Here is a 57,671-nt window from a genome sequence, read left to right as displayed (position 1 = left end):
ATATCAGACATCCGCTGTTTACTCAGGTTCCAAATCTGTGGACTGGATCAGAACCAGCTGGGAAGCATGTGCGTCCCTGAGAAACAGTGCTTCCATGTCCATCGGAATCTCAAACGATGGGGTAAGTGCCGGTTCAAGCAGCTCCTGGCAGAATGTGTGTAAAGGTGCCTACTGGCAGAATTCCAATGGGGCAAAAGGAGCCTATTCCGAACGCAGAAATGCCGTAATCAAGCCAAGGGCCGATTACAGAAGCGGTACGGTTTCCATTCAGAATGAAGCAAAAGTGAAAGTTGTCGGAGATGCAAGATCCTGGTCGGTGAATGCATCGGTATAAACTATTAATCTAGGAAACACATCTGAGGATGGAGTCTGGAGCTTGTTGGGGAAAACATCTCCAAGCTGATCCAGGCTCCTCTTTTATGGAGGTATTCTGATGAAAAGGCATGTTGTGCTGTGGTTGCTTCTTGCAGGATATCTGTTTGGCTGCGATATTGCATCCACAGAATCACTGGAGCAAAAAGGCTGTAAGGAAGAGGATTGCATGCTTGTCTATGATGGGGTGGAATACCATACCTATGACAAAGAGCTGATGGCCAGAACCGGGAAGATAAATGATAAGGAAAATGAGTTTCAATACAGGCTTTATAATAACGATGAATATATCACTTCCGGAAATTCGATCACCAATCAGTTCCGGATCATGAAAAGGGTAAAGGAGCAATTGGAAACGGTGTACAAGCACAATAACGACGAGGAGGGAATCTTCCCTTTTGCCGTTGTTGACGACCGATACATATTTTCGGTAATGGACTATTCCAATGATAGCCAAAAGTTTGTTGGCTTATTTTATTTAAACGAAAAAAACAAGCTGGAAAAGTTGCAAACGGCCCAGAATGAGCAGACTGAAAAAATATTTGGAATCGGCATATCAGCTGGGAACAACGTTTATACATTACTGTTTGAGAATGGCCTGCAGAATCTGTACCGAACCAACCAATCGCTTACGGAATTTGACCTGGTGGCAGAGGAAGTCAATCAAAATATCAGCACCTATCAAGAAGAAGTATGCTATGTAAAGTCACAAAGCATGTATTGCGGAGATGAATTGCTGAGTGAATTTAAAGATGGAGTAGCATTGGCATGGGTGGTGAATGACAAATATATCCTGTCAGTGGATGACACAGGGAACTATCAGCTTATGGATATAGAAGGGAAAAAGATCCGTGTATCCGGGGAAGGTTTTATCGGATTTGAAGAAAAACCTTCCGAACTGCTGATATTCAGCGACGGAAAGCTGGAAAAAGTGGAGGGATAGGTCATGAAAGCCAAGCTTGAACTGAAAGGAATCACTAAAAAATTCAGGCATGCGGTTTTGGAGGATTGTCATTTCCTCTTCCGGCAAAACGGTCTGTATGCCATCTACGGAATAAGCGGAAGCGGAAAATCCACCCTGCTGAACATTATTGCAGGCTTCGAAGCCCCTGATAGCGGAGAGGTTATTTCAGATAATATGGGCTTGGAGTATGTCATGCAGGATCATATGCTATTGAACAATGTAACAGTGAAAGAAAATCTATATATTAAGCTGAATCTGACAGAACACCATATCCGTGAATATGATGGAATCATCCACCAGGTCTGCAGTCAATTGAGGATTGAAAGGCTGATAGATGAAAAGGTTTCGGTTCTTTCAGGCGGTGAGAGGCAAAGGGTTTCACTGGCAAGGGCATTGATTAACACACCGGATATCATCCTGTTGGACGAACCTACCGCAAGTATCGACCATGAGCTGAAAAGGGAATTACTTCACTTGCTGATGGAGCTTTCAAAGGACCGCCTCATTCTTGTGACCACCCATGATCCTCTCGTGAAGGAACATGCAGATACCACGCTATTCCTGGAAAGAGGGAAGTTCTATGAACAAGAAATTAGTTGTTGACATACTGCGTAAAAAAACACATCACTTTCTCAATATTTCATTGGTTATCATGATAGTCTCGCTTACAATGATCAATTTCATGTCTCTCTACATGATCAATCAATACGAGATGATTAACAGGGACTACTTAACCAATAACAACGTGAAGGTCATTCATGTAAATGGAAAGGCTGAAGGTTCTTCCACGGGTTCGATAGTTCCGGCTGATGGTGAAGCCATCAATGAATTGTTGAAGGCGGAAAATCTCAAAGAGGAGGCAAAAGCTTATCCCGTCTATATTCTCCCAACCATTTTCGACGAAAAGATGGAAATCGGATATTCGGTAATGGGGGTCAGTGAGGAATTGGCTTTTCTGATCAGCGATGGCTGCACGTTGAAGGACGATAGCATTTGTATAAAAGGTCCCGCACAAGATCGGATGGAAATCAACATACCCATAATCGAGGAAAAGGATGGCGGCTACTCCTCGGAGAATGTAATAGCCATGACCTTGACTGCAGAAAATGGGGCAACTAATGAGAATTCCATACTCATCCATTCCATTCCCGGCAACAATCAGGCTTATATGAACGAAGAACAGTCATTGAAAATGCTGGAGAGGATGTTCGAGAACTCTTCCAACAGCTTTGACTACATAAAAGAGACACAGCTGGATAAGGTGATAGTCTATGTGAAAGACATCAAGGATGTGGATAACGTAGGAACGCTTTTAAAAGAAAAGGGATACTTCACCAGTTATACATTCAATAGCTTCGAGAATTTCTCTGTGAACATCAGCGCCATGCAAATGATCCTGATAATTCTTGGTGTCATCTTTGTACTAACTTCCATCGTAACGGCGGTCCTGCTCTTGATTAACTTCATCCGTATCCAGAAGAAAGAAATGGCCATCCTCAAGCTGAACGGATACCGAACCGAGGATGTCATCAGCATCTACACGAAACTGATTGCCGGCACACTTCAAAAGGTGTTTATCATTTCCCTTTTCATCTTTCTCATCAGCTTCCTCTTCGAGTTCATGCCAAACAACTGGAGCCGTTTTCTGCTTGTAATCGGCATGGATCTATTCATTCTTCTCCTGACGCTATTGATCGTTTATATCATGGGAATCAGGAAAATCGGACGACTGGATATGATGGAATTGTTGAAGAAAGGAAAGGAGTTCGAATAGGTATTACAATCCGACAAAGTAATTTAGAAATTTGTCGGTTTCACTCACCACACTAAAGCTTATGAGGAGGGAGCTCTGTAAGTAAAGCAAAGCGGCAGAGCAGGTAAGATTCTATGTTCCGGTGGTTTGAAATGGGACGGGCAAGAGCACGCTGAGGCTGTTGTGCAAAAAAATGAAGCGGTCAATATGGGAGTCCCCGAGAAGGGTGGACCCTTCATAAAATAGACAGGCTGCTGATTGTCACCACTGCTTTTCATATGAAAAGGCTATACCTGACGCTGAAAACCTATATGCAGCCATGGATCAGCTTCACCCTCTGACCGGTTAATGACCTTACAATACGTCCTGATAACTGGTATGAGAGTGAAATGGGGAGAAAGCTGGCGGAGGCAGAGGCGAGGAAAATCATTATGTATGTCAAACAGGGAGCTTTGGTGGATAAAGAATTTTCCATGTAAGTCACTTTTTTAGTGGAAAAGTGACTTATATTTACTTCATTTAAAAATACCTGTTTCTTTTATCCTGCCATCCACTTTTACTTCATATTTGGATTAGCATAAAATATAAATATATTTAAATTCTTTTTGGTCAAATTACTTGAGTTGAATTTCAGGCCAAGTCCAAGAGGATCCAGCTTTGTTTTCTGTATAGTATCCAGAAGGGAATAGACCTCTGTTTTTATTGTTTTTTGGTTTCATCCTGAATTTTCTTTACTTGATGAATTTTCTTTACTTGATGTAGAATCTGGGGTAGATGGCCTTAGATCCAACATCCTTAATCCTTAAGTACGGGGGAGAAAAAAATGAAAAAGATTGTCCTGCCATTATTGGTATATTTAATTGTTTGCATCATTGTTGTCTTCATTCCTGCATCGGAAGGCTACAATTCATCATGGACCTGGAAATTGTTGATTGGACAAATTTTAGCCATACCGATTTCCTTGATTGTATTAATGGTTACTATTTATGTGAGCAAGAAACCTTCTCATGGTAGAAATAGTATAGATATCTACAAAAGCTGATGTGTGAATAGACTCATCAGCTTTTTGCAGATTAAAGGCATATTAGACCAGTAGAATAATAACATTATTCGACAACCTCTGTACTCTTCTAGGCATATCCTCCACGCTGTGTTCATTAGTATGTGATTTCAATCAACTGCTCGATGCTATTTTGGAACTCCTTTTTTATACTAAAAATTAAAATTCCAATAAAAAATAAATGTCAGTGCTTTTGCCCAATTCTTCAAAACCAGTAAGCATATGTTAAAAGTAAAATTACCTCTATGAATCCATTATAATTAAGCCTGTTTCCGGGGCCAAAGGAGAAGGGATTATTTTTGTACAGAAGCAGAAAGAAACGATTGTTTTAAAAACGGATGATATGGAAAAGGTATTTACTGAAAAGGAATTGGAGGAATGGGTTACGGAACTGCTTTTAAATGATGATACTTATCTAGTCCAACCATATATCCGTTCGCTTACCAAAGCAGGTAAATCATATGATTTCCGCCTCCACGTACAAAAGAACGGTGAAGGAAGATGGGTGACAACTGCAGTATATCCCCGTATTGCGGAGCAAGGTGTTATTGCAAATCTTAGTCAAGGAGGATATACAAGTTTTTTAGATAGTTTTTTAGAAATGCAATTTGGTGAAGAGTCTTATAACATGAAACGATATTTGGAAATATTTTCACTTCAATTTTCTAACCAATTTGATAGTCTATATGAAAATAAATTAGATGAATTGGGAAATGATGTAGGGATAGATGAGAACCAGAAAATTTGGTTATTTGAAGTTAACTGGCGCCCGGGTGTCCTAATTATTTTCAATTTAGAAATTGATATAGCCAAGACGACAATAAAATATGCAGTCTATTTGGCACAAAGGAGTAAGAAGGTAAAGTAATAGGAAAGCGAAAATAAAACAAACGCAGAAGTTTTTATACTTCTGCGTTTTCTTGTCTGTCTAAATACTTCCAGGAACTATGTTTTCTTCTTATGGGTTTATGGACTTGCACCAGAACATATTCTGCGATCTCATCACCCGTTATTTTTGTACTCCCTTTTAAGTCACAACACCAAAGCTTACCGAGTATCATAAAAGGAGGGAGCTCTGTAAGTAGAGCTATCTACGAATAATGCGAGGTGAACTGATGCTCATTTCAGAGTTAGATGAGAATACGTTAACAGATCATCAAATTGCAAGCCTATTATTCAAAGGCTTGGATGATGATCAGCAAAAAGGCGATTGCATTCTTGTTGTCGGCAGCAGCAAAGCAGTCCAATACCGTCTTCCAAAAGCGGTAGAGCTGTATCATAGCGGGAGAGCAGGGAAGATTCTATGTTCCGGTGGTGTGAAATGGGACGGGCTGGAGCATGCCGAGGCTATTGCGCTAAAAAATGAAGCGGTCAAAATGGGAGTCCCGGAGAAAGATGTATTAGTAGAGGACCTCTCCCTCCATACGAAAGAGAATGTGCTGGCATCCCTGCTGATATTGGACAGGGCATTTTCCCTTCATCAAATAGACAGGCTGCTGATTGTTACGACTGCCTTTCATATGAAAAGGCTACACCTGACGCTGAAAACCTATGTGCCATCATGGATCAACTTTACCCTCTGTCCGGTCAATGACCGCACAACACGTGCGGATAACTGGTTTCAGAGTGAGCCGGGAAGAAAGCGGGCGGAGGCAGAGTCGCGGAAAATCATCATGTATGTCAAACAAGGCGCGTTGGTGGACGAAGAAATCTATCTGTGAGTCACTTTCGCGCGTAGAAAGTGACTTTTCTCGTTTTGTAGCCCGGAACAAACACCTGCAATCCACATATATATTAAACTTAATGAAAGAAATACCAATATCATCACTTACCCAATCCAATAAACCCCTTTATTCGACAGCTTCGGGACGTCACTGTGACAAAAAGAGGAGTCACCTCCATATTGAAAAGGTGACTCCTCTTTTGTGTGCTTGCTCATTCAGGGGGCTACTGCATTGGGGTTCCGTCCGAACAGGGTATAGTCTGTGGAGATCGGGATGACATCGATGATACTGTTGAAGTTCAATAGATTGTCCAATTGGGTGCCTCTTACGGTTACGATCTGAGTTTTCGAATAGATATCCCCATTGAAGTTTGCAGAGATGATCACACCATTCAGGAATGGGTCCTGCGCGCTTCCATAGGTGATTGTTCTCGTTTGTCCCGGAGGAAGGGTAAACGCGACTTCACCTGCATAGTTTGCCGGATTTGAACCTTGACGTACAAGGAGGACAATTTGCAAAGAAGCTGCACTGCGGTTATTCAAAGTTTTTTCAGCCATATATTTCACCTCCCCTCTTTGCAAGTTAATATATATTATTCCCGTAATTCAATACTGATAGGGCAGGTATAATAGTCTTGCAAAAAATAAGTAGAGTGCTGAGAGGGAATTTAATAGAATGCGGGAGGCGGTGGGGACGGTTGTATTACCAGAGACGTAAAGAGAATTTCTAAAGAAAATAAAAGGATTAGAAATTAATGGATTAGTAATATACGGAGTTGATGAAATTCTATTAGAAAGGGAAGTAGAGGGAGAAGTTCACGGGCTAATAAAGACAAATGAGCTTTGGTATGAAAATGAGCTGCAAAAGAAATATATATTTTATGCAGATTCTGACACTGCAATGTTAAGAAAAACAGTTTAAAAGGAAATATAGATATTCAAATGATGACGAACTACTACCTGATGATATCTTTGATTTATGGTTCAAAGAAGTAAAAAAACAAGACCTTGATTGCATTAATGCTTTCAAGGTTTTCTTAATTAGGAAAGAGATCCGTAAGATAGAGATAGAGACAATTAGGATAAGATATTTGTCATCAAGCAATAAAATAAAGAGCAAGTTAAAACAGATAATTGAATTAGGGGAAAATTGGATATTTATGTTATTATGGTACTTGAGTGAGTCCTGAAATTATTCCCAACAACTACTTATTTAAATGAAATATAGACGGGAGATTAGCTTTTATGGAAACAAAGATACTAGAATTGCTCAACAAAATATATCCAATAGATTTTAGTGAAATTGAATCAGTTACAAATGAAATGTATCGATGTACTGCAGTGCAGGGTAACTTCTTTGCTAGAATAACAAACTATAAAACCTATGATGAACAGTTAGAAGAAGTTACTTATACTAACTTTTTATATAATGTAGGATTTGGAGTTTCGCCAACCATATCTTCCTTAAACGGTAAACTGGTAGAAAGGATAATGCTTGATAGGGAATACTTAACTGTATTATATAAAGCAGCTCCTGGTATACATTTACCAAGGACTCAATGGAACGCCAGTATATTAAAAGAATTAGGTCGACAAATTGGTAGATTGCATCGTCATTCAAAGAATTTCGAAAATATAGAGACGATTAGATACATCAACGATTGGTATAATAATGAGGAGTATGATTTCCTTAAATATATCCCTAAAGAAGAAAGCACTATCAGAGAAATTGCGCATGAGGTTTTATCTACAATAAAAAACCTGCCTCAAAGTGATTCAACATATGGTTTGCTGCACGGTGATTTATGGTTAGAAAACATTTTGGTAGATGGTGATTCCAAACTGACCATGGTTGATTTTCAAGATTGTGAGAAACATTATTATATATTTGATTTGGCTGTGCCTATCTATAGTGCGATGGAGTATTCGTTTGTAGGCAATGGTAACATTGTTGACTATGGGCGTTCCATTACTAAAGCAATTATCGAAGGGTATCAAGAGGAAAATGACATATCTCAAGAGATGTTAGATAAACTTCCTCTATTCATAAAATTAAAAGAAATATTTGAATACAGCTTGATGCATATGTACTGGAATAAAGAGAAGTTAACAGAAGAGCAAATACGAATAATGAACAATTTTAGAATAAGGATTGAAAAAAATCACTCCATTCTAAGTATTTAACAAACTTTTGTTATTAGACTGAACAAACGAGTTCGAGCTAGCTTCACCAGCCCATGTTCTTCCGATCGGGCGCAAAAGTGGAACAAGGAGTTGTCACATTGGCAGCTCCTATTGTTTTAAAGAAGCCGTTTAATAAGGAAAGTGTAATTTCATGTTACTATCACATTATTTTTTGTTCCAGAATCTATATACAGTGCAATAAGATTCTGCCCTGAAATATAGGAAGTAGTAGGAACGGTTCCGGTTGCTTCCTGGGATATAAATATCGAAATATAGACTTTCCTATGATGAAGAAGCATATGGAACCGTCCCCGTTGCTTCCCTGATGCTTCAGAAGACGGAAATAGTTTCAGAAAAAATCAATTGCTTGAAAAACAGGATAATAACTTTAGATGAGTTAGTTGCAGTTTATAAAGATGGTGCATTTTGGAAAATTTTTCAGGTTCTTTATATGTTAGTTGAAAAGATGATGAGTTTAGGACCTTTCTCGCCTCTTTTGAAGAAAGGTCTTAAATCTGCTTCTGATAACACAAACAAAATCAGCATCATTAACCCGTTTTTATCCTCCCACATTTATGAATCGATAAAAGATGAGACTTCCTTTATCTTATGATGTCTGAGTTTCTGATAAAGTGTCGAGCGACTGATGCCCAGAAACTCTGCAGCTTTTGTTTTATTTCCATTGGCTCTTATCAAGGCTTCGATAATAAACGTCCGGTCCAGTTCCAGAATTTTTTCATGTCGATTCCTTGAGGTGCCCGTGTTGAATGGAAGAGAAGTGGTTCCCGGACTGCCAGTAATCATTTTTTCTGGTAGGTGATCCAGTTCAATGATGCTGCCTTCACAAAAGTGAAAAGCACGCTCCATCACATTTTCGAGCTGGCGCACATTCCCCTTCCATTCATAGCTTTGAAACAAATGTAACACAGCGGGGGAAATTCCACTGATCGTTTTCCGCGTTTTTCGGTTTATTTTCTCTATTAGATAGCTGCAAAGTAAATCGATATCATCTCTTCGTTTGCGGAGAGGAGGAATATGTAGATGGATGACATGGATTCGGTAGTAAAGATCTTCTCTGAATTTCTCTTCTTCGACAAGCTTCCAGAGGTCTTTATTTGTAGCAGCCACAATTCTCACATCTACATGGGTGGTTTTTGTATCACCGACACGTTCAAATTCCTTTTCCTGTAATACTCTCAGTAGCTTCGCTTGTAAGGAGAGTGGCATATCACCGATTTCATCTAAAAATAAAGTGCCTTGATCGGCTAGTTCAAACTTGCCGGGCTTTCCGCCTTTTTTTGCACCTGTGAAAGCTCCATCAGCATAACCGAAAAACTCGGACTCCAGCAGGTCTTCCGGAATTGCTGCACAGTTCACTTTAATAAAATTCCCATGGCGGCCGGAAGCACTGTGTATGCCTTCCGCCACAAGCTCTTTCCCCGTCCCGCTTTCTCCGGTGATTATTACAGTAGAAAAGGATTGGCCAGCAATAAATGCGTCATTAATCAGCTTTTTCATGCCTGCATTGGCAGTAACGATATGCGCAAAGGGATTGTCACTGCTTGTCATTCTTATAAGTTCGCCACGGTAATAAATGAGTTCACTTTGTAGTTGCTCCATTCTTCCCAATAAATCTTTCCAAACATCCAATTGGCGAAACATGATTTTAAAGATCGCACCAATAACTTCCCGATCTTTCACAATAGGAGCTTGTGTAAGAATACACGATTGATTATGAATCGTTATCAATTCTCCTTTTATATCATGTTTATCTTTCAAACTCTTAAAAGCAGGAATTTCAGGTGATACATCCGTAATCAATTTCCCAATCACCTGATGACTGGAGTTTAGTTTATATAGCTCCAGGAACCCTTCATTTGCCATCGTAATATTGCCGTATTTATCAGTTAATATGACCCCATCGTAAGCAAACTCCAATGCGCTATTTAATATCATTTTGAGCTGTTTGGTTGTTTCCAGTTCATTGGCGACCGACTCGAAGGCAGTGATATCTCTGAAAGCTACCATGGTACCTGTGAGGGTATCAAATTGTTTAATAGGGATAAAAGAGGCAATTACTTTATTGTTGGGCAGGGTGATTTTCTTTGCTTCGATGATCTCTCCGGTAGTGAGGGAATGGACCAGGTCATTTTTAAAAGAAGGCAATAAGTTATGAATGAATGTACCTAATGATGAGCTGTTTAATTGAAGAAGTCTTTTTGCTGCTTGATTAAATGCGGTAATTTTGAGTTTTTCATCCACGCTTATAACTGCATCCTGCAAATTTTCAACAAGGGAACTCATCCGGGTTGCCAAATTTTGCACTTCTGACATAATTCCCCGAATTAAATCTGATTTGGACATGATGCCATGCACCACCCCATGCTGAAGAACAACTGCATGACTTACTTGACCTTTTATCATGATGTCTCTTGCATCGTAAAGGGACATTTCTTTCTCAATGGTAATAACATCTTTTTTCATAGCGACGTTAATTGGCTGTTCGAGGGAGGGGTTCTTTAATAGAAGACGATACATAGAATACTTAGTTACAATACCTTTCAACTTATTCTTATGCGTAACACAGGCGATGTCGACCCGCTTATCAAGAAACTGTTCCAATGCATCTCGTACTGTACTCTCCTGGGATAGCTCTGCGATTGCTGTAGTAGTAAAATTTTCAACCTTCATTCATTTCACCACACTTCGTTAAATTAATGCGGAATATTCAGAATACACACAATACAATTGTACGACATTTTGCACAGTTGTTCAAATTCTCGTACATGACTTGTTCACTGAATCTATATAACTCTTAAAAGTATCCCTTGATTTTCTTGGCACGCTTCTTGCAATTGAATAGGTAAGAAGAATTGGAGGGGTGAACATGAGGAAGGATACAGAAAGATACTATAAAGAAAAATTGAGAATTTTGGAAGGTGGCCCGAGCAAGTATCACCATCATAATGAAAGTTCAGGCAAATTCTTTGTCCGAAAAAGAATCGAAATGCTCTTTGATCCGGGAACCATTATTGAGGACGGGCTATTTGCCAATGCAGAGGAGCCAAGTTTGCCGGCGGATGGCTGTGTGACAGGGATCGGCGAGATAAATGGAAAGACGGTATGTTTTCTTGCGGCGGATTCCACTGTGAAAGCAGGATCCTGGGGGGCAAAATCAGTAGAGAAAAATATTAGAATTCAGGAAAAAGCGATAGATTTAAAGATTCCAATTCTTTATTTAATAGATTCGGCAGGAGCCAGAATAACCGATCAGCTGGATGTTTTTCCAGGAAGGAGGCATGGCGGGAAAATCTTTTATAACATGGTTCAAATGTCTGGAGTGGTCCCTCAAATTTGTGTGCTCTTTGGCCCTTCCCCGGCAGGCTCAGCCTATATTCCGGCTTTTAGCGATCTTGTCATTATGATTGAAGGAAATTCAAGTGCCTATTTAGGGTCACCAAGAATGGTTGAGATGGCGATTGGGGAAAAAACAACGATGGATAAAATGGGTGGTGCGCGCATGCATTGCTCCATAAGCGGCCTTGGCGATATATTGGTCCAATCGGAGGAAGAAGCCATTGCAGCGATTAAAAAGTATTTGGAGTATATGCCGCAAAATTTTGAAGAAGTGCCAGAAATAAAAGAAGCAAAACCACCGAAAGAAGGCAGAGGCTTAGAAGAGATAATCCCGGAAAACAACAACACTCCATTCAATATGTATGAACTGATCGATCAGCTGATTGACGAAGGAAGCTGGTTTGAATATAAAGAGTTATTTGCTCCTGAAATCATTACTGGGTTTGCGCGGATGGGGGGGAAGGTTATCGGTCTTGTCGCCAATCAGTCGAAAGTGAAGGGCGGAACCCTCTTTGTTGATTCTCCTGACAAAGCGGCAAGATTCATCTGGATTTGCAATGCCTATCAGATCCCGCTCGTTTTCTTATCAGATGTTCCCGGCTATATGATCGGTACGAAAGTGGAGCAGGCGGGAATCATTCGTCACGGCGCCAAAATGATCACGGCTATGTCGGAAGCAACGGTTCCAAAGATTTCTGTCGTCGTCCGAAAATGCTTCGGTGCAGGACTATATGCTATGAGTGGTCCAGCATTCGGTGCAGATGCCGTCCTTTCCCTTCCAAGCGGCCAAATTGCCGTCATGGGGCCGGAAGCGGCAGTAAATGCCGTCTATTACAACAAAATTCAAGAGATTCCAGAAGAAGAAAAAGCCGTATTTATCGGAGAAAAGCGGAGGGAGTACGCCGAGAATATCGATATTCACCGATTGGCATCCAAGCTTATTATTGATGATATTGTCGGTTTTGATGAACTGCGGGGAGAGTTGATCAGAAGGTTCAACGTGTACCGGACAAAGAAAACAAGCGGCCTGCAAAAACGTAATGCAATTCATCCAGTATAAATTAGGGAGGTTATGGAAGTGAATTATGAAACGATTTTGTATGATATCAAACGTGATGGCATTGCCAGGATAACATTCAATCAGCCGGAAATGAGGAACCCGCTCTCCAAACAGGTGACAGAGGAATTGATCCATGCAATCAAGAAGGCGGACAACGACATTCAGGTAAAGGTCATCGTGTTGACGGGTGCAGGAAAGGCATTTTCCGCAGGTGGAAACCTTAATGAGTTCAAGGAAAACTTCACCAAAAGTGTACCCGAGCTTCATATGGAAGGAAAAGAAAGCACGGAGCTTTTTAAACTTGGGGCAACAGTAAAAACCCCAATTATCGCTTCGGTCAACGGTCCGGCATTGGGCGGGGGCTGTGGGATTGTTGCCATGAGCCATATTGCGATTGCCTCTGAAGAAGCGCAGCTCGGCTTGACGGAACTGCGCCTTGGAATTGTCCCGTATGTCATCCTGCCGTGGGTAAGAAGAGCTGTTGGAAATCGAAAGGTAATGGAATTGATGCTCACCGCCGAAATATTCAGCGCCCGCCAGGCAAAGGAATATGGATTGGTTCACCGGGTCGTCCCCCACAATGAGCTGGAGGAAGAGACGCATAAAGTGGCCCAAAATATCGCTTCCTACAGTCCTTTAGCAGTCAGCCTTGCCCTGGAGTCCTTTTATTCCACTGAGCAGATGGACTTGATGAAATCGTTCGACTACTTATCCACTTTGAGAATCATCTCTTTTCAAAGTGAGGACCTAAAAGAAGGTGCGCAAGCATTTCTGGAAAAAAGAAGCCCTGTATGGCTAGGGAAATGAAAAGGAGAACGATAACATGTTAGTGAAATCACCTATGAGCGGAAGTGTATGGAAGGTATTGGTGAAAGAAGGCGATGAAGTAACCGCTGGAGATGTCGTGGTCATATTGGAATCGATGAAAATGGAAATTCCGGTCGAAGCGGCAGAAAGCGGAGTCGTTACGGGGGTGAAAGTGGCGGAAGGGGACTTCGTCCAGGATGATGATCTGTTGATTATATTGAATTAGAAGGGTGTGGGTAAATAATGAAAACGGTTCGTATCGGTGCAGCTCAAGGCTTTTATGGGGATACAATCGAGCCTGCGGTAGCGACAGCCAAATTTGGCAATGTCGACTATTTGAGCTTTGATTGCTTGTCGGAATTAACGATGGCCATTTTGGTCAAAGACTTGAAGAAGAATGAAAACCTTGGCTATACAAGGGATATCGGACTTTCCATGAAGGCGCTTCTCCCCTATGTAAAAGAAAAAGGAATCAAGTTGTTAACCAATGCAGGAGGGATGAATCCACATGCAGCGAAAGAAGAGGTGGTCAGAGTAGCGAAGGAAATGGGCTTTGATCAGCTGAAGATAGCCGTTGTTACAGGTGACAACATTCTGGACCGTTTAGAGAATCTAAAGGAAAAGGGAGTCAGCCTGAACGATCTGGAGACCGGCCGCTGTTTGGCTGAAGTAGAAGAGAAGCTAATGTTTGCCAATGCGTATCTTGGTGCCAAGCCATTGGTTGAAGCATTAAGAGCTGGTGCAGACATTGTCATTTCCGGCAGAACAACGGATACGGCACAGTTTTTGGCACCGCTGATCCATGAATTCAATTGGTCCGAGGAGGATTGGGATGAACTGGCTTCAGGTGTGTTTATGGGACATCTGCTGGAATGCTCGGCACAATCTACCGGAGGTAATTTCAGTGGGAACTGGTGGGAAGTCGAGAATATGGATCAGATTGGCTATCCGATTGCGGAAGTTTATCCGAACGGTGAGTTTCTTCTCTCCAAAGTGGATGAGCGTGGCGGGCTGGTTACAGCAGAGACCATTAAAGAGCAGATGCTATATGAGATACATAATCCCACAAAATATCTCACACCGGATGTGGTGATGGATGTATCCAAAGTAAGGCTCGAGGAAGTGGCAACTAATACTGTGAAAGTGACTGGTGTTACAGGGACTCCTAGGCCAGAAACGCTAAAGGTTGTCATGGGATATGAGAATGGATATATGGGACAGGCCATTGTAGGATTTTCGTGGCCGGACGCTCTGAAGAAAGCGGAAAAAGCAGATGAAATAATACGCAAGCAGCTGGAGAGGCAACGGGTTTCCTATTCGGAAATCAGAACAGAGTATATCGGACACAACGCGCTTCATGGTCCTACCGTGCCCATGGCGTCTGACGAACTAAATGAAGTGTTCCTGCGGATGGCAGTGAGAGGGGAATCCAAACAGGAGGTTGCAAAATTTGGTCGACTGTTTCCGCCCATCGCATTAAATGGGCCCCCTTCCCTTGGAGCCTATATCGGAAACATTCCACCAAGAGAGCTGATAGGGATGTGGTCATGTCTCGTTCCGCGGGAATTGGTCGAACAGGATGTAAAAGTCGAGGTATTTGAGGTGGGAGCTTATGTATAAAGCGTGTTTAAAGGATATAGCCCATGCAAGGTCCGGGGATAAGGGGAACAGTGTAAACATTGGCTTGTTTGCCAAAAGTGAGGAAGCATACGAAGCCATATTGACCCAGGTCACCCCTGAAAAAGTAAAGGGTCATTTTGGGGAGCTGGTGAAGGGAGAGGTCATCCGCTATGAGCTGCCAAACATTCAAGCTGTCAATTTTGTCTGCTATCAAGCGTTGAATGGAGGGGGTTCCTCGTCCATCCGCTTGGATAATCTCGGAAAATGCTTTGGTGCCAATCTGCTGAGAATGGAAGTAGAGATACAATAGAACGTGTTGCGAAAAGACGATTTTGAATCAGGGGAGGTTGCAAATGAACTACCAGCCATATTTGACAGAAGAGCATGAACAATTCAGGCAAAAGGTCCGGAACTTTATTCAAACAGAAGTGGCTCCCAATATCTCAGATTGGGAGGAGGCAGGGGAATTTCCGCTAGACGTGTTAAAGAGAATGGGAGATTTGGGACTTCTGGGGCTGAGATATCCTAAAGAAATCGGTGGGGAGAGTGCCGATTATTTTAAAGTCATGGTGTTTGCAGAAGAATTGAATAAGTGTGGTGCAGGCGGGTTTCCGATGGCCGTAGCAGTGCAGACGGATATGGCGACTCCGCCAATCTACAAATTCGGTACAGCGTATCACCATGAAACCTTTCTAACACCTGCCATTCGGGGGGAAAAGCTTGCATCATTAGGGATTTCAGAACCAAACCATGGGTCCGATGTATCCTCCATCCAGACGAGGGCAGTACGTGATGGTGATGAATGGGTGATCAACGGCTCAAAAATGTATATAACGAATGGTCCAAGAGCGGACTTTGTCACCTTAGTAACAAGAACTTCCGATGAACCGGGATATAAAGGAATCAGTCTTTTTCTCGTGGAAACGGATCGGGAAGGGTTCTCCATCAGCCGGAAACTCGACAAGCTCGGAATGCGCTCATCCGATACAGCTGAACTGATGCTCGAAGATGTCCGGGTTCCCCATAAGAATCTATTGGGGACGGAAGGAAGAGGTTTCTACCAGATCATGTGGCAGCTTCAGAGCGAACGGATGATTGCCGCCGCTTCTGCAATAGGGTTAATGGACTATTGCTTCTCTATTGCCCAATTATATATAGAGGAAAACCAACTGGAAGAGGACGAACAGGTCATGAACGTATTAACTGATATTGTCTGTGAAATAGAGGTTTGCCGTGAAATGACCTATTCCGTTGCCTACCGCTATGCAAACGGAGAGGTTCCCAGTAAGGAAATCTCGATGGTCAAACTGACAACTGCCCAAGCAGCCCATAAAGTAGCGGATATTGTATTGGATCTGATTGGGGAGGAAGCCTGTGATATCGATCATCCGATTCAACGCATCTGGCGTGATTCAAGGTTGAACCGTATAGGTGCAGGGACGGATGAAGTCATGAAAGAAATTATTTCAAAAGAAATCGGCTTGTAGAAGGAGGGATAATCATGGCCCATTGGATTTTCACAGAAGAGCATAAGCTGTTCCGTCATGCTATAAGAAAGTTTGTTCATAAAGAGGTGACGCCGTACATAGAGGAGTGGGAGCACAACGAAACCATACCACGTCGCTTTTTTACAAGACTGGGAGAATTGGGTTATCTAGGTATTTCCCAACAGGAAAAATACGGTGGAAGCAACCTGGATACGATAACGGAGGCTATATTGATAGAAGAACTGGTGAAAGCTGGTGCAGCCGGTCCGGCACTCGCAGTAATCCATCATTTAAGTGCCTTGTGTTATGTAAGCAACTTTGGCAGTGAGGAGGCAAAGGAACAGTACTTGAGAAATGGCATTGCCGGGACGTTTATTTTTACTACCTCTTCATCCAGGAAAAAGACAAGTGAGCTCGTAGTCAAAAGAGGTGAAAACGCGTATTGGTCAGAAGGTCAGGTGACTCTTTTTTCAGGAGAAACAGGGGATATCGCCATTGTCCAAGCCAAAACAGAAGATGAAAATGCCAACAGTCTATTTTTAGTAGAGTTGAAGTCAGAAGGAATTCATTGTTCCAGCGGAAAGAAGCTGTTAGGATGGCGTTCTCTGAAACAAAATCAAGTAAGCTTTGAAAATGTGAGCATGCCCATACACTCTCTAATAGGTTTTAAAGGATATGGTGAAGAGTATAGGAAAGAAGCGGCACACTGGGAACACACGATGACTGCAATCTGCTGTGTTATGTTGGCTGAAAATGCTTTGGATGCTGCTAAAAGATATAGCCAAGAGCGGGTACAGTTCGGCAAACCGATTGCCAGCTTCCAAGCTCTTAGACATATGATGGCGGATATGGCCGTTGCAATCGAAAAATCACGAGCCATCACCTATCGATCCCTATATTTGCTGAGTCAGGAAGATAGGTCGCCAACATTTCCTGCAATCAAGACCATGGCACTGAAAAATGCGGTGGAAATGGTGACTGACGTCTGTGATCATGCCCTGCAAATTCATGGCGGAGCGGGATATATGATGGAATTTCCCATTCAAAGATACTGGCGTGATGGAAAGATGTTCTCCAGTTTTTATAATGAAGAGTTAAAGAATAATAGAGATATCGTAAATTGGCTAAACCATTCAAAAGGAGGTCAAGGTCTTGCAGAAAAAAACAGTGTTACAAGCTTTAGCTGATGCTGTAGAACTAGCCAGGGATGAAACATTTCTAATAGATGGAGAGAGAAAGGTGTCGTTTGAAGAGGTCAATCAAATTTCCGACAGGGTTGCCTCAGGACTGTTGAGAAAAGGAATTGGGAGAGGCGACCGCATCGGCATTATCGCGCTCAATCAGCTTGAGTGGCTGTGTACCTTTTTTGCAGCAGCGAAGATTGGTGCAAGTCTTGTTACATTGAATGTGCGTTATCGCGAAACCGAGCTGGAATATATGCTTAATAACGCGGAGGTTAAGGCAGTCGTATCGCTTGCTGAATTTCAGGATTTTCATTACAAGGATTTTTTCAGAAATAACATCCATAAATTTCCTTCGTTAGAACAATTCTTTTATATAGGAGGGGAGGAGGATACGTTTCATAAATTAATAGAGGAGTCAATTAATGAAAGCGCTTTACTTGAAGCTAGGAGCGAGGTGACAGAAGAAGATACCGTGCTGATTATCTATACTTCCGGGACCACAGGGAAGCCAAAGGGAGCCATGATTTCAAATCAAAGCCTGCTTGCATCTGCCCAGGCCCAAACAGAGCACTTTAAAGTGACAAATAGTGATCGAGCTATCGGAGGACTGCCATTTAATCATGTAGGGGGCATTACTTGTACCATTATGGTTGCACTCTTGAGCAGGAGCAGTGTCGTATTAATTCCAAGCTTCCGGCCCGACCTTGTGTTGGAGGCTATCGAGAAGCATAAGGCAACGATTTTTGGCGGCGTTCCAACGATGTACGTCATGCTCTTATCCATGCCAGAGCAAGAAAAATATGATTTGGGTTCGCTTAAGTTATGTATTGTTGGCGGTTCGAATGTCGAGCCGAAGCTTTGCGATATGATCACAAACCGCATTCCAAACGGTCAGCTTGTCAATTTATATGGATTAAGTGAAACTTCTGGGGCATGTGTGTTATCCACTCTTAAAGATGACAGCAGTAAAGTGCAGGAAACCATCGGAGTTGCAATTGGAGATTTTGCTATTCGTGTTCTTGATCCGGATGGGAAGGAACTCGAAGGTGAAGTGGGAGAACTTGTGATAAAAGGGGGGTGTGTCGGCAAAGGTTATTATGGGTTGAAGGAGGCGACGATGGAAACATTCAAGGATGGATGGCTCTATACAGGAGACATGGTATCCAAGGACGCGGAAGGCTACATTTATTTCAAAGGCAGGAAAAAGGAAATGTATCTAACAGGCGGGTTTAATGTCTTTCCTGTTGAAGTGGAAAATGTTCTTACCAAACATCCTGGAGTCCAGCTTGCAGCCGGTTTTGGAATCCCGGATTCAAACCTCGGAGAAGTTGGGGTCTTCTATGTTGTTCCTGAAAAAGGAAAAAGTTTGACAGAATCAGAGTTGAAGGACTTTTGCAGCCGTCAGCTTGCAGATTACAAAATCCCAAGACAATTCATCATAGTGGACCAGGTACCGCTGACTCCTGCAGGTAAGGTGCAAAAGGCTTTATTAATGGAGAGCTTCAAACAGCAGAAAGTATAAAAGTAGAATGAGGAGGGGCTTGAATTGGTAGAAATCACTGCGGTAAATCGTATCGCCATTGGGGATATTGTGAGAAGGAGTGCCAGTCGATATCCAGAAAAGATAGCATTTATTCAAGGAGATGAAAAGTGGACGTATAGAGAAGTAGATGAAATGTGTAATCAGTTCGCCCAGTTTCTATTGGAAAATGGTTTGAAAAAAGGAGATACGATTGCGACAATCTGCACCAATTCCTTGGACTCCATCATTGTGACTTATGGAATTGCAAAAGCAGGTCTAATATGGGTGCCAATCAATCCCGGCATCTCATTCGAAGAAAAGAAATATATCTTAAACCAAGTAAAAGCAAAACTGATTATCGGGGATAAACGGTTATTAGTCGGGCATCTGGACGTCTATAAGGAATTCGCACGAACCATACAGTTAACCGGATCTTATGAAGAATTTCATCAGCTTTTCAAGGAATACCCGATGGAAGAACCAACGGTAGATATAAAGGACCGCGATACAGCGCAAATCATGTATACTAGCGGCACGACCGGCAATCCAAAAGGTGTAATGATCAGCCATCTGGCGGTATATATAGCCAGCCTTGGAAACATTATTGAAATGGGATTGAAAACGAGTGATGTCGCAACAGTCCTGATGCCTTCCTTTCATTGCGCCCAACATACGTTTACCACCAGCTTTTTAAACATAGGAGCGACAAGTGTTATCTTCAACGGATTTGATGCAGAAGGGTTATTGAAGTCCGTTCAAGATAAAAAAATCACCTGGATGTTCATGCTGCCTATGATGTATCGGGGGGTATTGTACCACCCGAACTTCAAGAACTATGACATCTCTTCCTTAAGATCGTGTATGTATGCCATGGCTCCTATGGACCGGCCAACATTGGAAAAACTGATCAAGGCGTTTGATGCTGACTTTGCACTCGGAACCGGTCAGACGGAAATGTACCCATCCACCCTCATGTTCAAGCCGGAAGAGCAGCTTCGCAGGTCTGGCTCCTATTGGGGTGTGTCAAGCATCATAAATGATACCGCTGTCATGGATGAAGAAGGCATTATTCTACCAAAAGGAAAAGTGGGAGAGATTGTCCATCGCGGACCAAATGTCATGAACGGGTACTTTCAAGGTGATGAAGAGACCAAGGCCAGCAGGGAGCATGATTGGCACCATACAGGAGATCTTGGATATTGGGATGAGGATGGCCAATTACTATTTGTCGATCGTAAGAAAGACCTCATAAAAACAGGTGGAGAAAACGTGGCATCCATTAGAGTGGAACAGGTTCTACTGATGCATGAAAAGGTAGGCAATGCAGTGGCGATAGGCCTTCCACATAGCCACTGGGTGGAAGCGGTAACGGCCTTTATAGTGCCGAAGGAAAACACCCATGTAACGGAAGGGGAATTATTGGAACACTGCAAAGAACATCTTGGGAAATTCCAAGTACCAAAGTCAGTCGTTCTTGTAGAAGAACTTCCCATGACCACTACCGGAAAAATTCAAAAGCATGTATTGCGGACCAAGTTCCAGAATCTATATACAGTGCAATAAGATTCTGCCCTGAAATATAAAAAGAGGAATTCTAACAGTTTAGGATTTCCTCTTTTTTTATGGTGTAAAAACTTAATAGCGTTGACACTTAACCTTTTAAATTTATTATTCTGAATATAGATAATATTTTAAATTATTGATTGACATTTAATTATTAATTAGTAAAATTATTGTTAATAGTAAAACGAAAATTATACGATAGCAATAAATTACGTTATACAAAAACTCGATAACTTTTAAAGCTTAATTTAGGAGGTAAAACATGATTCTTCATAAAATTGAAACCGCTTCCAAGGAGGAGTTGGTGGAACTCCAATTAAAACGGCTAAAGGAGACAGTAAGCAGAGTTTATGAAAAGGTCCCATTTTATAAAAATAAGTTTGATGAACTAGGTGTAAAGCCTGAAGATATTCGATCCATCAGAGATTTGATAAAACTTCCTTTTACAGTAAAAAGCAATTTAAGAGACCACTATCCCTTTGGTTTTTTCGCAGTTGACCAAAAAGAGTTAGTGCGTATTCATGCATCCTCAGGAACAAGTGGAAAGCCAACGGTTGTAGGCTATACAAAAAATGATATTAAAATTTGGTCCGAACTTGTAGCACGTGCTATTGCTATTTCCGGTGGGGAGCCTGGGGAAATACTTCATAATGCATATGGATATGGTCTTTTTACAGGTGGTCTTGGCCTTCATTACGGAGGGGAGGAGCTTGGGATGGTGACAGTTCCTGTATCAGGGGGGAACACAGATCGCCAAATATCCATCATGGAAGATTTTCAGCCGTCGGTTATCTGCTGCACACCTTCCTATTTTTTAAATATTGCTGAACGCATGGAGGCGCTTGGTAAGAATCCAAGAGAGACATCTTTAAAATTCGGGATATTTGGTGCAGAACCTTGGTCAGAGGAAATGCGTCGTACCATAGAAGAAAAGTTTGATATTAAAGCATGTGATATTTATGGCTTAAGTGAAGTGATGGGACCAGGGGTTTCAATGGAATGTCATGAAGCACAGGATGGCCTTCATATTGCAGAAGATCATTTCCTAGTAGAAGTGATCGATCCAATTACATTACAACCTGTTCCGAATGGAGAAGACGGAGAGCTCGTGTTCACAAGCTTGACCAAAGAAGCAAACCCGATTATCCGCTATCGTTCTGGTGATATTGCATCTCTAAATAGAAACAAGTGTAAATGCGGACGATCTACGATTAGGATGTCACGGGTAAAAGGCAGAATAGATGATATGCTCATCATTCGCGGAGTAAATGTGTTCCCATCTGAAATTGAGCATTTTTTACTTTCCGTAAAAGATATCGAACCACATTATCAACTCCACTTGTTTAAGAAAGGGAGCATGCAACATGTGGAACTGCAAGTGGAAGTAAGGGATGAATTCTATAGCCGAATTTATCGCGATATGAATCATGAAAAGATTAATAGTCTTAGAAAGCAAATCCAAAGTCTCATAAAAAGCTCTTGCTTAATTTCGGTCGATGTTAAGGTACTAGAACCAAAATCAATCCCAAGGTCTGAAGGGAAGGCAGTAAGAGTAGTAAATCGGATGAATGAACCACAGGAAGTTTAAAGTTGGTGGAATGTGACAATTAAAATCAATTCCGTATTTTTTACGTAATGAATATTATCTTACAAAATAAAAGGGTGGTAGAATGACTGATTCTATTCAATTTTTAATTTCCGGACTTACTATCGGGAGTATTTACGCGATAGTCGCCCTAGGATTTGTCACAATTTATAGTGTGACAAAGGTTATTAATCTAGCACAAGGCGAATTTGTCATGCTTGGTGGAATGACCATGTTCTCCTTAATAAGTTTAGGTTTACCCTATTTTGTCTCTTTTTTTTTAACCATTGTCATAGTGGTGGCAATAGGCTGGTTACTAGAATTTATGATTATTCGAAAAGCAAAAGGAGCGGATCCGCTAAGCTTAATTATCTTAACCATAGGTACGGCAATTTTTATTCGAGGGATTGCGGGTATGGTGTGGGGGAAAAACGCAGTTAAGGTAGACTCGTTTACAAGTGATGAACCGATAAGTGTGATGGGGGCGTCGATCACACCACAAAGCATCTGGGTCATGGTTTTTATGTTGGCCGTTGTTGTCATCCTCTACATATTAATAGAAAAAACGATGATTGGAAAAGCATTTCGTGCTTGTTCCGTTAACCCGATGGCAGCCAGATTAATGGCCATAAGTCCTAAGAAAATGTCCTCTTTTTCCTTTGCTTTAAGTGCAGGTTTTGGAGCATTAGCGGGACTCGTCATTGCACCTATTCTTTTCCCTTCCTATGATATGGGAATGATGTTGGGCATCAAAGGGTTTTCTGCAAGCATATTGGGAGGATTGGGCAGTGCACCTGGCGCCGTTATTGGTGGTCTTTTATTAGGAGTGATTGAATCATTTGGAGCTGGTTACATTAGCTCAGGAATGAAAGATGCAATTGCTTTTGGTGTGGTGCTGATGCTTTTACTTATTAGACCATATGGATTACTCGGAGAAAAGAATGTTGGAAAGGGAGGGCTATAGTTGATATATAAAGGTATCCAACGATTTGGTTGGAAAGGAATTATAGCTTTTTCGGTATTTATCCTGGTTCTCCCGTTTATTTTATCTTCGTCCTTTTTTGTTACAAAGGCTACTTTTGCAGGGATTTATACCATTATCGCAGTTGGACTGGGTTTATTAATGGGATTTGCTGGTCAGATTTCATTAGGACAAGCTGCCTTTTATGGGGTAGGTGCCTATTCTACGGCAGTATTAACGACCACTTATGGAATTAATCCATGGATCAGCTTAATAATCTCTATAGCGGCACCAGCCCTTATTGCGTATATATTAGGGCATACCATGGCAAGACTTCACGGCTATTATTTAGCGATGGCGACACTTGCGTTTGGAATTATCATCCAAGTGCTTTTGGTGGAATGGAAGTCCGTAACAAAAGGGGCTTCAGGATTTTTTGGAATTCCCAAGATTGAGATATTCGGTTTTGCTTTTAAACAAGGACTGTCCTATTACTATTTAGTTTGGGCATTTGCCTTACTTGTGATTATCATTTCCCTGAATATTATTCACTCTCGAATCGGGCGGGCATTACGCTCCATCCACGATAGTGAGGTTGCGTCAAGTGCAATGGGAGTGGATACAGGGCGATATAAAATGCAGGTTTTTGTCATCAGTGCCATGTTTGCTGGGCTTGCAGGTTGGCTTTTTGCTCATATGTCCTATAGCATTTCTCCGGGCTCCTTTGGATTAAACGGTTCCATTTTATTTCTAACGATGGTTGTTCTAGGTGGGGCAACTAGTATATGGGGGGCGGTATGGGGAGCACTGCTTATTACGGTCATCAGCTTGATTGTCCATACGTTAGGGTCCCATATTTCCTTTATTTCAAGTGACTTTGAACATGTGCTTTATGGATTTATTATGATGTTAGTCGTCATTTTTCTCCCTAAAGGATTGTTCCCTACCCTAACTTCTATGATTAAAAAGTCATACCAAAAATCAAAACGAACCACGCCATCCCAAAACCTTCGATCTGAAAAGGGGGAGCGAAATGTCTAGTTTATTAGAAGTGAAAAACGTGACAAAACGTTTTGGAGGAGTCGTAGCAAATCGAAATGTTACTTTTGACATTGAGGAAGGCAAAATAACAGGATTGATTGGCCCTAATGGAGCTGGGAAAAGCACTTTATTTAACATGGTTTCCGCTGTTTTCCCACCAACAGAAGGAGAGATTTGGTTCCATAATGAAAGAATCGATTCTTACCCGTCATATAAAATTGCCCCACTAGGTATTTCAAGAACGTTTCAGAACCTGCAAGTTTTTAAGAATATGACTGTTCTTGAAAATGTGATGGTTGGATTGCATACGAGAACCTCTTCTGGAATAGTAGCTGCAGCATTGAGACTGCCAATTTCCAAAAAAGAGGAAGACTTTATTTACAAGACTTCAGTAGAAATGCTGAAATTCGTAGAATTAGAAGACATTTGCGATTTGGAGGCTGGTAAACTGTCTCTAGGGAAATTAAGGTTGCTAGAATTGGCAAGAGCCCTCGCCACGAGTCCAAAGCTATTATTATTTGATGAAATAGCAGCGGGGTTAAATCACCAAGAAACACTGGAAATGAGTAATCTAATTCTAAAAATAAGAGATCTTGGTATTTCTATTTTCATCGTCGAACATGATATGGATTTGGTAATGAGAATTTGCGATAAAATCATTGTTCTGGATCAAGGGGAGAAAATTGCTGAAGGAACGCCGAAAGAAGTACAAAACAATCCTCGTGTCATAGAAGCCTACCTTGGGGCCGATGAAGAGCAGGAGGGAAGTGCATGACCTCAAAGATGCTGGAAGTTAAGGATGTTTCATTCAGTTATGGACCTATTCAAGTTTTAAATAAAATCAATTTTCATGTTGATAAGGGGGAAATTGTGGCCCTTCTTGGAGCTAACGGTGCCGGAAAAACGACGATGCTTAAAAATATATCTGGTCTTCTCAAACCGTCAAGTGGTCAAATTTTTTTCCAGGATGAAAATATTACGCCATTTGAGGCAGAAAAAATCGTCGAAAAAAGGTTGATTCTTGTTCCTGAGCATAGACAAATCTTTAGTACATTGTCTGTACTGGATAATTTATATTTAGGAGCTTATCATCATTATGCAAGAATGGGGAAAAGGGAAGTGAACCGTGATATCGAAAAAGTGTTTCAATTGTTTCCGATTCTAAAAGACCGAAAAGCTCAGCTTGGTGGAACACTTTCAGGAGGCCAACAGCAGATGTTGGCTATTGCAAGAGCTATTATGGCAAGACCGAATCTTCTTTTGCTAGATGAGCCATCCCTGGGATTAGCACCTTTAATCGTTAAAGAAGTTTTGCAATACGTGAAACAATTAAGGGATGATTTTGATGTAACTGTATTACTTATTGAACAAAATGTAAGCGCTTCGTTAAAGATAGCGGATCGTGGCTATGTTATGTCCCACGGGAGTATCATCAAAGAAGGCAATTCAAAGGAATTACTAACTGACCCTGAGATTAAAGAGGCATTTTTAGGCCATACGGTGGTATAACAGTTAAGTTGAATTAAACGCCTAACAAGCGGTTAAGGAATAAACCAATAGTATTTATAAGGGGGAGTTTTTTTGAAAAAGCTTTTAGCTAGTATGATGGTAGCTGCCTTGGCATTTGGAACGATTGCTTGCAGTAACTCAGAAACCGGTGGAGAGGAGAAGGATGTTTATAAAATTGGTGCGATCTATTCGAAAACAGGTGATGGCAGCCCGCTAGGTGAACCTGAATGGAATGCTACAAAATTATTAGAAAAACAAATAAATGACGACGGTGGTATTAATGGAACCCCAATAGAAATTATTTTGGTAGATGACGAATCGACTCCAGAAAAAGCCATGGAACAGATGAATCGACTGATCAACGATGAAAAGGTTCTTGCTGTTCTGGGATCAACGACAAGTGGTGCAAGTCTCTCAATGAAAGGCATTGCGATGGATAATGAAGTTCCAATGGTATCCGCAGGTGCTGCAGTTGGTATCATTTCACCAGTGGAAGAATCAAAATGGGTCTTTAAAACTCCCCATTCCGATGCGCATGCTGCCGAAAGGGTATATATGTACTTGCAAGAAGCCGGCTTGAAGGAAGTAGCTATTCTAGCAGATTCAAATGCTTTCGGAGCAAGTGGTGTAGAGCAGTTGGAAGCTCTAACAAGTGAATACGATATCGAAATCGTGGCCAATGAATCCTATAACACAGACGATGCAGATATGAAAACACAATTAACAAAAATCAACAGTTCCAGTGCAAAAGCTTTGATTGTTTGGGGTACCAACCCTGGACCAGCTATTATTGCAAAGAACATGAAAGAGCTAGGGATGGATATTCCTTATATCGGAAGTCATGGGATTGCAAACCAATCCTTTATCAACCTTGCTGGTGATGCAGCAGAAGGTGTTTTGATTCCAACAGGAAAACTCCTATTCCCGACACAAATCCCTGAAGATGATGTACAATATGAGGTTATTTCAAGCTTTTACGACAGTTACACAGCTGAATACGACGCGGAGCCCACCAACTTTGGATCTTATGGGTACGATAACTTAATGTTAGTAGTTGAGGCATTAAAATCCGGTGCAACAGACAGAGAATCCATCCGTGATTACTTAGAGAATAAAGTAAAAGATTATGTTGGAGCGACCGGTATTTTTACATTCAGTCCAGAAGACCATAATGGCTTAAAAGCGGATAGCATGGTACTTGCTGAAATAAAGGATGGGAAATGGGTATTAAAAAAATAAAAATAGAATTCAGAAGGCTGACCCTTTGTTATGAGTCAGCCTTTTCTAAAGAAATGGAGGTGGAACAGTTGAACGAAGCAATTATGGAAAAGGTATCTGCAGACCCCTTTGCAAAGCTTTTAGGGATACAAATTATTGAAATAGAAGAGGGTAAAGCTATTGTTTCCTTAAACATTAAGGAGAACATGCTGAATTTTCACGGTGCTGTAAATGGTGGTGTCATATTTTCCTTAGCGGATGTTGCTTTTGCCATTGCTAGTAACTCATACGGACAAACTGCGGTAGGCATTCATGTGACTATCAATTATATGAAGGCAGGGATGTTTAAGGATACATTAACTGCAACTGCAGAAGAGGTATCGAAAAATCCAAAACTTGGACTTTATCGCATGACTATCCGAAACCAAGATGGGGAATTATTGGCTACTGCTGATGGAATGGTATACCGGAAAAAAGAGCAGTTTGCGTGAACACTATCACCAATGTTGATTAGTGCCCAAGTTCTAAACAACAGGTATCAACAAACATATCAGAAAAAAATCAGGCTGCCTTTCTCCAAAAGAACTCAGAGATAGGGCAGCCTAAAATGTGTTTGATAGAGGTCGATCTGCTGGGTCTGGATAAGTTCAAAACAAATGTAAAAATTTTATAAAATTCAGACGAAAATTGATTTAGCCTTGCTTCCGGAATGGAAAAATACTGGGAACTATGAAGCTGTAATTGAAGTACCTAAAGACGTTATCCTCAATATAGGTAGAGCCGAAAGACAGAACACCTTATCAGGTAGTGTATTAAATGGAAATGAAGATCAAGTTCTTTTACCCTTGAATTATCCATTAGATTGGATTAAAGAAATCAGACAAATACCTTCAAGATAGGAGTGATTTTATGCAAAATGGATCAAGATTAAAGGTGCAAGTAGAGAAAGTTATCAGCTTAGTAGTCCAAAAGAAGAAGCAAAGAGATCATGAGTTTTTAAATACACTATTATTGAATTTACAACAACTTTCAGAAGCATTAAACAACCCAAGTAGTACAGGTGACCTTCCAAAGCATTCAAAGATAAATGGAGCCTTGCGTGCGTATTTCGATACTAACCTGGTAGAAAGTTACGAAGAGCCTCTTGTAGTGGAATTAGATTTACTTGAATCGATGCTTAAAACACCTTAATGGCAATATCCAAGGGTATGTGAATAATGAAAACTATTGATATGAATGAGCTGAAATTATTATTCAATGAACTAATACTTATTTTAGAGAAGTTTGGGGATAGGTGTAGCATTAACAATCAAAAAAGGATAATACAAGAAACAATAAACATAATAGAAAGTGATTTGGATTATGAGGAAAAGGTAGTATTAATTCGCCGGGAATACTCCTTGTTATATCCACCTCGTGGAGGGTTAACGGAATTCAATATTTGGAGAGATGATTTTGAGGAAAGAAAACGGGTCAATGAGCCTTTTGATAAGATAAGTAACCGACTATGGGACATCTTCAAATGATCAAATAAAAAAAGAAAGTCGCATTCCAAATTGAAAGGTGACTTTCTTTCATCTATTAAGCTTGCCCCACCAACGCCTCCTTCTACTGCTTCGGATAACGCAGCTTCTTAAGAATTCTGTTTGGAATATGAGTACTCCTTTTTTCTTTCTATATTAAAGCTATTACTACACTTAGGATAGTAGCTGCATCCATAAAAGGGCTTGCCATTACGGCCCTTTCTTCTAACCATATATCCTCCACAGACTGAACAATTTATCTGTTCGTGAATCACTTCTATATTATTTAAGGTATAATCACACCCTGGATAATTGCTGCAACCTAAAAACTGGCCACCAGACCCATTTTCTCTTACAAGCAGATGACCTGATTGGCATCTCGGACAATTAGGATTGGTAAACATATGCTCTCCATCAGATTCATAGTCAATTTTATAATCGCTCCGTAGTTCTTTCACAAACGAAGATTGATCAGATTCTGGAGCAAGGATATATGTGGTGTTTTTGGTTCTGGTAACAGCAACGTAGAACAAGCGACGTTCTTCGGCAAATTCGAATACATCACTATCATTAAGCACCCAATTGAGTACGGGGTCATCAGAAATTTTATTTGGAAATCCTACTGTACTATTTTTAGCATTTAATAAAATCACATTTTCAGCTTCCAGCCCTTTTGAACGATGCACTGTAAGAAAAGATATTTTTAATTTAGGGTACTTAAAGTATGTAACTTTAGAGTTGCTGCTTACTTTGAAGCTGGTGTTTCCATCCAATATTTTGATATCAAAATTATTCCTGCCCAATAACATAATCTCTGTTTCTGGACCATACAAACTGACAATCTCCTCAATTGCTTTAAAAAGAGGGAGAAGTATTTGATTCCTTGAAAATCCTAAAATTCTTATTGGGTAGTTATTCGTCTTATAAGACTTCAAATCTTTTGTATATTGATTAGGGTTTTTCATTACAAACTTTCCCGCTATATCAATAAGCTCCTGAGAATTACGGTAGGTATTTTCTATTCTTAACAATTTATGCTGCCCGAAATAATCCCTGAACTTGGTGAACAGTTGTACATCACTACCGGCAAAACGATAGATGGATTGCCAATCATCACCTACGCACATAATCTTTGCCTTGGTATTACTTCTTATCGCATTTACCAAGTTAAATCTACTCTGAGAGATATCTTGATATTCATCAATAATGATGTATTTATAAGGAAATGAAAGCTTTCCTTGTTTTACAATGTCTGTTGCTGCATTAATCATATCGTTAAAATCAATCTCTTTTGTCTTTGCTAAGAAATCTTGATAATAACCGTAAATAGGTTCTACTAGACTAAAGAAAATCTGATTCCTTATTTGTAAGAATCGATGATTTTGTACTTTTTTATTTTCTTCTGAAAATCTGATAAATTCAGAAGTGGTATACCCTTTGGATTTGAACAGGTTAATGAAAGTCCCTATTAATTTTTTGAATTCTACGAAATACCTATCATTTATCTGGTCGTATAGGACAGAGAATAACTCTTGAAAATTAATCTCTTTGAATTCCACCCTATTTTTCTTAAGGCTGCTTTCTAATTTTTTAAGTAAGTTACCTTGTTTATTATAAAAGGAGTAGGTTTCAATAAGTGTGGTACCATGTTCTCTATGTAAATTCCTTTTCCATTGCATACCTTCAATGTACTTCTCCTCTTCCATTTTACTGAGGTACGGTGCCTTATATTTTTCGTTTACTCCAAAATGTTCAATATACAAATCATAGTCAGGTAAATAAAAATCAGGCTTGTATTGTCTATAAGATTCATTGGCTGTAAGGTGAGGATAGTCTTTTTCATATTCATAATTTATACCGTTCAAGAATAAGAAATTGGCAATGATGAATTCTTCCAAACTTTTTACTCTTTCTCCACCATAAGTGTTAAAAATGGTGGCCATATCTTTCGTATGTTTATCTACATATTCCTGTTTGGCAGACTTACTCTTTAGAGTTTCAAAATCAATGCTCTTGTAATGTTCATGGTAATCGCCCAGATTATCAAATTCATCTAAGCTCTTTGGAATATTGATGTAGTAACCAAAAAACTGCATCAAATGCTGCAAGTATTTCTTATCCTGAAATATTTGAGTTTTAAAATAGTCATCCACCACTTTATCCATAGAGTCAAAGATACTAGGTTTGGTATTTCGAGTTTTCGATATGATCTCCAACCCCAGCTTATGAAATGTTTTTACATCCACCTTTACTCCTAACTTCTTTGCAATTCGATCATCCATTTCTTCCGCTGATTTCTTTGTGAAAGATATAAGCAATATTTCATCAGGTTTCACATTTTTCCTATCAATGAGGTACTTCACTTTTCCGGAGATGGTTAGGGTTTTACCACTACCTGCGCCTGCTAAGATAAGATTACTATCCTCATTTGTAACAATTGCAGCTCTTTGTTGACTGTCCAATGATTTACCATCAATATTGTCAAAAAGACCTTTGTTTGCTTCCATTTCTCTATTCACAAACTCTTGATTCCACTCTTTAACATAAGAAGAAAGGTTTCCGAAATATTCAACAAACTCTTGTACTTTATTATCATCAACTTTGTTAAGATTCGTTATGAAGAATTCATAGGAAGCCTCATTTTCAGGTTGAAGAAGCAAGCGTGTTTGAGTATATGTTATATATTCCAGCTTTAAGTTGTTAACTGTTTCAATAAATGAATAAGCACGTATGTAATGGATTTTCAATCCAGAGTTTACCTCTTCCAAGATGTCAGGAAGTAGTAGCAGAAGATGGTGAATATTTTCTTTTTTTCTATTGTAATCTTGATCAAAAATCATAAAACTATTAAATGTACTCAGTATCTTATGGTGCTGTTCGACTAATTGAAGGAGGGAGGTGCTTAGTGAATAGATGCTTTCTTTTAATACATCATTTTTGTAGTAGTCCTGAATCCCTTCAATCTGTTGCGGTGTAATTAACCTTTTTTGACTTTTTAAATCATTAATAGTTACTATTAACTGGTCCTCTTCGTTTTTTACCCGTTGCATAAATCCTCTAATGCTCTTAAAATGCTTCCTGAACTCTAGATAAATGAATAATTTTTTTATGTAAAAAAAACCAAATGACATTCTTTGCTTTTCACCCTTTACCTAATTCACTCCTGGTCTAGAATCAGATAAAAACGAATCATCTAAATAGCACAGGAAACTAAATATGTTTATTAATGATTGAGACAATCCCTTCCCCAAACTCTTCTGCTTTCTTAGGTCCGATACCCTCAATTTCCAATAATGCTTTTATAGTACGGGGCTTTAGCTCAACAATAGCATCCAAAGTCTTGTTGGTGTAGATATAGTATGGCTTTACATCAAGCTCTCGGGCACGAGTTCTACGATAATCGGTTAAAAGTGCTCGTAGATCATCTGTATTTACAATTGCAGTCTCTGCTTTGACTGATTCTTGAAGTCTATCATTATTCTTTTTATATAATATCGTCAGGATATCATGTCCGTAATCATCCGCTTTTTTCTGACCAATGCCCTCAACCTCTAGTAACTGTTCAATGGTTTGTGGCATTTTCTCAAGAAGGATATCCAAGGACCTGTTGCTGAAAATATGGTAGGGCATTACCTCTAACTGCTTTGCTTTTTTGGTGCGGTAATCAGTCAGCAAACCTTTAATGTCGATATGTTCTTTAGGTTCAGGGGATATTTCTTTCTCCACAGTAGCTGCGACAAATTGGGATGCTCCAACCTCCACGTTATCCAACAGATAATCCTGATCATTAAATGGTTTCTCCTGACTGCCCTCCAAGATTCCATCCGCAATCTTATAGATGAGTGAAGGATGCATTTCTACTGGAGAGCTCTTCTTCATTTCAGCCTTTAAAAAAGCACTTATTTGATCATGACGGATGACACAGTCCTTAATAGGGGATGGGACATTTTTAGATATCTCCAGGATAGTCTTTGGATTGGCAAAAGTAACAGCGTATCTGATCGGACATTTCTTTATAATACCCTTAGCCTTTAAGTGTCTCTCCAGTATTGCCACATGTCTTTCCACTTGGTTGATAGGGCTATACATTCCCTCTTTATTTACCATTCTGTTATTCTTCCTGATCACACGTTGGAAATCGCCCTTATCTGTGACAAGAATATCCCCAAACAGCTTCTTTACCTCAAGCACAAGAATGAACTTCGGAGTGACGATAACAAAATCCATCTGGGCTTGATAATCCTCGAACTCTAGATATACATCATGCAGAATAAGCATCGGAACCATGGAATTCTTCAACTCAAACATCACACTTTTCTCACCTGTATGACCAATGGAAAACAACTTAAGGTGATTTTCCACCTTTTTATAGTCCACAAGGGGATTGCTGCCTTCTGAGAGACTGGTCAGGTTTTCTAAAAGATTAGATTTTTCGTTGAAATCTTTATGTACTATAGGTTGTTTAATTACCCGGTTATCTTTTAATGCGTCAATAACATTTTTGAAAAAGGACATGGTTTACCTCGCAAATTAGTATTTGTTTTACAGTGGTAGTTTTGTCACATTATGTAATTTTATTATAGCAGATAAAGTCGTTCGAACTGGATAAAATTGTAGATTTGTAAACCAAGGGGGTTAACCCCGATGGAGGGCAAGGAATTGGCTAAAGGATTAACCAAGCTTTTGCAAGATTTCGAAAGCATCGTAATCCCCGATTACGGACGCTACATATAACATTCCATTCAATAGAAGGAGGACAAGGGAGTCACTTACCAAGGAAAGAGCACAGTAGACGTAAAAAAAGTAGAAGTCCCGAAAATCCAGGACCGGAAAGATGTCATCATCAAGGTGACATCCACCACCATTTGTGGGTCAGATCTTCACCTATACCAAGGAAACTTCCGCTGCCGATTGGCTATGTCATCGGGCATGAGCAAATGGGACCGGATGTGACAAAGGTGAAAAGAGGCGACCGCGTCGTCATCCCGTTCACCGTCGCATGCGGTACCTGCCATTACAGCGCGCACGATCTGGAAAGCCAATGTGACAACGCCAACCCGCACTATAACTCCGGTGGCTACTTCGGCTACTCCGAGAAATTCGGAAACTACCCAGGTGGTCAGGGCAGAATACCTGCGCGTCCCATTTGGCAACTATACCCCGTTTCTCATCCCGCAGGATTGCGAGTTGGAGGATGAATCCCCATTGCTCCTATCGGACGTACTTCCCACTGCTTACTGGAGCATTGACAATGCCGGAGTGAAAAAAGGCGACACTGTCATCGTCCTCGGCTGCGGACCAGTCGGCCTCATGACCCAGCAATTCGCCTGGCAAAAAGGCGCCGAACGCGTCATTGCCGTCGACTACATCGCCAACAGACTCGAGCTTTCAAGAAAAATCAATCAAACTGAAGTATTCAACATTACCGAATACGATGACATGGGGGAAACACTAAAGGAACTGACAAAGGGCGGCACTGACGTTGTTATTGACTATGTGGGGATGGACAGGAAGAAATCACCGCTGGAATGGGTAGAACAAAAGCTAAAGCTTCAAGGAGGAACAATTGGGCCAATTCAGATTGCTACAAAAGCCGTGCGGAAAGCAGGAACGTTGCAGCTCACTGGTGTGTATGTTGGGTTGTATAATATATTCCCACTTGGGACGTTTTTTGCTCGGAACTTTAATATTAGAATGGGGCAGGCACCGGCGCGTCATTATATGCCTTATTTGTATGAGTAGATAAAGGATAGGAGGATTGATCCGAGGAAGATTATTACGCATAGGTTGCCTTTGGAAGAGGCGGCGCATGGGTGTCGGATATTTAATGAGAAGGAGGATGGGTGTGTGAAGGTGGTTTTGAAGCCTTAGTTTCGTCAGAATATTAAACGTAACAGTGTAGAAGGTTTAAGGAATGTAATATTAACAGGAAAAAAATAATTAGAAAAGCAACAGTCTCTCTTGAAGTCTGTTGCTTTTCTAATTATTTGTCTAAGAACCTTTTTAAATCACTAAAGTTTTTACAATCGTTATTAATAACTATATCCCATATCAATTTTGAATTGTTTAGTCCGATTCGTGGCATATATCTATTCCACAACTGCATTTGTTCTTTTTGGGTCAATCCGATTCTTTCCTTCAATAACTGCTTTAATTCATTATAAGTAATCGCAGGATTTTTCTCTTCTCCCATGCGTTGTTTACGTAGTTCTTTTAATCTCAATTCTCGTTCCTTTTCATCATGTTCTAACTTTTGTTTTCTCAAGTTCTCTTCGTGAAGTTGCTGCTCGGCATGTTCTTCTCTTTTCTGGAATACTTTATCTTGAAAAGTTTTTCTTAGTTCTTCTTCGATATCAGGGTTACTGAGCCTAAATCCATCATCAATAGCTAGAGCTTCCGCGAAAGGTAATTCATATCCATCGTTTATTAAAAAGGCACGGAAGGGTTTTACGACACGATCTTTTAAAAAACGCTGTACTTTTACAACTACTTGTTGATCGTTGTTAAAAATATAGTATAGGCTTTTAACATCCACATTTTTAATGAATGAACTTGGGTAACTAAAGTAATCATAAAATTTCTCGTCTTCGATCTCACTTGAAATAAGTTTGTCCCACATATTGTCTTCTTGTGTTTTTGATGCAATGGTGAGTTCGGCATCCCATAAAATAATGCTGTTTTTATCTTTTTCTATTGCTTGTTCTACTTTCTCTATGAACCAAACAGGCTCTAAACCTTGCTCTATAAAATATTCATGCCTCTTTGTAATCTGCTGAGCTAGCTTACTATCATGTGCTGGACTAACATTTGTGACGATGGAAACAGCCAATTCCTTTTTGGGCAATTTCACATAAATATCAGGGTACTCTTTCCACTCTGCTTTTGCCTTATATCCCACATTTACGAACATTCCGTTATTAATTTTCGCTTTTATTTCTAACTCATCCATGATAATGTCAATCAAAACTTTGTGGAGTGAAGATTCCCTTTCAGTCTGCTTCGTGTACCTTTTCTCCGCTTTATCGACCATTCTTGATTCTTCACAGGCCTCAGAGTGTTGGTGGGAAAAATAAAGCCCTCTTTCTTCACCATGTTTAACAATTAACTTTGCTTGACAATAAGGGCACTGATAAATCTCCTTTTTTGCAAGCTTTTTAAAATTGGTTACATCATCATCTGTTGCAGAATAAGGTAAATGAACAAGCTCGTTATCAATTACATGTAAGGCTTCTCGCATCTTCTCACCTCAGAGATTCTTTTATTCTATTATTATATATATTGATAATTATGTAAATATTTTCTAAGTGGAATTAACGGTTGGTGCTTTAGGAAGCATCGGGGGCGGTAGTAGAGATGTTTCAACCAAGATTTTTGCCAACTTACAGCTTAAAAAATAAACTATCCGTTTTGATGGTAAACAACATGTTAATGGAGGTACATTAATTGCTATTGACCACTAAAATATGAGTGCAATTTGTGCTCGCTATAGAGAAATTGATATTTATAGTGCAGGAAGCAGTCGGGACCGTCCTCACTGCTAAAATTAAGAGATATTATAAGAGGAAGAAAAAAAGGTAGTTATTCTTACTTTTCCTATCAATTTTCAACAATAATTCCCAATTGTTGATATAATATATAGTGATACTGATTAAAGATAAAATATTGTAATCAATAGTAAGGAGGACTAATGTTGAACACAACTATAGATTGCCAATATGAATATGATAAAAAAGTTAGTTTTGCTTTACAACAAAACCATGTCCCCGTCGTTAAGTTTCTTTACATCAAAAATTCATCTGCCGATTCCCTTTCAAATTTAAAAGTTGAAATTACAGCCAATCCAATGTTTGCAGAATCCTACAGTTTGAATATTGAAAAGCTAGAGCCTAATGAGGTCATTGAAATACGACCTGATTTGCAATTATCCTCGCAATTCCTCAGCAGTCTGGATGAAAGTATTGCCGGTCATTTCAACATAAGAATTACTCACCTGGATCAGGAACTTTTTAAAAAAGCTCTACCTATAGATGTGATGTCCTTTGATTCATGGCCAGGTGCGTCTGTATTGCCTGAAATAATATCCAGTTTTATTACTCCGAATCGACCTTTTGTAAATGAAATTATTAGACATGCTGCGACTATCATGGAAAATGGTACAGGGACAAATTCCATGGATGGATACCAAAGTGGAAATCCAAACAGGGTATTGGCCCAGTTGTCTGCTATATTCTCGGCAATACAGTCTAATGAGATTGCTTATATAAATCCTCCTGCCAGCTTTGAGGAAGAAGGACAGAAAGTTAGATTCCCCGATTTGATCAGAGAGCATAAATTAGGCACTTGTCTAGATCTTACTTTACTTTATGCAGCGTGTGCTGAAGCTGTTGGTATATATCCAATCGTTGTGTTCCTGCAAGGTCATGCCTTTCCAGCATTTTGGTTAAAGGAACAAACATCTTTTGAGAGTTTTCAAGATGATAAAAGTATTTTAACTAAATCTATGGCTAATGGAATTAATGAGCTCATAGTAGTAGAGTCAACTCTATTAACGAAGAAAGAGGCTAATTTTAGTGAAGCAGTAAAAGCAGCAGGGATTAGTTTGAATAAAGAGGGACAATTCCATTTCTTTATTGATGTCCAGAGAAGCAGAATCGGCCAGATTAAACCTATCCCTTTGAAAAAGGTGGCCGGAGAAATTGAAGTGGAATTGCAAAAAGAAACAAGTCTTAAAGATTCTGCTAACATGCAATTTGATCATGTTGAAGTAATTCCAGAAAATGAAAAATCTAATCAAATTGGTCAGCAAGAAAATAAAGTAATCTACTGGCAAAATAGGCTTATCGATATGAGCCTACGAAATAACCTGTTGAATTATCGTTTACATACCCAGGGAGTACCGGTAATAACGGCGGATTTGTCACAAACCGAAGATATATTGGCCATGGGACAAAAAGTTTTTATTAATCCCTTACCAAATGAGTGGAAAAACAAAGCGCGTGATTTCAGAGATCAAGAGGAGTTTTTGCAGTCGAAAATTTTACAAGGAGATATGCAAAACAACCGGTTACGTTCAACTCTTACAGAGGTTAAGCTTGAACAGGAATTAGTGAAATTATACCGGAAAGCCAAAAATACTCTGGAAGAAAGCGGAGCAAATTCTCTATTTGTAGCTCTCGGATTTTTGAAATGGTATGAAGAAAAGTCTTATACAAAAGAACGTTACGCTCCAATCTTATTGTTGCCGGTTGATTTAGTTAGGTTGTCTGCTAAAAAGGGTTACTATATTCGAGCAAGGGATGAAGAAATCCAAATAAATATCTCTCTCATTGAATATTTAAAGCAAAAGTTCGGTATAGATGCATCTAGCTTATATGACATACCAAAGGATGATTATGGTGCGGATGTGAAGCGAGTTCTAACCATCATGCGCCGGTTGATTATGCCTATGAAAAATTGGGATGTCTATGAGACAGCAAGTATCGGTTTGTTTTCTTTTTCAAAATTTGTCATGTGGAATGATCTTGTAAACAATTCGGAGGAGTTAAAGAAAAACAAAGTGGTCAAAAGCTTAATAGAAGGTAACTATTTGGGTGAAGTCACCCAATCTATGAATAAACCAGTAACAGCAGAAATAGATGAGGAAGAGACGGTTTATGCACCGTTAAGCTTTGATAGCACCCAACTAGAAGCAATATTGGCGACGGGTGATGATAATAGCTTTGTACTACATGGACCTCCTGGTTCGGGTAAATCTCAAACCATTACAAACATGATCTCACATGCCCTGGCTAATGATAAGACTGTATTATTTGTTGCGGAGAAAATGGCTGCACTAAGTGTAGTGCAAAAGAGGCTTTCAGATATCGGTTTAGGTGACTTTTGCTTGGAGGTTTATTCAAGTAAAGGGCAGAAAAAAGATATACTTGCCCAGTTGGAAGCATCGTTTAAGGCACAGAGTAAAACAAAAGGGACAAATTGGGGTAAAAAGTCAGTTGAAATCAAAAGATTAAAGAAAGAATTGAATAGATATGTAAATGATTTACACAGGAAAACGACAATAGGGCAGAGTATCTTTGAAATGATAGAGGAGTATTCCGGCATCAAAAAAAAGAATAAGGTCATAGAATTCAATAGAAATTCAGTAAGAGAAATGGATGAGGAGTTATTTAAGAAATCCAAACAATTACTTGAAAATATTACAGTTGTCGGTGAGATTTGCGGAGAAACTAACGAAAATCCATGGATTGGCATTAAACAAACTAACTACTCCTTACAGTTAAATGACACAATAAAAGAGCAGTTGTCCTCTATTGAGATAAGTGTTTCGCTGTTGAACGAGCTTGAAAAATATTTTAATGAAATTGGGTTGTCGATCAGAGTCGAACATATGAGTGGTACAGTTTACTAGATTCCATTAGTACCTACTTGCAAGATATACCTCAAGTAAATATTAACTTGATAAGGGAAGAGAACTTTGAAGAGCTTGTAGCAGAATTATCAGAGGTTATTTCTGCTGGAAAGAAAAGGGATAATCAAACCGCGACAATACAAGAAAGATTTGATTTATCTATTCTGAAGATTAATACAGAAACATTGTTACAGGAATTAAGACTAGCTGAAAACAGTTGGTTCCTCAAAAAGATAATAGGTAAGAACAAAGTATTGAAAGAATTGAAAAAATACCTTATTACCAAAAGTAAAATTCGTTTAGATGAACTTGAAAATATTATTACTACTATAAAAGAGATTCAGCAAAAACAAGATATTTTGAATTTAGCCAATGAAACAATGAGATGTTATTTTCCTAATCTATGGAATGATTCAAAAGGTGATTGGTCTGAAATAGAAAAAGCAACTGAATGGGCAATATCGGTTCGAACAATCCTTAATGGATTTAATGAAGGAGAAAGTTTTCTAAACAACACAGTTGAGGCTATGCAGAAAAATACTAAAGCTATTACTGCTTCGAAAATGCAAGATACTATAAAAAACTTTCAGTTAACATTCAAGGATATTAAGGATCGTGTAAATAAAATTGAACAAGAATTGCTTATATCAGATTTCCATGAACCTGGTAAGCGAGATTGGCCACAAGTCTTGAAGGACAAATCTATACTTCTTATTAGCGCTCTTTCTCAATTGAAAGATAATTGTCAGCTTGCCCGTAACATAGAAGAAGCTAACTTAGCAGGCTTAGAAAATGTCACAAAGCCCTATCTAAATGGTCAAATAAGAAATAGTGATCTGCTTCCTGCTTTTCTGCATGGATTCTACCGCATACGGATAGATGAAGAGATTACTAGCAGCCAGATTTTATCTGGGTTCTCAAGAGCTGAGTTTGAGAATAAGGTAAAAACCTTTAATAGTCTGGATGACGAGATGAGTGAATTAACGAAACTTGAAGTATATGTAAGACTAATGGAGCGAGTGCCTGATTTACTTAATAATGTGATTCAAAGTTCAGAGCCGGGTATTTTGTTAAAAGCAATAAAAAGCAAAGGAAGAGGGATTGCAATCCGGCAACTATTTGAAAGGATTCCAAATTTGCTAACTAAAATTAAACCTTGTATGCTGATGAGTCCCTTGTCAGTGGCGCAGTACCTGGATCCATCAGTTTCCAAATTTGATTTTGTGATTTTTGATGAAGCCTCACAGTTGCCAACCAGTGAAGCAATCGGAGCTATGGCCAGAGGAGAAAACGTAGTAGTAGTTGGAGATCCTAAACAATTACCGCCTACAAGCTTTTTTAGTGCACAACAATCTGAGGAAGATTTTGATATACAGGACTTGGAAAGTGTACTAGATGATTGCTTGTCTATAAGGATGCCTCAAAAGCATTTAAGTTGGCATTACCGAAGTGAGCATGAAAGCTTGATTTCATTTTCCAATAACCATTTTTATGAGAATAAATTAATTACTTTTCCTTCAGTTGATGATATTAAATCCCGTGTTTCTTTTAGAAACGTAAAGGGGGTATACGATAGAGGCAAAACAAAGCATAACAAAGTGGAAGCAGAAGCAATTGTTGATGAAATCTTCTCAAGGTTGAGTAATCCAAATCAGCAGCATCAGAGTATTGGAGTGGTTACTTTTAATCAGGTTCAACAAACCTTGATTGAAGATATGATTGACGAGCGATTAAAAGAAGATTCCAGCCTTGAAAAGTACTTTACAGATGAAGTGCTTGACCCTGTATTTGTTAAAAACCTTGAAAATGTTCAAGGGGATGAACGCGATGTAATCCTATTCTCAGTAGGATATGGACCTGATGAATATGGTCATATGACATTGAACTTTGGTCCGTTGAATCGTGACGGAGGATGGCGGCGCCTTAACGTTGCTGTCTCACGAGCAAAAAAAGAAATGATTATCTATGCCTCAATGGAACCTGACCAAATCAATCTATCTCGAACCAAAGCAGAAGGCGTTCATAGCTTAAGAGCTTTTATGGAATTTGCAAAACGCGGAAATGAACCACTGCTTTTAGAAAATCGCAATCAAAGTAGAGATGTAAATTCTACAGTAATTATCCCTAAAATCCAGAATATCTTACAAGTTAATGGATACCAGACTCAACAAAATGTAGGAAGCAGTGAGTTTAAAATCGATTTAGCCGTTGTTGATAGGAATAGAGAAGGCAAATACATTGCTGCGATACAAATTGATGGACCAGGCTATGCTAATAGGAAAACCACTAGGGACCGGAATAAATTGAGTGATCTCATGTTAGGAAGATTAGGTTGGCAGGTCATCAAGGTGTGGTCTGTTGAATGGTGGCATGATGAAAGCAAACAAATTGAAAATATATTAAATCAATTAAAGGATATAGAGAAAAGCCCATCTAAAGTAAATGGGGATCAACCTGCGGTCCCATTAAAAGTACAACCGACAATTCAGCAAAAAATAAGTAGCCTGGTCATCCCAGTAAAGAATACCAAACCAAAAGGAAATTTCTATCAACCAGCTAGACTGGAAGCTATTGACTTATCCAATGACTTTTTCTACACAATAGAAGGAAGAACTATTATCCAAAAACAAATACAACAAATTATAACTCAAGAAGCTCCGGTAAGTCTGTCGCAACTGACAAAAACCATAATTACCTCATGGGGATTTACTCGAAGCGGTGCCAAACTAGAAACCATCATAGAATCCGTTCTTTCTAAGATGAAAATCTATAAGTCCAAAGAAGAAAAAGGACTATTTTTATGGAAAGCAGAAGCTCAATTTAATACCTATAAAGAATTTAGATTGGCTGAAAATAATAGAAGAGCATTACAGGATATTAGCAAACAAGAGTATGCTAACGGAGTAATGGAGATTATTAGTTCAGCTCTTCGGTTACCTAAAGCAGATTTAATAAAAGAAATTTCAAGGCAGCTTGGGTACAGCCGAACGAGCAGTCAAGGAGAGCAATTTATCCAAGAAGCGATTGATTTGAATGTGAAGAAAAATTTGATTGTAGTTGATGAAAAAGGGTTTGTGGAAGTAAAGTAGTATGCGATAGTGCCTGTTCTTAATTGGGCAGGCACTAGCTAGTATAGGGCTCTATCCAACTGGAATGATATATATAGTGCAAGAAGTCGCCGGAACCGTCCCTGTTACTTAATAGAAAAGCAACAGCCTCCCTTGAAGTCTGTTGCTTTTCTATTATTTTTCTAAATACCTTTTTAAATCACTAAAGCTTTTACACCTCATAACTAATAACAATATTCCAAATGATTGGATTGGAAGATAACCAGTCCCCTAAAATAACTGCAAAAATTTTAAAGAGAAAATTGTAGAGTTTAATAGTAGCTATTTCGAGCAGTACTGTGAAAGCTTACCATTGATTTCAGAGGAAAAGTTTCTCGTTCAGTATATATCTTACAGACAACAACAAATAATAGAAAAACTGAAAGGAGAGTAACTCGTTGAAAACTATAAAATCACTTTTATTAGTTTGGAAAAACAAGAAAAATGATACGTATTATCATATCGGAACCTTGTCTTTTGATGGAGTCATATACACTTTTGAATATTCCTTCAAAAGTGACTCTACTCGAAATGTAAAGGCAGCAATCGAAAGTGGATATTCTCATCTTCCTGCTTTTCCAATATTGGATAAGATTTATAAGTCGGACCATCTGTTTGAATCCTTTAATCGTCGCATCCCAGACCGGTCACGAATTGGATATGAAGATTTTATTCAGGAATTTAATTTGTCCGATAGTGCAGATCGTATGGATATACTGCAGGCTACCCGTGGTGCATTGGCTAATGATCCTTATACTTTCGAACAACCATTGCGGTTGAACGAAGAAACATTACGTGCCACGTTTTATGTGAATGGTATGCGCCACCGGGAATCTATCCAGAATTCATGGATGTATGAAGTGGCACCTGGAGATGTTTTGCATCTGGAGTTAGAACCCAAGAATAATGCAGACCCATTTGCAGTAAAAATATTAACATCCAATGACATGCATTTAGGTTATGTACCTGGAATTTATAATCAAGCTTTGCACGCCTTGCTAAAGCGCGATGTACCACTTACATTACTTGTTCGGAAAGTCCGTCCCGCATTTTCACCACAATGGTGGGTAGAAGTACAGTTTGAAGCCAAAGTGACCGTAAGTGATACAGATTTGTTGAAGAAATCAAATTTAGATCACCTGCTTTATCGAGAGTCAGCGTGATATTTGCGACCGGATTAAATTGAAATAAAGCAGGAAACAGGTAGAGATTAATTTTTCTACCTGTTTTTTGTTAGGTGGACAATTTAGAAGACACATTCGGCATAGCTATCATACTCACCATCAAGTGTATTACACGTGCCATTCACCCGTCCCGCTACCGTAAACATAACATCAAGTAACGTCTTTATAAATTCCTTCAAACCCAGAGGCAGCTGCAAGGCAAATAGTTCACTTCCATTGTTGAAATACAACCATATTAATAGAGGAGGGAAGATTCAGTCAAATGCTTACCCCATTGTAACTCAAACTTTAAAGCAATTAGAAAAAGCTTTTTTTCCTTCTCTGCTTGATAGGGCAACATTTCTATTGGTATTTCCAAGTGCTCAAACTCTTGAATAAAAAAATCAATGCTAAGATCTCGAGGATTGTTGCCCAAAGAGTCATCTAACTTATGATAATATCTTTTGTACAACGCATCATAAAACTCCGAAGTTTCAGGAACATTCGTGGCAACGGTGAAATTAGCTATATGTTCTTCTTTATAAATGAAGATAGTTGATGAACCTATTTCACCTATAGTGATATAAAAATCTCCTTGGAATTGGAACACAAAATAACTATTAGTTTCAAAGTATAGGAGGGAGCATCTTTTTAATGCTTTAAAATAATAATTTCTTCCTTTGTCAGATGCGGATTGCTTTTCTCTGGATAAAACAGAACCTTTATTTCCGCTTTTTCTATTGCGCTTTCCCACACTCACCGCTCCTGTTATTCATCCTCATCGTCTACTTCGATGTGACTGTAATAAATATCACACAAGCAATCATGATAGCCCCACCCAGTATCTTTTGACTGATCTAGGATTTCAAGTAGTCTATCATTATATTTATTAAGAAGAAATTCATTACTGCTGCATTCAATTACCACTGTTTGGAACATAGAAAGCATACTATCATAAAACTGTTCATGAATATCTCCATAAGTATTCGTAAATTCAGTTCCATACTCTACATAAATAATTCTTAAAGCAAGTGTTCCATCTTCATCATTTGTAATTTTTTTATAGTCCTGGATAGCTTTTCTGGCAACACCAAATCTCAATTTACCATGGCCTCTACTAGGAAAAAACTCATGCATTATTTTCTTAGCAGCTGCTTCAAACAACTCCTCTAAAGCTTCTTCCCCACCATATTTCACAGCAAAGTATTCTTTTACTTCTTTACTATTCTTGTACAGTTCACTAATGATGGTGATTAATTCCTTTTGTGAAAGATCCTTTAATTCTTTTTTGATATCTGATAATTTAACTTTCATTAACAGTTTCCGCCTCACTTAAAAGTTTTCTGTGTCTCTTCGGTTATGCATTATTCTAAAAGAAAAATTATTAAAAGTCATCCTAGTCCATAATTATAATTAGAATGATGAAAGTTGAAAAAGAAAAAGCAATTCTCCTGATAAATTTCCAATATTCAGTTATAATGGTATAAATAGAAAAAAGGGTAAGTGGGAGATTTATGATTGAATTAAAAGTTTTGGAATTTAGGTGGAAATACTAGAAATAAGAATTATAAACCTGGAATAGAGGCAATAAAAGAATTAACTATGGAAGTCTTAATTAACAAAATTAACCCCTATAAATTAGAAAGTCACCTTTTGCATGGAAGGTGACTTTCTTTATCTATAAAGGATACCAGACAAATGCATCCTTCTCCTCGTTTGCCAGCCCGATGACTGTGATCTAGCTTAATCACCTACTAAATTTTTTAACCTATGAAATTCTTAGTTGAAGAAGTTAGTGAATTTCTCAAAACAACCTCATCTGCTCATTACTATTCTCGCTTTCCCCGTCCATAACATATCCCATCATCCTATATCCACTCTGTCTTTTTACAAACATCCTCTCCAGCATAGGAACCCGCTTGTCCACATAATCATATACCTGGACTTCTTGCTTATTATCATGCAATCGATGCAGGCGACCGACATATTGCTGCAGTGTACCTTTCCATGATATCGGCAAGGCTAGGAAAAGAGTATCTAGTCTTGCGTCATCAAAGCCTTCTCCAATGTACTTTCCTGTAGCAATTACAAGCCGTTCTTCGGAATCAGGTGTGTTAACAAGTCTTTTTAGCTCATTCATTCTCTCTTTTTTAGAAAGTTTACCCGAGAGTGTTATGACATTTTTGGCAAACCCTTTGAACATGTCCTGCAGGTGTTCCAAATGTTCAATTCTTTCTGTTAGGATGAGTGGGGAACGTCCGGCTTCAAGTGCCATCAAGACATCATTGAACAGTTGGTGGTTCCTATTTTCATCCTTTGCCAACAAGCGGTACAATTCCTGGATCTGTTCCGATTTTGAGGTGAATCCAGTATTTCTTATTATTAGCTTGTGGACAAATGGCCTTGTCTTTGCTTGGTTTCTGGCATCAACTTTGTAGCGGACAGGTCCACATTGCATAAAGATAATCGGGTGAAGGCCGTCTTTTCTAATTGGCGTAGCTGTCAGTCCATATACATATTTAGCACGTACATGTTTTAGTACATTTTCAAAAGTATAGGCTGATATGTGGTGACATTCATCCACAATGATCTGACCATATTGCGTAATGAAGCTTTTTACCTCTCCTTTTAAACTAAGGCTTTGAAGCGTGACCACATCAATTTTTCCAGTGATTTTCTTTTTGCCACCGCCTACCGCACCAATATCCTCTTTAGCTAGACTTAAAAAGGACTTTAGCTGACTAACCCATTGTTCTAGTAATTGAATCTTATCAACAATTACTAGAGTATTAACTTTGCGTTCAGCGATTAAGGCTGCAGCGACAACCGTTTTTCCGAAGCCTGTAGTCGCAGATAAGACGCCATAATCATTCACCGTGAGCTGGGAAACAGCATCTACTTGTTGGGAAGTTAACTTGCCTTTGAAATTAACATCTAGTGGCTCTCCCTTATATGCTTCATCCTTAAAAATAGTCTCAATATCAGATTCTTTGAGTAAAGCTACGAGCTCATCCTTACATCCCCGAGGAAGAATGATATGGTCAGAATCGCTAGATGTACAGTTTATCGAACGTGGGATGCCCGCTGTAGATATCCTTTTTGACTGGGCTTTATAGTATTCAGGGTTTTTAAGGGTCGCTAGTTCAGTCAATTTTTCAGATAGAGAAGAAGGAAGTAGCTTTTTCTTGATATAGAGACCATTTTTTATCACGATCATTAATTTTTGCGGCAAAACTGCAGCATAGGGTACTGTTTCATCTGCACTAGGATCTAATTTCTTAATAATTTGGTGGACATCTTGTTTATCAAGCCTCTTTACAGTCGATAAGTATATCCACTGATCTGGATAGGGAGTAAAACTACTATCATCTACAAACAAGCTGTTGCCGTTTGCACCAGCCTGCCGCTGCAACGGAAGGGCAATTAGATTGCCAAAACCACCTTTAGGCAGAGCGTCTTGATTTGGAAACATCCGATCAAAGGAATTCATTCCAACCTCATGACGGACCTCTAATGTCTTCGATAGCAACATATACCCCAATCTTCGTGCAAGAGGGGCTTCCATTCTTTCTGAAAAGAAAAACCATACATGCGCACCGTTCCCTGACCTGGATCTCTCTACACTATAAGAAACTTCATGCTCCTTACAAACCTGAGTAAAAGCCAAAACATCCTTTTGCCAATTCTGCTTGTCAAAGTCGATAGCCAGGAATGAGCAGGTATCATTCTGCTGCATGGGATATAAGCCGATACTATGTGTACCCTTCAGATGGTATTCAATTACTTTATCCGTAAGGGGTAATAGAGTACGATACTGACATTCCGAGCATTTTATCTTAGGCTTCTGGCATATAGGTCGGTCCCATTCATGTGCACATGCCGGCAAATAGCCAGACCTTCCATCCTGTGATTCCCAGTAGAGTGCGTAAGCATCATCCCGCCCTTTAAAGAGGCTTCTGTAAAGCTGAATTTTTGTGTGGAGTGGCGAGTGTTTTGTCACAATATCCGGAGACCCGTTATTAAATTTTTCACGTTGAAGAAGACTGGTAATCTGTTGCTTAAGATAAGTATTTTCTTTGCTTAGTCGGTTGCACTCCGCAATCCAGTCTTCAAGAGTTTTATTATTGTTCATAGGAAACCCTCAATATCGAAGTAATTTGCTTCTATTGTACGAAATTTTGGTTGAATAAGATATGTATATGTTAATTGTGGGGCTGTCTTAGAGAAGTTATCCCTATCCATTTTTCCCATCAAGAATTACGGGTAAACGTGGGCTTTTGCAAGTCTCAATATGGCTATATGGGAAAAATATGAACAATGATAGAATTAAAGAAACTTCTGAAAATATCCCGGTGATATAAAGAGATTGCTTTATAAAACCATGTGAAGCAAACCAAAAGAGAAGGGAGGAACAAAAGATGGGTTTTAATATTTTTATACTTAGCTTATTAATCTTTGCACTATGCAATCTAGTGTTTTTCATTGTTAAACCATTGGCGTATCACTTATTTTTGCGGACAATGAGAAAGGCTTTGTACACGCTGTTTATAGTAGCAGTTGCTTTAGGAATTTTAATGAATGAAGTAGCTATTTCTAACTGGCAGTTCTTACTTACCTTGACAGCTATCGTTATATTTATGGACCTTGCCATATTACTTACACCTAGCATCCTCAAAATTTGGAATGCAGAGTTTCAATATACAGACTACGTGGAAAATATTATTAAAACGAATGATAAAATTCTTCGAGCAACAATAAACAGGGTAGAAGTGATGTCTGGGATGATCCAACAGGCTGATGGGTATTTTAATAACCATGTTTTCCCATTGGATCAAAGTCCTAAGGAGCGATTGGAGCTGTATCTGGACGCGTATGGAAGAGTCTTTGGTTTTCATGTACAGGTATGGGAAGTGGAGCCAGAATTGGTTTCACATTCTATGCTTGAAATTTCTAACGTGGAATCTTTGAGTAGCGAAGAAATTCAGCGAATTGAGGATTACTACAGTTTGCAAATGGGGATAAATCAAACTTTAATAGAAATAGCACAGTTAAATGCATTTGATTATGGAGAGGAGTTTGAAGCCCATCTTGATGTACTTTCTCAATCAACTGTCATTTCACTTATTAAAGAGGACAGCATGATCGTGCCAATATTCATGGATGAAAGACAATTACTAGTCGTATTGAAAAATAAAAATGGAGAGTTGCTAGAAGTGGATGCAGTTCACATTACTAACTTAATCTATCTCTACTATACCCTTACTTTTTAACATGGTATAATGAGGAAAAGACCACTTCACGAAGGAGGGTTTTTATATGTTCGTTATTGATAACATCAAGACAAAAGACGAGAAGAAAAAAGCAAAGTATGTAACAGTTAATGGGAAAAAGGTGGCGGTATCAACAATGACTACCCAATTGACCCACTTATCATCTCAATCTACCAGTAAAATGTCACGAAACGTGCAAGAGTTAAATAGAAAAGTGTTGCAGTTCATTAATAACCAATAATATAGTCGAGCAAGGTACAGTCTATGTATCTTGCTTTTTCTTTTTTATATGTATATTCCCCAGTTTCTTGGTAAGGATGGTTAATACCAAGGAGAGGAAAGAAGGGATATCATATGGACAAGCCTAAAAAAAAGAAAGCGACCCCGAAAAAACTGACCCGATTAAAAGGGGAAACCCAAATGGAGAAAAAGAACAAAGAAGCTTTAAAGATTATTAAGTCTATCAAAGGCATGTTTGGATGAACGTAATATGGAGCATAGGGAAGATTTGGAGAGTCGTTAAAATTAAAAAATGAATATTACATGTGAAAATGATAGAAAATTAATTTAAAAGCATCGGGAACCGTTCCGATGCTTATTTTTGTAATTTTGTGTAAATTAACTGCACCTTTTGCTATAATAAAAGTAATATTTTGTCGGTAGGTGAAAAGGATGGCCATTACGGTTCCGGAGACGATTAGGAGTAGTGCGACTTCTGGCGAGCGGATTTTGTTTCGCACTTTAAAGGATTATTTGCCGGATGATTATATTGTATATTATGAACCGGAGATACAGGGGACTCGGCCGGATTTTGTGATTATTGGTCCTGATTTAGGGTTGATTGTTCTTGAGGTGAAGGATTATACAAGAAATACACTGTATCAGTTAAACAAGGACGAATGGACGATAAGGGATTCTAATGGAGATTTACATAGTGTGAAAAGTCCGCTTAAGCAGGCGAGAGATTATGTGTTTAAGATAAATGATGTATTGAAAAAGGACAAAAATCTTATTCAAACCGAGGGGAAGCATCAGTTCAAATTGAAGTTCCCTTTTGGATATGGTGTTGTTTTTACGAGGCTTTTTCAGAAGCAGGTTTTGGAGGATGGCATCTATTCCATCATTGATCCTGACAGCATGTTAACACGTGAAGAAATGGATCCTGATTATGGGGAGTTCTCGGAGGAAGTGCTTGTAGAGAAATTGATTAACATGTTTCAGGTTCCTTTTCGGTTAAGGGAACCGCTAACATACGAAGAAATTAATACTATAAGATACTATTTATTCCCTGAGGTTAGGATCGGGGCGGAATTTAAAGAGCCAGTTCCTCACCAGGATCAACTGCTTCTATCATTGAGAGATATAAAAACGATGGATTTTCATCAGGAAAACATGGCCAAGCAGATTGGGGATAAGAACAGGCTAATCCGAGGAGTTGCAGGTAGCGGCAAGACTATCATTCTAGCTAGTAGAGCAAAAATGTTGGCCAAAGAGAATCCAAATTGGCGGATTCTCATTCTCTGCTATAATATCTCACTCTCTCAGAATATCTCGCAAATTGTAAGAGCCATGGCTGCCGAACCAGATAATCTATTTGACTTTCATTTCGGAGATGGAGCAGAGCAGGTCCTTCCAACTCCTACAAATATTGAAGTCAGGAACTTTCATCAATGGCTAAAGAATGATCTGAAGATGAATGAGGGAATCATTGATACATATATTGAGAAGCTGGAAAAGGGAGAGGCGATCTCTCCGAAATACGATGCCATCCTGATTGACGAAGGCCAGGATTTCGAAGCAAGCTGGCTTCACCTCGTCAGCTTATGTCTCAACCCTGAAACAAAAGCACTCTTGCTAGTAGAGGATCGCGCGCAAACGATTTATCCAAGGAAAAGAAGCTATCTAAAGGACACAGGGCTTGATTTTCGAGGGAGATCAAAAATATTAAATATTAATTATCGTAATACTGCTCAAATTGTCAGCTGTGCCTGGGACTTCTTTCAAAAGAATTCTTCCCTGCAAAACAAAGTGGTAGTCGGTGAAACAGAAGGTGTAGAAATCATCTCACCTAAAAGCACCAAACGAAAAGGACCGGAACCAGCGATCCTTAAATCAGATAGCTTTGCAAAGGAAATGCAAATCATCGCAAGGCAAATACAACAGCTTCACAACGTAAAAAAAGTACCATATTCCGAGATGCTTATCTTGTATCGTGTTAAACGAACACATCAAACAGACATTATCGGCACCATCCAACGGGCACTTCAAAAAGAAGGCATTCCAGCAACCTGGATTACCGAAAACGAAGCCAGCAAAAGAGCCTTCAATAGAGAAGAAGAAACCGTGAAAATCAGCACTATCGATAGCAGCAAGGGCCTCGACTTTCAGGCAGTCTTCATCGTTAAAGCAGACACCATGCCATTTCCACTAGAAAAAGATAAAGAACGGGAAGTTTCTTTGATGTATATTGGGATGACGAGAGCGAAGGAGTATCTTTGTATTTCGTATTCGGGCGAGTCGGAGTTTACGGAATATTTCGAGGAGTGGCAACAACAGAAAAGGGAAGAAGTGATTAAGGTAGGGAAGAGGGTTAAAGAGGAATCTTCTTGAACACCACCCAATCTAATGAGGTGATCTTTTGCCGAAACAAGGTTTCGTTTCCATAGCAATTTCGAATTGCCCGTGATAATAGAAATCGGTTCCTTATGGGGATGGGTATGAAATTGTTAAGTATCAGGATGAAGAGCAGTTAGAGGCTTAAAATAATTAACAAGAATATCTCAATAAAAACTCCTTCTTTCTTTGGAACAGGAGTTTTTATTATGAAGTGTTTAGACTTTTTCCTATATCTGCTAATATAAAAGTAGATTATTAGAAAAAGGGAGTGCCCCTCAATGATTCAAGCAGATAATTTAACATCCATTATTGATATAGAAGATACGACCGAGCGCAACCAGCAAATACTAGATATGGTGCACCCGACAGTAAGAAGGTTGATAGATTCATTTGTTGATAAATATGGTGAGAGAGACCCGTATTTGCGTCAACTAAAAATACATACGTATGAACAAACACTCAGAACAACCATTGCAGACTCGAAAAACCCGAAGTATGCAGAGAAGAAACAGCATTATGGGAATAAAGCATTCGTGGAGCTGATAGATGACAGTAATGAGGATAGCGCCATTGTGGTTCTTAGATTGGAATTTCATCTAAAATCACGAGAGGTTCGAATGGCAATGAGCACCGACTTTTATCCAATATGGGTGTACCATTATACGAAAGCACTTCATCAAGAAATGGACAATGCTGTTCAGGAACTGGATTCGGAAATTCAGGTTTATACATTTGAAGAGAAGAAGACCTATATAGAAAAAAGAGACTTCATGCAGACTGTAGGGCAATATATCAAGAATAAAAGAAAGCCTACCATTTATTTTGGTACTTTTTCTCCACTTGAAGGGATAATTCAAGAAGAGGACCTTATTGATCGACTATGGACTACCTATCTGCACCTTTCTCCGTTACGTACCATGTTGGAAAGAGAAGCGGAAGTACATAGCAGGGCTATTCATTTCATGAGAAGAATGCAGGAAGATACCACTTCTATCACCATTGAGTTATTCTCCAAAACGTACCAGGTGGAAATCGATAAGGAAGTAAAGAAAGTGAAGACCAATGACTATAAGCAGCTTTTCTATATCTATGATCAGGATCAGCTGATTACCGAAGGGCATATTAGCTACTTCACAAGGGATCCTCATGAATCCATTGGTATCTATGTGAACAATTATGGCCATATTTTTCACCGGATGCGTAAGCTCGCTACTGCAAATGGTGAGTTTGAATGGTATATCAAAAAGGCATTTTATCAGCGAGGAAGATACAACGAAAATAATGAAAATCAGGTCTATCAGGAAAAAACGGTTGAGCTATTCAAAGAACATAACTTACTACTGAATGATGCGAATGCCTTTTATGTGGGAACCTATCTTGGGGAGAGGCAGACATTCACGGAACCAATGGCAAAGTTAAAGGAAAGATTAATTACAGCGGCCTCCCTTATCGCAGACGTAAAGGAATTCTTCACCTTCCCTAAAGGCAATATGGTGGAGGAGCCGGTAACGGAGGAAGAAGAGGATGATTTCGAACAGGATATGGAAAGCTACGAGAGCTCTTTTGACTTTCAGCAGATCATGGACCTTGTAGAGCAAAGTGGATTCACCTTCTCCATAGATATCATCCGAGACTTCTATCTAAATCTAACCAGCTTAGATGACAAGCACTTTGTCATTCTGAACGGAATTTCCGGAACCGGTAAAACTCAGCTCTGCAAAGTGTTCGCCAATGCTGTGTATGGGTTGGATTACAGAGAAGATAATCCTTACATGAAAATAGTGCCTGTTCGTCCGGACTGGATGGATTCCACTTCTTTGTTCGGATACTACAGCTCTTTTGAAAAGCGCTATATGAAAACGGAATTCCTGGATATGCTCCTACAGGCGAACAAGGAAAAGGACAAGCCGCATTTTGTGGTACTGGATGAAATGAACCTTGCCCGCGTGGAGTATTACCTTAGTGATTATTTAAGTGCAGTCGAATCAAGAAAGCCAATCCAGCTACACAATCTGGATGATCTAACGGAGATTCCAAAAACAATCGAAATCCCACATAATTTTTATGTAGTAGGGACCATCAATGTGGATGAAACTACTCATAGTATATCTGACAAGGTGTTGGACCGCGCATTTGTCATGACGCTTTCCGATGTTAACTTCATAAGTTATTGGGAGGATCTGGACGATAAGTTGAAAAACTCGGTTCAGAAGGAATGGCAGCTATTGTTACAAGTACATCAACAACTATCAGAATATGATCTGCACTTCGGCTATCGAACTATGACAGAGATGATCCGCAAGCTCTATAAAAACAGTCTGCTACCAGAGGATTTCCGTATGGAGTCATCAGTTGCGGTTGACCGGGTGCTATCAGAAAAAGTAATCCCTAAGGTAAGAGGGGATGAAAGGATTGCACCACTATTGGACAATCTACAAAACCTGTTTCTAAACCAATTCGGTACCGACGCTGAATCTTATAAGCATATCGAGCGGATGAGAAAGGAATTGGAGCGCTATGGAGCCACTCAATTCTGGCGTTGATATTCAAGTGTTTGACAGGGAGCTGCAGACATGGGTATTGTTACAAGACCTATACTTGGAAGAAGCAAAAATGTATCGGTGGAAATGCACCACCGATCGAATGCTCCGACTGTCGATGCAGAGGGTACCACTACCAATGACCAAAACAAGCGATGGGTGGGAAGGTTCTTTTGAAACACCCTTCCAATGCGGGTTAGTTCATTTTTCAGTTTTGGTTGATAATGAAGATAAGGTTATTGAATCCTATATTTACACCGATAGCCGTAAGATGACAGAGCAACAATATAAACTATTATTAGAAGAAATTCTGCAGGAGGCAAAGATCTGTTTTCAACAATCCGGACTGCAGTCTACCGTTTCAGCTTCAGGATTCACAAGGGAATGCTCGATGCTGCAATGGAGCTATATTGAAGCATCGATATTCCAGCTTCGGAACATATTTGCGAAAATGGACCGTCACCCATTACGCACCTTGGAGCGAGAAGAGCTTATCCTGAGAAGGGAACGAGTCAAAAACGCTAATCCAAGAAGCATTTCCTGGATGGAAAGACACGGCCAAAGCTTCGGGGCAACTCCAACGAAATTGCCAAGCCATTTGCAGACTACAAGAGTGCAAGAGACATATAATCTTTATGAAAACAGAGTGGTACTAAGGAATCTACTTGATTTAGAAAAACTTCTAAAATGCTACAGCTTCATACAGGATGAGGAGATTTCGAATAAAGCAATTAAATACCTCAACTGGATCAGTCTATGGAAGAAGTCCGATTTCCTGAAGGATGTTCAAGGTCATTCCGGTACTATCAAAATCTCGCAGGTGTTTCGAAAGCATCCTATCTACCGATTATGGTATCAATGGTTCCAAGCACTCTACCAATTCGACAATCTGTCATTTGATTTGGGACATAAGCTGGCATTGAAGGATACCTTCCTACTATATGAAATGTGGTGCTACCTTCAAATCATTAAAGCATTTAGGGAACAGAATCTATTGAAGAACTTTTCGGAACTCTTCTCCAAAAGGGATGGGTACCTCTTTTTGAACCTGGCTGAAAATAAAGAAAGCACGATAAACCTAACCAATGGTGCAAAGCTGACCTATCAAAAAATCATTCAAATCAATACAAGCCCATACTACTCCTACACCCAGCGAATGATTCCAGATATTGTTTTGGAGTATAAAAGTCAACTGTTTGTATTGGATCCCAAATATAGAATAGCATCCAACCTTCCAATGGCGTTGGGTGAAATGCATAAGTATCGGGATGGGATATTATTACGAGAAGATGATATGCCGGTTGTGAGAGAGGTATACATTTTGACACCTGATCAGAGTGAAATGACGAAAGAAAAGGATTTTTATAGTGTAGAGTTTCATCAACGTTATGGAATAGGAGCTTTATGCTTTAAACCTGGAAACTCCGGTGGGAATTTTAAAAAGTGGCTGGACCGAATTATCAACTGATAATTCTAATATAGAAAGTTTAAAAGGGTCGGTGGAATAATTTGCAAAAAGAAGTTAGAAGTTGGTCAAAACCCTTTGCTGAAGGAATAATAGGTAGGAAAAAAGTCGATTGGTCTATTTTTGAATATGGTACTCATATTCCAATTGATTTCCATGATGAATTTGCTTCTGCAAATGCAAATCATATTTTGAAGATAGGAGAAAAAGCATCTATAGAATTGATTATAAATAATAATTCTTATGAAGCTCAGTTAATCAATAGTAGAAGAAAAGATTCGGAAAAAGGATCATTGCAACTCCGTTATGATCAAAATACCTCTTTGAAGAAGATGTTAATAGAAAAGTTTCAAAATTCTTACCGGTTTTTAAAAGCAAATAGAGATGGAAAATCTAAAAGGCCAATACATACACCAAAAGAAATTGAGGAATACCTTGATATTTATCAAACTGAAACGCCATATGTATATAGAGTGGAATTGCATAGTAGTAATCAAATGGATACTTCATTTTGGTGGGTAAATCAAGGACAAACCCACAGAGAAGAAAAAGAAAATGGTTTTCTTTGGGCACCACAAAAATCCAAGCAGGGTATTGCTCTTCCGCATCATGTTAACTTAATTAAGGCAAAAGTTGGAGATGTCGTATTTTGTTATTCTGCTATGGAACTAAGATCTATAGGTATAGTAAAAAAAGAAGCAACAGAGTCTCCAAAACCCGCAGTTATCGAAGGTGATAATTGGGAAAAGGACGGGTACTTAGTAGAGCTGGATTATTATCAATTTAATCCAACCATTAGAAAAGACGAAATTCCTAATGAATGGAGATTAGCAGAAGGTGGACCATTTGATAGAAATGGAAATGTAAAACAAGGGTATTTCTTCAGTCTTACTAAAATGTTTTCTAAGAACATGTTTAATAAATTTAAAGAGAGATTTCCCACAGAGGTGAGGAATAAAATGTTGGAATATGAGGCCAGTAGAGAGAAGGATAGAATTGAAGAGATGCCAAATAATTATTTATCCCCCAAAATCTTAGTTGAGCACATATATTCCTATATTACAACCAAAGGATTCTTTTACAGTATAGAAGATGTAAAAAATCTATTCTTATCAATTAAAGCAAAACCTTTTGTAATTATTTCAGGTATTTCTGGTACTGGAAAAACGAAAATTATTCAATTATTTTCAGAAAGTGTCGGAGCTACAGAGAAAAATGGTCAATTTACTCTTATTCCAGTCCGACCAGATTGGAGCGACGGATCTGATTTGATTGGGTATAAGGATATCAAAGGAGATTTCATAGAAGGTCCTTTAACTAAGGTCATGTTGAAAGCGCTAGATAATCCAACAAAGCCTTACTTTGTGTTATTAGATGAAATGAATCTTGCTCGTGTGGAGTATTATTTTAGTGATCTGCTTAGTGTAATGGAGAGCAGGGACTGGAAAGATAACGGGATTGTTTCTTCTGAGATTTTGAACAGGTCTATGGTGGGACGGTCAATTGGCTTTCCAGAAAACATGTACATCATTGGTACTGTTAATATGGATGAAACAACGCATCCTTTTAGTAAAAAGGTGTTAGATCGCGCTAATACGATTGAGTTTAATCGAGTGAAGCTGGATTATCTCGACTTTCTACAAGCAACAAGTGAAGCTGTAGAGCCCAAAAATATTGAAAATGACATGATTCGCTCTGATTATCTGTATTTAAAGGATCTTACTGCGAAGCATATGGAGCTCATTAAAAATACGTCTCATACACTAGTCGGTATCAATGAAGCATTAAAGCCTCTCGGAGCACAGGTTGGTTATCGAGTTCGTGATGAAATCTGCATGTACCTTGCCTATAACCAGGAAGGAAAGCTGTTTTCGTCTGAAGACGCATTTGATTACTGTCTCGTACAGAAAATTTTGCCTAGAATATCTGGCAGTGATAGTAGAGTAGAGCACACACTAAAGGAACTATTTAAGCTTCTTACTAATCAAGAATTACGGGATGATCAAGAGGATTATACTGCGTTCATTAAGCTCTCTAAGTACCCGCGAAGCACAGAAAAGCTTGTAGAGATGTATAGGAGGTTAACGCACGATGGCTTTACCTCTTTCTGGATTAGCTAAAGGAGATGTCGAACTAGTTAAAATTGAAACAGCAGATTTTTCCTTAGTGATAAAAGGGAAGCCCTATCATGAGAGATATGTGGGCCTTCAACAATACCGTACCATGGATTTTCATGATGAAATGCGATTTAGAGTAGTGGGAGACCATGATGAAGTAAAGATTTTTGACATAGAAGCTATGGAGTTGGTCGATCTTAAAACCCATCGCCCGATCTTCTTTGAAAACGGTGTGTATACTGTCATGGTGTCTCCGAAAAAGGGAAAGGAATTAACGTTTTATCATGAGCATCCGATTTTTCGAAACGCAATTGACCGAGTGGAGCTTGGTCACTCCTATGTGCTGCTAGGGAACCTCCACTTTCAAAATGAAATCGGTTATTCGACCTTTGAAATTAAAGAGGGAAAGCGTACCTTACTCGAGGTAACGATAGAGGTTTTCCCTACTAAGCTTAATTATAAGGAGGATTACCGGAAGCTATTAGATGAGGT

Annotated in this window: 46 protein-coding genes and 1 pseudogene (2 of these 47 cut by a window edge); 39 read left to right on the top strand and 8 right to left on the bottom strand. The window is 39.3% G+C overall.

Annotated features, from left to right (window positions below; translation table 11 throughout):
* The 7 genes from ACFVAD_RS08045 to ACFVAD_RS08015 all read left to right on the top strand — a co-directional run.
* Positions 1-334, top strand: the 3' portion of a protein-coding gene (locus tag ACFVAD_RS08045) for a hypothetical protein (RefSeq protein ID WP_386637897.1). The gene continues 188 nt to the left of window position 1, outside the view; 334 of the gene's 522 nt are visible here — the last part of the coding sequence; its start codon lies beyond the left edge, outside the window; its stop codon occupies positions 332-334.
* Positions 335-433: 99 nt separating this feature from the next.
* Entirely contained in the window at positions 434-1,315 is an 882-nt protein-coding gene (locus ACFVAD_RS08040; RefSeq protein ID WP_386637896.1) for a hypothetical protein, read from the top strand.
* 3 nt (positions 1,316-1,318) lie between these two features.
* A complete protein-coding gene (locus ACFVAD_RS08035; RefSeq protein WP_386637894.1) occupies positions 1,319-1,939 on the top strand; it encodes an ATP-binding cassette domain-containing protein in 621 nt (206 codons plus the stop codon).
* Entirely contained in the window at positions 1,917-3,110 is a 1,194-nt protein-coding gene (locus ACFVAD_RS08030; protein ID WP_386637892.1) for an ABC transporter permease family protein, read from the top strand. Before ACFVAD_RS08035 ends, ACFVAD_RS08030 begins: the two co-directional genes overlap by 23 nt.
* Before the next feature lie 802 nt (positions 3,111-3,912).
* A complete protein-coding gene (locus ACFVAD_RS08025; RefSeq protein ID WP_386637890.1) occupies positions 3,913-4,131 on the top strand; it encodes a DUF4017 family protein in 219 nt (72 codons plus the stop codon).
* 271 nt (positions 4,132-4,402) lie between these two features.
* Complete coding sequence (locus tag ACFVAD_RS08020; protein ID WP_386638322.1) at positions 4,403-5,017, top strand: YheC/YheD family protein; 615 nt, start codon at positions 4,403-4,405, stop codon at positions 5,015-5,017.
* A gap of 247 nt (positions 5,018-5,264) precedes the next feature.
* Positions 5,265-5,870, top strand: a complete 606-nt coding sequence (locus tag ACFVAD_RS08015) for a YdcF family protein (protein WP_386637888.1) — start codon at positions 5,265-5,267, stop codon at positions 5,868-5,870.
* A gap of 218 nt (positions 5,871-6,088) precedes the next feature.
* Here ACFVAD_RS08015 and ACFVAD_RS08010 read toward each other — a convergent pair whose 3' ends face one another.
* Positions 6,089-6,430 carry a hypothetical protein gene (locus ACFVAD_RS08010; RefSeq protein ID WP_386637886.1) on the bottom strand — a complete coding sequence of 114 codons (342 nt, stop codon included), beginning with the start codon at positions 6,428-6,430 and terminating at the stop codon, positions 6,089-6,091.
* A 178-nt stretch (positions 6,431-6,608) separates the two neighbouring features.
* Between ACFVAD_RS08010 and ACFVAD_RS08005 the strand changes: the two genes are divergently transcribed.
* Positions 6,609-6,794 carry a YrhA family protein gene (locus ACFVAD_RS08005; RefSeq protein WP_386638320.1) on the top strand — a complete coding sequence of 62 codons (186 nt, stop codon included), beginning with the start codon at positions 6,609-6,611 and terminating at the stop codon, positions 6,792-6,794.
* A gap of 323 nt (positions 6,795-7,117) precedes the next feature.
* Entirely contained in the window at positions 7,118-8,056 is a 939-nt protein-coding gene (locus ACFVAD_RS08000) for a phosphotransferase enzyme family protein (RefSeq protein ID WP_386637884.1), read from the top strand.
* Between the two features lie 573 nt (positions 8,057-8,629).
* Here ACFVAD_RS08000 and ACFVAD_RS07995 read toward each other — a convergent pair.
* A complete protein-coding gene (locus ACFVAD_RS07995; RefSeq protein ID WP_386637882.1) occupies positions 8,630-10,747 on the bottom strand; it encodes a sigma 54-interacting transcriptional regulator in 2,118 nt (705 codons plus the stop codon).
* Positions 10,748-10,943: 196 nt separating this feature from the next.
* On the opposite strand from ACFVAD_RS07995, the gene ACFVAD_RS07990 reads away from it, so the two are divergent.
* From ACFVAD_RS07990 to ACFVAD_RS07905, 18 genes are all read left to right on the top strand, one after another.
* The gene (locus ACFVAD_RS07990; protein ID WP_386637880.1) at positions 10,944-12,473 is read left to right on the top strand and encodes an acyl-CoA carboxylase subunit beta; all 1,530 of its coding nucleotides are present in this window, start codon (positions 10,944-10,946) and stop codon (positions 12,471-12,473) included.
* Between the two features lie 18 nt (positions 12,474-12,491).
* The gene (locus ACFVAD_RS07985; protein ID WP_386637878.1) at positions 12,492-13,280 is read left to right on the top strand and encodes an enoyl-CoA hydratase/isomerase family protein; all 789 of its coding nucleotides are present in this window, start codon (positions 12,492-12,494) and stop codon (positions 13,278-13,280) included.
* 16 nt (positions 13,281-13,296) lie between these two features.
* Complete coding sequence (locus ACFVAD_RS07980) at positions 13,297-13,506, top strand: biotin/lipoyl-binding carrier protein (protein WP_386637876.1); 210 nt, start codon at positions 13,297-13,299, stop codon at positions 13,504-13,506.
* 17 nt (positions 13,507-13,523) lie between these two features.
* Positions 13,524-14,900: an acyclic terpene utilization AtuA family protein gene (locus ACFVAD_RS07975; RefSeq protein ID WP_386637874.1), complete on the top strand. Its 1,377-nt coding sequence runs from the start codon at positions 13,524-13,526 to the stop codon at positions 14,898-14,900.
* A complete protein-coding gene (locus ACFVAD_RS07970) occupies positions 14,893-15,210 on the top strand; it encodes an AtuA-related protein (protein WP_386637871.1) in 318 nt (105 codons plus the stop codon). Before ACFVAD_RS07975 ends, ACFVAD_RS07970 begins: the two co-directional genes overlap by 8 nt.
* A gap of 43 nt (positions 15,211-15,253) precedes the next feature.
* A complete protein-coding gene (locus ACFVAD_RS07965; RefSeq protein ID WP_386637869.1) occupies positions 15,254-16,387 on the top strand; it encodes an acyl-CoA dehydrogenase family protein in 1,134 nt (377 codons plus the stop codon).
* 14 nt (positions 16,388-16,401) lie between these two features.
* Positions 16,402-17,574 carry an acyl-CoA dehydrogenase family protein gene (locus ACFVAD_RS07960; RefSeq protein ID WP_386637868.1) on the top strand — a complete coding sequence of 391 codons (1,173 nt, stop codon included), beginning with the start codon at positions 16,402-16,404 and terminating at the stop codon, positions 17,572-17,574.
* Positions 17,540-19,093 (top strand): class I adenylate-forming enzyme family protein, encoded by a 1,554-nt coding sequence (locus ACFVAD_RS07955; protein ID WP_386637866.1) that lies wholly within the window; start codon positions 17,540-17,542, stop codon positions 19,091-19,093. The genes ACFVAD_RS07960 and ACFVAD_RS07955 overlap by 35 nt, the downstream gene beginning before the upstream one ends.
* 24 nt (positions 19,094-19,117) lie before the next feature.
* Positions 19,118-20,656, top strand: a complete 1,539-nt coding sequence (locus ACFVAD_RS07950; RefSeq protein WP_386637864.1) for an AMP-binding protein — start codon at positions 19,118-19,120, stop codon at positions 20,654-20,656.
* A 262-nt stretch (positions 20,657-20,918) separates the two neighbouring features.
* Complete coding sequence (locus ACFVAD_RS07945; protein WP_386637862.1) at positions 20,919-22,244, top strand: phenylacetate--CoA ligase family protein; 1,326 nt, start codon at positions 20,919-20,921, stop codon at positions 22,242-22,244.
* An 82-nt stretch (positions 22,245-22,326) separates the two neighbouring features.
* On the top strand, positions 22,327-23,205 hold the full coding sequence (locus tag ACFVAD_RS07940) for a branched-chain amino acid ABC transporter permease (protein WP_386637860.1): 879 nt from the start codon (positions 22,327-22,329) through the stop codon (positions 23,203-23,205).
* On the top strand, positions 23,206-24,243 hold the full coding sequence (locus tag ACFVAD_RS07935; RefSeq protein WP_386637858.1) for a branched-chain amino acid ABC transporter permease: 1,038 nt from the start codon (positions 23,206-23,208) through the stop codon (positions 24,241-24,243).
* The gene (locus tag ACFVAD_RS07930; protein ID WP_386637856.1) at positions 24,236-25,018 is read left to right on the top strand and encodes an ABC transporter ATP-binding protein; all 783 of its coding nucleotides are present in this window, start codon (positions 24,236-24,238) and stop codon (positions 25,016-25,018) included. Before ACFVAD_RS07935 ends, ACFVAD_RS07930 begins: the two co-directional genes overlap by 8 nt.
* Positions 25,015-25,752: an ABC transporter ATP-binding protein gene (locus ACFVAD_RS07925; RefSeq protein WP_386637855.1), complete on the top strand. Its 738-nt coding sequence runs from the start codon at positions 25,015-25,017 to the stop codon at positions 25,750-25,752. The genes ACFVAD_RS07930 and ACFVAD_RS07925 overlap by 4 nt, the downstream gene beginning before the upstream one ends.
* A gap of 72 nt (positions 25,753-25,824) precedes the next feature.
* Complete coding sequence (locus ACFVAD_RS07920) at positions 25,825-26,991, top strand: ABC transporter substrate-binding protein (protein ID WP_386637853.1); 1,167 nt, start codon at positions 25,825-25,827, stop codon at positions 26,989-26,991.
* A gap of 68 nt (positions 26,992-27,059) precedes the next feature.
* Positions 27,060-27,461 carry a PaaI family thioesterase gene (locus tag ACFVAD_RS07915; RefSeq protein ID WP_386637851.1) on the top strand — a complete coding sequence of 134 codons (402 nt, stop codon included), beginning with the start codon at positions 27,060-27,062 and terminating at the stop codon, positions 27,459-27,461.
* Between the two features lie 418 nt (positions 27,462-27,879).
* Positions 27,880-28,161 carry a hypothetical protein gene (locus tag ACFVAD_RS07910; protein ID WP_386637848.1) on the top strand — a complete coding sequence of 94 codons (282 nt, stop codon included), beginning with the start codon at positions 27,880-27,882 and terminating at the stop codon, positions 28,159-28,161.
* Between the two features lie 26 nt (positions 28,162-28,187).
* Positions 28,188-28,496 carry a hypothetical protein gene (locus ACFVAD_RS07905; protein ID WP_386637846.1) on the top strand — a complete coding sequence of 103 codons (309 nt, stop codon included), beginning with the start codon at positions 28,188-28,190 and terminating at the stop codon, positions 28,494-28,496.
* 107 nt (positions 28,497-28,603) lie between these two features.
* Here the strand turns inward: ACFVAD_RS07905 and ACFVAD_RS07900 are convergent, their stop codons facing one another.
* Positions 28,604-31,624 (bottom strand): UvrD-helicase domain-containing protein, encoded by a 3,021-nt coding sequence (locus ACFVAD_RS07900; RefSeq protein WP_386637844.1) that lies wholly within the window; start codon positions 31,622-31,624, stop codon positions 28,604-28,606.
* A gap of 79 nt (positions 31,625-31,703) precedes the next feature.
* Positions 31,704-33,008: an HRDC domain-containing protein gene (locus ACFVAD_RS07895; protein WP_386637842.1), complete on the bottom strand. Its 1,305-nt coding sequence runs from the start codon at positions 33,006-33,008 to the stop codon at positions 31,704-31,706.
* A 243-nt stretch (positions 33,009-33,251) separates the two neighbouring features.
* Here ACFVAD_RS07895 and ACFVAD_RS07890 point away from each other — a divergent pair.
* A pseudogene (locus ACFVAD_RS07890) lies at positions 33,252-34,364 on the top strand (alcohol dehydrogenase catalytic domain-containing protein); the annotation flags it as partial.
* 112 nt (positions 34,365-34,476) lie between these two features.
* On the opposite strand, the gene ACFVAD_RS07885 reads toward ACFVAD_RS07890, so the two are convergent.
* On the bottom strand, positions 34,477-35,730 hold the full coding sequence (locus ACFVAD_RS07885; protein ID WP_386637840.1) for a competence protein CoiA family protein: 1,254 nt from the start codon (positions 35,728-35,730) through the stop codon (positions 34,477-34,479).
* A 450-nt stretch (positions 35,731-36,180) separates the two neighbouring features.
* Here ACFVAD_RS07885 and ACFVAD_RS07880 point away from each other — a divergent pair, with 450 nt between their 5' ends.
* The 3 genes from ACFVAD_RS07880 (at position 36,181) to ACFVAD_RS07870 (ending at position 43,171) form a co-directional block, all read left to right on the top strand.
* On the top strand, positions 36,181-38,901 hold the full coding sequence (locus ACFVAD_RS07880; RefSeq protein WP_386637838.1) for a DUF4011 domain-containing protein: 2,721 nt from the start codon (positions 36,181-36,183) through the stop codon (positions 38,899-38,901).
* Between the two features lie 17 nt (positions 38,902-38,918).
* Positions 38,919-41,990, top strand: coding sequence for a DUF3320 domain-containing protein (locus ACFVAD_RS07875; protein WP_386637836.1), 3,072 nt, complete (start codon positions 38,919-38,921; stop codon positions 41,988-41,990).
* Positions 41,991-42,406: 416 nt separating this feature from the next.
* Positions 42,407-43,171: an HIRAN domain-containing protein gene (locus tag ACFVAD_RS07870; protein WP_386637834.1), complete on the top strand. Its 765-nt coding sequence runs from the start codon at positions 42,407-42,409 to the stop codon at positions 43,169-43,171.
* A gap of 256 nt (positions 43,172-43,427) precedes the next feature.
* Here ACFVAD_RS07870 and ACFVAD_RS07865 read toward each other — a convergent pair whose 3' ends face one another.
* From ACFVAD_RS07865 to ACFVAD_RS07855, 3 genes are all read right to left on the bottom strand, one after another.
* The gene (locus ACFVAD_RS07865; protein ID WP_386637832.1) at positions 43,428-43,925 is read right to left on the bottom strand and encodes a hypothetical protein; all 498 of its coding nucleotides are present in this window, start codon (positions 43,923-43,925) and stop codon (positions 43,428-43,430) included.
* Positions 43,926-43,939: 14 nt separating this feature from the next.
* Complete coding sequence (locus ACFVAD_RS07860) at positions 43,940-44,485, bottom strand: DUF6155 family protein (protein ID WP_386637830.1); 546 nt, start codon at positions 44,483-44,485, stop codon at positions 43,940-43,942.
* A gap of 490 nt (positions 44,486-44,975) precedes the next feature.
* The gene (locus tag ACFVAD_RS07855; protein WP_386637828.1) at positions 44,976-47,303 is read right to left on the bottom strand and encodes a TOTE conflict system archaeo-eukaryotic primase domain-containing protein; all 2,328 of its coding nucleotides are present in this window, start codon (positions 47,301-47,303) and stop codon (positions 44,976-44,978) included.
* 286 nt (positions 47,304-47,589) lie between these two features.
* Between ACFVAD_RS07855 and ACFVAD_RS07850 the strand changes: the two genes are divergently transcribed.
* From ACFVAD_RS07850 to ACFVAD_RS07815, 8 genes are all read left to right on the top strand, one after another.
* The gene (locus ACFVAD_RS07850; RefSeq protein ID WP_386637826.1) at positions 47,590-48,441 is read left to right on the top strand and encodes a type II toxin-antitoxin system SpoIISA family toxin; all 852 of its coding nucleotides are present in this window, start codon (positions 47,590-47,592) and stop codon (positions 48,439-48,441) included.
* A 46-nt stretch (positions 48,442-48,487) separates the two neighbouring features.
* Complete coding sequence (locus tag ACFVAD_RS07845; protein ID WP_386637824.1) at positions 48,488-48,682, top strand: hypothetical protein; 195 nt, start codon at positions 48,488-48,490, stop codon at positions 48,680-48,682.
* 113 nt (positions 48,683-48,795) lie between these two features.
* Positions 48,796-48,924 (top strand): hypothetical protein, encoded by a 129-nt coding sequence (locus ACFVAD_RS07840; RefSeq protein ID WP_386637822.1) that lies wholly within the window; start codon positions 48,796-48,798, stop codon positions 48,922-48,924.
* A 189-nt stretch (positions 48,925-49,113) separates the two neighbouring features.
* Positions 49,114-51,051 (top strand): 3'-5' exonuclease, encoded by a 1,938-nt coding sequence (locus tag ACFVAD_RS07835; protein WP_386637820.1) that lies wholly within the window; start codon positions 49,114-49,116, stop codon positions 51,049-51,051.
* Positions 51,052-51,335: 284 nt separating this feature from the next.
* A complete protein-coding gene (locus tag ACFVAD_RS07830) occupies positions 51,336-53,600 on the top strand; it encodes an McrB family protein (RefSeq protein ID WP_386637818.1) in 2,265 nt (754 codons plus the stop codon).
* On the top strand, positions 53,575-55,065 hold the full coding sequence (locus ACFVAD_RS07825; protein ID WP_386637816.1) for a DUF2357 domain-containing protein: 1,491 nt from the start codon (positions 53,575-53,577) through the stop codon (positions 55,063-55,065). The genes ACFVAD_RS07830 and ACFVAD_RS07825 overlap by 26 nt, the downstream gene beginning before the upstream one ends.
* Before the next feature lie 41 nt (positions 55,066-55,106).
* On the top strand, positions 55,107-57,182 hold the full coding sequence (locus ACFVAD_RS07820) for an McrB family protein (protein ID WP_386637814.1): 2,076 nt from the start codon (positions 55,107-55,109) through the stop codon (positions 57,180-57,182).
* On the top strand, positions 57,154-57,671 hold the 5' portion of the coding sequence (locus tag ACFVAD_RS07815) for a DUF2357 domain-containing protein (RefSeq protein WP_386637812.1). The gene runs 1,930 nt beyond the window's last position; only the first 518 of its 2,448 coding nucleotides appear in the window; the start codon lies at positions 57,154-57,156; its stop codon lies beyond the right edge, outside the window. Before ACFVAD_RS07820 ends, ACFVAD_RS07815 begins: the two co-directional genes overlap by 29 nt.

Origin of the sequence: Sutcliffiella sp. NPDC057660 (genome assembly GCF_042800035.1) — a bacterium.
GTDB lineage: Bacteria > Bacillota > Bacilli > Bacillales > Bacillaceae_I > Sutcliffiella_A.
Note: the sequence above shows the minus strand (reverse complement) of the source record. Positions and strands in the feature narration are given on the sequence as shown.

Coding starts and splice junctions, on each gene's coding strand:
- ACFVAD_RS07990 (WP_386637880.1), top strand. CDS start 10,944: ATGAGGAAGGATACAGAAAGATACTATAAAGAAAAATTGAGAATTTTG.
- ACFVAD_RS07905 (WP_386637846.1), top strand. CDS start 28,188: ATGAAAACTATTGATATGAATGAGCTGAAATTATTATTCAATGAACTA.
- ACFVAD_RS07975 (WP_386637874.1), top strand. CDS start 13,524: ATGAAAACGGTTCGTATCGGTGCAGCTCAAGGCTTTTATGGGGATACA.
- ACFVAD_RS07995 (WP_386637882.1), bottom strand. CDS start 10,747: ATGAAGGTTGAAAATTTTACTACTACAGCAATCGCAGAGCTATCCCAG.
- ACFVAD_RS08040 (WP_386637896.1), top strand. CDS start 434: ATGAAAAGGCATGTTGTGCTGTGGTTGCTTCTTGCAGGATATCTGTTT.
- ACFVAD_RS07880 (WP_386637838.1), top strand. CDS start 36,181: ATGTTGAACACAACTATAGATTGCCAATATGAATATGATAAAAAAGTT.
- ACFVAD_RS08025 (WP_386637890.1), top strand. CDS start 3,913: ATGAAAAAGATTGTCCTGCCATTATTGGTATATTTAATTGTTTGCATC.
- ACFVAD_RS07835 (WP_386637820.1), top strand. CDS start 49,114: ATGGCCATTACGGTTCCGGAGACGATTAGGAGTAGTGCGACTTCTGGC.
- ACFVAD_RS08035 (WP_386637894.1), top strand. CDS start 1,319: ATGAAAGCCAAGCTTGAACTGAAAGGAATCACTAAAAAATTCAGGCAT.
- ACFVAD_RS07925 (WP_386637855.1), top strand. CDS start 25,015: ATGACCTCAAAGATGCTGGAAGTTAAGGATGTTTCATTCAGTTATGGA.
- ACFVAD_RS07845 (WP_386637824.1), top strand. CDS start 48,488: ATGTTCGTTATTGATAACATCAAGACAAAAGACGAGAAGAAAAAAGCA.
- ACFVAD_RS07945 (WP_386637862.1), top strand. CDS start 20,919: ATGATTCTTCATAAAATTGAAACCGCTTCCAAGGAGGAGTTGGTGGAA.
- ACFVAD_RS08030 (WP_386637892.1), top strand. CDS start 1,917: ATGAACAAGAAATTAGTTGTTGACATACTGCGTAAAAAAACACATCAC.
- ACFVAD_RS07965 (WP_386637869.1), top strand. CDS start 15,254: ATGAACTACCAGCCATATTTGACAGAAGAGCATGAACAATTCAGGCAA.
- ACFVAD_RS08000 (WP_386637884.1), top strand. CDS start 7,118: ATGGAAACAAAGATACTAGAATTGCTCAACAAAATATATCCAATAGAT.
- ACFVAD_RS07885 (WP_386637840.1), bottom strand. CDS start 35,730: ATGCGAGAAGCCTTACATGTAATTGATAACGAGCTTGTTCATTTACCT.
- ACFVAD_RS07900 (WP_386637844.1), bottom strand. CDS start 31,624: ATGTCATTTGGTTTTTTTTACATAAAAAAATTATTCATTTATCTAGAG.
- ACFVAD_RS07940 (WP_386637860.1), top strand. CDS start 22,327: ATGACTGATTCTATTCAATTTTTAATTTCCGGACTTACTATCGGGAGT.
- ACFVAD_RS07855 (WP_386637828.1), bottom strand. CDS start 47,303: ATGAACAATAATAAAACTCTTGAAGACTGGATTGCGGAGTGCAACCGA.
- ACFVAD_RS07840 (WP_386637822.1), top strand. CDS start 48,796: ATGGACAAGCCTAAAAAAAAGAAAGCGACCCCGAAAAAACTGACCCGA.
- ACFVAD_RS07980 (WP_386637876.1), top strand. CDS start 13,297: ATGTTAGTGAAATCACCTATGAGCGGAAGTGTATGGAAGGTATTGGTG.
- ACFVAD_RS08015 (WP_386637888.1), top strand. CDS start 5,265: ATGCTCATTTCAGAGTTAGATGAGAATACGTTAACAGATCATCAAATT.
- ACFVAD_RS07930 (WP_386637856.1), top strand. CDS start 24,236: ATGTCTAGTTTATTAGAAGTGAAAAACGTGACAAAACGTTTTGGAGGA.
- ACFVAD_RS08010 (WP_386637886.1), bottom strand. CDS start 6,430: ATGGCTGAAAAAACTTTGAATAACCGCAGTGCAGCTTCTTTGCAAATT.
- ACFVAD_RS07970 (WP_386637871.1), top strand. CDS start 14,893: ATGTATAAAGCGTGTTTAAAGGATATAGCCCATGCAAGGTCCGGGGAT.
- ACFVAD_RS07910 (WP_386637848.1), top strand. CDS start 27,880: ATGCAAAATGGATCAAGATTAAAGGTGCAAGTAGAGAAAGTTATCAGC.
- ACFVAD_RS07860 (WP_386637830.1), bottom strand. CDS start 44,485: ATGAAAGTTAAATTATCAGATATCAAAAAAGAATTAAAGGATCTTTCA.
- ACFVAD_RS07960 (WP_386637868.1), top strand. CDS start 16,402: ATGGCCCATTGGATTTTCACAGAAGAGCATAAGCTGTTCCGTCATGCT.
- ACFVAD_RS07825 (WP_386637816.1), top strand. CDS start 53,575: ATGGAGCCACTCAATTCTGGCGTTGATATTCAAGTGTTTGACAGGGAG.
- ACFVAD_RS07895 (WP_386637842.1), bottom strand. CDS start 33,008: ATGTCCTTTTTCAAAAATGTTATTGACGCATTAAAAGATAACCGGGTA.
- ACFVAD_RS07830 (WP_386637818.1), top strand. CDS start 51,336: ATGATTCAAGCAGATAATTTAACATCCATTATTGATATAGAAGATACG.
- ACFVAD_RS07850 (WP_386637826.1), top strand. CDS start 47,590: ATGGGTTTTAATATTTTTATACTTAGCTTATTAATCTTTGCACTATGC.